54 protein-coding genes and 2 tRNA genes (1 of these 56 only partly in view) are annotated in these 55470 nt (G+C 63.5%); 27 read left to right on the forward strand and 29 right to left on the reverse strand.

What is annotated here, in order from left to right; translation table 11 throughout:
- Nucleotides 1-14 precede the first annotated feature (14 nt).
- A complete protein-coding gene (locus ACOJSJ_RS12395; RefSeq protein ID WP_037482006.1) occupies nucleotides 15-140 on the forward strand; it encodes a transposase in 126 nt (41 codons plus the stop codon).
- Nucleotides 141-379: 239 nt separating this feature from the next.
- Entirely contained in the window at nucleotides 380-1810 is a 1431-nt protein-coding gene (locus tag ACOJSJ_RS12400; protein WP_420145293.1) for a DUF6880 family protein, read from the forward strand.
- A gap of 254 nt (nucleotides 1811-2064) precedes the next feature.
- Here ACOJSJ_RS12400 and ACOJSJ_RS12405 read toward each other — a convergent pair whose 3' ends face one another.
- On the reverse strand, nucleotides 2065-2805 hold the full coding sequence (locus tag ACOJSJ_RS12405; protein ID WP_420145294.1) for an SDR family NAD(P)-dependent oxidoreductase: 741 nt from the start codon (nucleotides 2803-2805) through the stop codon (nucleotides 2065-2067).
- Between the two features lie 174 nt (nucleotides 2806-2979).
- On the opposite strand from ACOJSJ_RS12405, the gene ACOJSJ_RS12410 reads away from it, so the two are divergent.
- On the forward strand, nucleotides 2980-3558 hold the full coding sequence (locus ACOJSJ_RS12410; RefSeq protein ID WP_420145295.1) for a TetR/AcrR family transcriptional regulator: 579 nt from the start codon (nucleotides 2980-2982) through the stop codon (nucleotides 3556-3558).
- Between the two features lie 191 nt (nucleotides 3559-3749).
- Here ACOJSJ_RS12410 and ACOJSJ_RS12415 read toward each other — a convergent pair whose 3' ends face one another.
- Nucleotides 3750-4565, reverse strand: a complete 816-nt coding sequence (locus ACOJSJ_RS12415; protein ID WP_420145296.1) for an NIPSNAP family protein — start codon at nucleotides 4563-4565, stop codon at nucleotides 3750-3752.
- Nucleotides 4566-5138: 573 nt separating this feature from the next.
- Here ACOJSJ_RS12415 and ACOJSJ_RS12420 point away from each other — a divergent pair.
- A complete protein-coding gene (locus ACOJSJ_RS12420; protein WP_420145297.1) occupies nucleotides 5139-6254 on the forward strand; it encodes a Fic family protein in 1116 nt (371 codons plus the stop codon).
- A 218-nt stretch (nucleotides 6255-6472) separates the two neighbouring features.
- Nucleotides 6473-7078 (forward strand): tyrosine-type recombinase/integrase, encoded by a 606-nt coding sequence (locus tag ACOJSJ_RS12425; protein WP_420145298.1) that lies wholly within the window; start codon nucleotides 6473-6475, stop codon nucleotides 7076-7078.
- A 272-nt stretch (nucleotides 7079-7350) separates the two neighbouring features.
- Here ACOJSJ_RS12425 and ACOJSJ_RS12430 read toward each other — a convergent pair whose 3' ends face one another.
- The 5 genes from ACOJSJ_RS12430 to ACOJSJ_RS12450 all read right to left on the reverse strand — a co-directional run bounded on the left by ACOJSJ_RS12430 (nucleotide 7351) and on the right by ACOJSJ_RS12450 (nucleotide 12011).
- A complete protein-coding gene (locus ACOJSJ_RS12430; RefSeq protein ID WP_420145299.1) occupies nucleotides 7351-7644 on the reverse strand; it encodes a hypothetical protein in 294 nt (97 codons plus the stop codon).
- Between the two features lie 518 nt (nucleotides 7645-8162).
- Nucleotides 8163-8591: a TIGR01244 family sulfur transferase gene (locus ACOJSJ_RS12435; RefSeq protein WP_420145300.1), complete on the reverse strand. Its 429-nt coding sequence runs from the start codon at nucleotides 8589-8591 to the stop codon at nucleotides 8163-8165.
- A 200-nt stretch (nucleotides 8592-8791) separates the two neighbouring features.
- Entirely contained in the window at nucleotides 8792-10567 is a 1776-nt protein-coding gene (gene recQ / locus ACOJSJ_RS12440; protein WP_420145301.1) for a DNA helicase RecQ, read from the reverse strand.
- Nucleotides 10568-11157: 590 nt separating this feature from the next.
- Nucleotides 11158-11361: a hypothetical protein gene (locus ACOJSJ_RS12445; protein ID WP_083951369.1), complete on the reverse strand. Its 204-nt coding sequence runs from the start codon at nucleotides 11359-11361 to the stop codon at nucleotides 11158-11160.
- Between the two features lie 326 nt (nucleotides 11362-11687).
- Complete coding sequence (locus tag ACOJSJ_RS12450; protein ID WP_420145302.1) at nucleotides 11688-12011, reverse strand: hypothetical protein; 324 nt, start codon at nucleotides 12009-12011, stop codon at nucleotides 11688-11690.
- 36 nt (nucleotides 12012-12047) lie between these two features.
- Between ACOJSJ_RS12450 and ACOJSJ_RS12455 the strand changes: the two genes are divergently transcribed.
- The gene (locus ACOJSJ_RS12455) at nucleotides 12048-13175 is read left to right on the forward strand and encodes a serine hydrolase domain-containing protein (RefSeq protein ID WP_420145303.1); all 1128 of its coding nucleotides are present in this window, start codon (nucleotides 12048-12050) and stop codon (nucleotides 13173-13175) included.
- Nucleotides 13176-13180: 5 nt separating this feature from the next.
- Here the strand turns inward: ACOJSJ_RS12455 and ACOJSJ_RS12460 are convergent, their stop codons facing one another.
- From ACOJSJ_RS12460 to ACOJSJ_RS12485, 6 genes are all read right to left on the reverse strand, one after another.
- Nucleotides 13181-13969: a PhzF family phenazine biosynthesis protein gene (locus tag ACOJSJ_RS12460; RefSeq protein WP_420145304.1), complete on the reverse strand. Its 789-nt coding sequence runs from the start codon at nucleotides 13967-13969 to the stop codon at nucleotides 13181-13183.
- Nucleotides 13970-14049: 80 nt separating this feature from the next.
- The gene (locus tag ACOJSJ_RS12465) at nucleotides 14050-15831 is read right to left on the reverse strand and encodes an SLC13 family permease (protein ID WP_420145305.1); all 1782 of its coding nucleotides are present in this window, start codon (nucleotides 15829-15831) and stop codon (nucleotides 14050-14052) included.
- Nucleotides 15832-16128: 297 nt separating this feature from the next.
- A complete protein-coding gene (aroC, locus tag ACOJSJ_RS12470; protein WP_420145306.1) occupies nucleotides 16129-17223 on the reverse strand; it encodes a chorismate synthase in 1095 nt (364 codons plus the stop codon).
- A gap of 73 nt (nucleotides 17224-17296) precedes the next feature.
- A complete protein-coding gene (gene fabI, locus ACOJSJ_RS12475; protein WP_420145307.1) occupies nucleotides 17297-18103 on the reverse strand; it encodes an enoyl-ACP reductase FabI in 807 nt (268 codons plus the stop codon).
- The gene (locus ACOJSJ_RS12480) at nucleotides 18100-19053 is read right to left on the reverse strand and encodes a YihY/virulence factor BrkB family protein (RefSeq protein WP_420145308.1); all 954 of its coding nucleotides are present in this window, start codon (nucleotides 19051-19053) and stop codon (nucleotides 18100-18102) included. Before ACOJSJ_RS12480 ends, fabI begins: the two co-directional genes overlap by 4 nt.
- Nucleotides 19054-19069: 16 nt before the next feature.
- Entirely contained in the window at nucleotides 19070-19987 is a 918-nt protein-coding gene (locus ACOJSJ_RS12485; protein WP_420145354.1) for a DnaJ C-terminal domain-containing protein, read from the reverse strand.
- A gap of 179 nt (nucleotides 19988-20166) precedes the next feature.
- On the opposite strand from ACOJSJ_RS12485, the gene ACOJSJ_RS12490 reads away from it, so the two are divergent.
- The 3 genes from ACOJSJ_RS12490 to ACOJSJ_RS12500 all read left to right on the forward strand — a co-directional run bounded on the left by ACOJSJ_RS12490 (nucleotide 20167) and on the right by ACOJSJ_RS12500 (nucleotide 23825).
- Nucleotides 20167-21525, forward strand: a complete 1359-nt coding sequence (locus tag ACOJSJ_RS12490) for a hypothetical protein (protein WP_420145309.1) — start codon at nucleotides 20167-20169, stop codon at nucleotides 21523-21525.
- A gap of 214 nt (nucleotides 21526-21739) precedes the next feature.
- The gene (gene pdxH, locus ACOJSJ_RS12495) at nucleotides 21740-22315 is read left to right on the forward strand and encodes a pyridoxamine 5'-phosphate oxidase (RefSeq protein WP_420145310.1); all 576 of its coding nucleotides are present in this window, start codon (nucleotides 21740-21742) and stop codon (nucleotides 22313-22315) included.
- 178 nt (nucleotides 22316-22493) lie between these two features.
- A complete protein-coding gene (locus ACOJSJ_RS12500; protein WP_420145311.1) occupies nucleotides 22494-23825 on the forward strand; it encodes a dicarboxylate/amino acid:cation symporter in 1332 nt (443 codons plus the stop codon).
- A 58-nt stretch (nucleotides 23826-23883) separates the two neighbouring features.
- Here the strand turns inward: ACOJSJ_RS12500 and ACOJSJ_RS12505 are convergent, their stop codons facing one another.
- Entirely contained in the window at nucleotides 23884-24768 is an 885-nt protein-coding gene (locus ACOJSJ_RS12505; RefSeq protein WP_420145312.1) for a bestrophin family protein, read from the reverse strand.
- Nucleotides 24769-24907: 139 nt separating this feature from the next.
- On the opposite strand from ACOJSJ_RS12505, the gene ACOJSJ_RS12510 reads away from it, so the two are divergent.
- From ACOJSJ_RS12510 to ACOJSJ_RS12520, 3 genes are all read left to right on the forward strand, one after another.
- Complete coding sequence (locus tag ACOJSJ_RS12510) at nucleotides 24908-26233, forward strand: dicarboxylate/amino acid:cation symporter (RefSeq protein ID WP_420145313.1); 1326 nt, start codon at nucleotides 24908-24910, stop codon at nucleotides 26231-26233.
- A complete protein-coding gene (locus ACOJSJ_RS12515; protein WP_420145314.1) occupies nucleotides 26230-26817 on the forward strand; it encodes a Pr6Pr family membrane protein in 588 nt (195 codons plus the stop codon). Before ACOJSJ_RS12510 ends, ACOJSJ_RS12515 begins: the two co-directional genes overlap by 4 nt.
- 70 nt (nucleotides 26818-26887) lie before the next feature.
- Complete coding sequence (locus tag ACOJSJ_RS12520; protein WP_420145315.1) at nucleotides 26888-27847, forward strand: family 43 glycosylhydrolase; 960 nt, start codon at nucleotides 26888-26890, stop codon at nucleotides 27845-27847.
- 37 nt (nucleotides 27848-27884) lie between these two features.
- Here the strand turns inward: ACOJSJ_RS12520 and ACOJSJ_RS12525 are convergent, their stop codons facing one another.
- Together ACOJSJ_RS12525 and ACOJSJ_RS12530 are read right to left on the reverse strand one after the other, a co-directional pair.
- Nucleotides 27885-28067 (reverse strand): hypothetical protein, encoded by a 183-nt coding sequence (locus ACOJSJ_RS12525; protein WP_120251698.1) that lies wholly within the window; start codon nucleotides 28065-28067, stop codon nucleotides 27885-27887.
- A 132-nt stretch (nucleotides 28068-28199) separates the two neighbouring features.
- A complete protein-coding gene (locus ACOJSJ_RS12530; protein WP_420145316.1) occupies nucleotides 28200-29489 on the reverse strand; it encodes an adenylosuccinate synthase in 1290 nt (429 codons plus the stop codon).
- Nucleotides 29490-29720: 231 nt separating this feature from the next.
- On the opposite strand from ACOJSJ_RS12530, the gene ACOJSJ_RS12535 reads away from it, so the two are divergent.
- A complete protein-coding gene (locus ACOJSJ_RS12535) occupies nucleotides 29721-30629 on the forward strand; it encodes an alpha/beta fold hydrolase (RefSeq protein ID WP_420145355.1) in 909 nt (302 codons plus the stop codon).
- A gap of 97 nt (nucleotides 30630-30726) precedes the next feature.
- On the opposite strand, the gene ACOJSJ_RS12540 is transcribed toward ACOJSJ_RS12535, so the two are convergent.
- Both ACOJSJ_RS12540 and ACOJSJ_RS12545 read right to left on the reverse strand, forming a co-directional pair.
- On the reverse strand, nucleotides 30727-31023 hold the full coding sequence (locus ACOJSJ_RS12540) for a zf-TFIIB domain-containing protein (RefSeq protein WP_420145317.1): 297 nt from the start codon (nucleotides 31021-31023) through the stop codon (nucleotides 30727-30729).
- Nucleotides 31023-31733, reverse strand: a complete 711-nt coding sequence (locus ACOJSJ_RS12545) for a Bax inhibitor-1/YccA family protein (protein WP_420145318.1) — start codon at nucleotides 31731-31733, stop codon at nucleotides 31023-31025. The genes ACOJSJ_RS12540 and ACOJSJ_RS12545 overlap by 1 nt, the downstream gene beginning before the upstream one ends.
- A gap of 492 nt (nucleotides 31734-32225) precedes the next feature.
- On the opposite strand from ACOJSJ_RS12545, the gene cysS reads away from it, so the two are divergent.
- The 3 genes from cysS (at nucleotide 32226) to ACOJSJ_RS12560 (ending at nucleotide 37359) form a co-directional block, all read left to right on the forward strand.
- Nucleotides 32226-33740 (forward strand): cysteine--tRNA ligase, encoded by a 1515-nt coding sequence (cysS, locus tag ACOJSJ_RS12550; RefSeq protein ID WP_420145319.1) that lies wholly within the window; start codon nucleotides 32226-32228, stop codon nucleotides 33738-33740.
- 80 nt (nucleotides 33741-33820) lie between these two features.
- Complete coding sequence (locus ACOJSJ_RS12555; protein ID WP_420145320.1) at nucleotides 33821-36772, forward strand: CHAT domain-containing tetratricopeptide repeat protein; 2952 nt, start codon at nucleotides 33821-33823, stop codon at nucleotides 36770-36772.
- An 89-nt stretch (nucleotides 36773-36861) separates the two neighbouring features.
- A complete protein-coding gene (locus ACOJSJ_RS12560) occupies nucleotides 36862-37359 on the forward strand; it encodes a GNAT family N-acetyltransferase (RefSeq protein ID WP_420145321.1) in 498 nt (165 codons plus the stop codon).
- Between the two features lie 90 nt (nucleotides 37360-37449).
- On the opposite strand, the gene ACOJSJ_RS12565 is transcribed toward ACOJSJ_RS12560, so the two are convergent.
- From ACOJSJ_RS12565 to ACOJSJ_RS12585, 5 genes are all read right to left on the reverse strand, one after another.
- Nucleotides 37450-39318, reverse strand: a complete 1869-nt coding sequence (locus ACOJSJ_RS12565; RefSeq protein WP_420145322.1) for an ABC-F family ATP-binding cassette domain-containing protein — start codon at nucleotides 39316-39318, stop codon at nucleotides 37450-37452.
- A gap of 69 nt (nucleotides 39319-39387) precedes the next feature.
- Entirely contained in the window at nucleotides 39388-41667 is a 2280-nt protein-coding gene (bglX, locus tag ACOJSJ_RS12570; protein ID WP_420145323.1) for a beta-glucosidase BglX, read from the reverse strand.
- A gap of 124 nt (nucleotides 41668-41791) precedes the next feature.
- On the reverse strand, nucleotides 41792-42112 hold the full coding sequence (locus ACOJSJ_RS12575; protein ID WP_420145324.1) for a DMT family transporter: 321 nt from the start codon (nucleotides 42110-42112) through the stop codon (nucleotides 41792-41794).
- A gap of 86 nt (nucleotides 42113-42198) precedes the next feature.
- Nucleotides 42199-42274, reverse strand: a tRNA-Lys gene (locus ACOJSJ_RS12580).
- Nucleotides 42275-42326: 52 nt separating this feature from the next.
- Nucleotides 42327-42413 (reverse strand) — tRNA-Tyr (locus tag ACOJSJ_RS12585).
- A 106-nt stretch (nucleotides 42414-42519) separates the two neighbouring features.
- Between ACOJSJ_RS12585 and rlmB the strand changes: the two genes are divergently transcribed.
- Together rlmB and ACOJSJ_RS12595 are read left to right on the forward strand one after the other, a co-directional pair.
- Entirely contained in the window at nucleotides 42520-43263 is a 744-nt protein-coding gene (rlmB, locus tag ACOJSJ_RS12590; protein WP_420145325.1) for a 23S rRNA (guanosine(2251)-2'-O)-methyltransferase RlmB, read from the forward strand.
- A gap of 40 nt (nucleotides 43264-43303) precedes the next feature.
- Nucleotides 43304-44047, forward strand: a complete 744-nt coding sequence (locus ACOJSJ_RS12595) for a hypothetical protein (RefSeq protein WP_420145326.1) — start codon at nucleotides 43304-43306, stop codon at nucleotides 44045-44047.
- Nucleotides 44048-44161: 114 nt separating this feature from the next.
- Here the strand turns inward: ACOJSJ_RS12595 and ACOJSJ_RS12600 are convergent, their stop codons facing one another.
- Nucleotides 44162-44479, reverse strand: a complete 318-nt coding sequence (locus ACOJSJ_RS12600) for a ferredoxin (RefSeq protein ID WP_420145327.1) — start codon at nucleotides 44477-44479, stop codon at nucleotides 44162-44164.
- A gap of 76 nt (nucleotides 44480-44555) precedes the next feature.
- Between ACOJSJ_RS12600 and ACOJSJ_RS12605 the strand changes: the two genes are divergently transcribed.
- From ACOJSJ_RS12605 to ACOJSJ_RS12615, 3 genes are all read left to right on the forward strand, one after another.
- Nucleotides 44556-45173, forward strand: a complete 618-nt coding sequence (locus ACOJSJ_RS12605; protein WP_420145328.1) for a DNA-3-methyladenine glycosylase family protein — start codon at nucleotides 44556-44558, stop codon at nucleotides 45171-45173.
- Between the two features lie 3 nt (nucleotides 45174-45176).
- Nucleotides 45177-45395, forward strand: coding sequence for a DUF2188 domain-containing protein (locus tag ACOJSJ_RS12610; RefSeq protein WP_420145329.1), 219 nt, complete (start codon nucleotides 45177-45179; stop codon nucleotides 45393-45395).
- Between the two features lie 96 nt (nucleotides 45396-45491).
- Nucleotides 45492-45926, forward strand: a complete 435-nt coding sequence (locus ACOJSJ_RS12615) for a response regulator (RefSeq protein WP_420145330.1) — start codon at nucleotides 45492-45494, stop codon at nucleotides 45924-45926.
- On the opposite strand, the gene ACOJSJ_RS12620 is transcribed toward ACOJSJ_RS12615, so the two are convergent.
- The gene (locus ACOJSJ_RS12620) at nucleotides 45874-47415 is read right to left on the reverse strand and encodes a sensor histidine kinase (RefSeq protein ID WP_420145331.1); all 1542 of its coding nucleotides are present in this window, start codon (nucleotides 47413-47415) and stop codon (nucleotides 45874-45876) included. The two genes, ACOJSJ_RS12615 and ACOJSJ_RS12620, sit on opposite strands and share 53 nt — an antisense overlap.
- Entirely contained in the window at nucleotides 47408-48691 is a 1284-nt protein-coding gene (gene murA / locus ACOJSJ_RS12625; RefSeq protein WP_420145332.1) for a UDP-N-acetylglucosamine 1-carboxyvinyltransferase, read from the reverse strand. Before murA ends, ACOJSJ_RS12620 begins: the two co-directional genes overlap by 8 nt.
- 222 nt (nucleotides 48692-48913) lie before the next feature.
- On the opposite strand from murA, the gene ACOJSJ_RS12630 reads away from it, so the two are divergent.
- Nucleotides 48914-49648 carry a Crp/Fnr family transcriptional regulator gene (locus tag ACOJSJ_RS12630; protein WP_420145333.1) on the forward strand — a complete coding sequence of 245 codons (735 nt, stop codon included), beginning with the start codon at nucleotides 48914-48916 and terminating at the stop codon, nucleotides 49646-49648.
- A gap of 58 nt (nucleotides 49649-49706) precedes the next feature.
- Here the strand turns inward: ACOJSJ_RS12630 and ACOJSJ_RS12635 are convergent, their stop codons facing one another.
- Together ACOJSJ_RS12635 and ACOJSJ_RS12640 are read right to left on the reverse strand one after the other, a co-directional pair.
- Nucleotides 49707-49964, reverse strand: a complete 258-nt coding sequence (locus tag ACOJSJ_RS12635) for a hypothetical protein (protein WP_420145334.1) — start codon at nucleotides 49962-49964, stop codon at nucleotides 49707-49709.
- A complete protein-coding gene (locus ACOJSJ_RS12640; RefSeq protein WP_420145335.1) occupies nucleotides 49964-50530 on the reverse strand; it encodes an HNH endonuclease in 567 nt (188 codons plus the stop codon). The genes ACOJSJ_RS12635 and ACOJSJ_RS12640 overlap by 1 nt, the downstream gene beginning before the upstream one ends.
- Before the next feature lie 121 nt (nucleotides 50531-50651).
- On the opposite strand from ACOJSJ_RS12640, the gene gluQRS reads away from it, so the two are divergent.
- The 5 genes from gluQRS to egtD all read left to right on the forward strand — a co-directional run bounded on the left by gluQRS (nucleotide 50652) and on the right by egtD (nucleotide 55208).
- Entirely contained in the window at nucleotides 50652-51584 is a 933-nt protein-coding gene (gene gluQRS / locus ACOJSJ_RS12645; protein ID WP_420145336.1) for a tRNA glutamyl-Q(34) synthetase GluQRS, read from the forward strand.
- 10 nt (nucleotides 51585-51594) lie between these two features.
- A complete protein-coding gene (locus ACOJSJ_RS12650) occupies nucleotides 51595-51828 on the forward strand; it encodes a twin transmembrane helix small protein (protein WP_420145337.1) in 234 nt (77 codons plus the stop codon).
- Nucleotides 51829-52022: 194 nt separating this feature from the next.
- On the forward strand, nucleotides 52023-52877 hold the full coding sequence (locus tag ACOJSJ_RS12655) for a GGDEF domain-containing protein (protein WP_420145338.1): 855 nt from the start codon (nucleotides 52023-52025) through the stop codon (nucleotides 52875-52877).
- A gap of 97 nt (nucleotides 52878-52974) precedes the next feature.
- On the forward strand, nucleotides 52975-54243 hold the full coding sequence (gene egtB, locus ACOJSJ_RS12660) for an ergothioneine biosynthesis protein EgtB (protein WP_420145339.1): 1269 nt from the start codon (nucleotides 52975-52977) through the stop codon (nucleotides 54241-54243).
- 5 nt (nucleotides 54244-54248) lie between these two features.
- Complete coding sequence (egtD, locus tag ACOJSJ_RS12665) at nucleotides 54249-55208, forward strand: L-histidine N(alpha)-methyltransferase (RefSeq protein WP_420145340.1); 960 nt, start codon at nucleotides 54249-54251, stop codon at nucleotides 55206-55208.
- A gap of 248 nt (nucleotides 55209-55456) precedes the next feature.
- On the opposite strand, the gene ACOJSJ_RS12670 is transcribed toward egtD, so the two are convergent.
- A protein-coding gene (locus ACOJSJ_RS12670) for an HAD family hydrolase (protein WP_420145341.1) crosses the window boundary here: on the reverse strand, nucleotides 55457-55470 show its final stretch. The gene runs 694 nt beyond the window's last position; the window shows 14 of its 708 coding nt (coding positions 695-708); its start codon lies beyond the right edge, outside the window; the stop codon is at nucleotides 55457-55459.

The following is a 55470-nucleotide window of genomic DNA, read 5'->3' on the forward strand; positions in this document are numbered from 1 at the left end:
ACCGTATCGAGCGCATGTTCGGCCACCTTAAGATCAACCGCGCCATCGCTACCCGATACGATCAACTGGCCAATAGCTTCCTTGGAATGGTCCATCTCGCAACGGCCAGATACTGGCTTAAATTTGTCCACGCCGCCTAGCATCAATAATGTTGATGCGTCTGTCGGTGACGATCTGCGCGCTGCAGCGGCCATTGAATAGGTGACCGGTCGCTCCGGCGCCAAGCTGCAATGGCGTATGGCGGTCGCGAGCCGTCAGGATAGCGGACCGTCCACACTTGGAGATGATAAATCGGCCCCCGAAGGTCTTGAATGGGTCGACGGTCGCTAGGTAGCGCATCCCCCATTGACCGAACCGGGCACCTTCGCGAAGAAACGCCATGGCTTCTTCCAAGACCCTGAATGTGGAGAATCTTGCGGCATTGGGTGCCGCCAGGCTGGCTGAGTTGCTTATCGACTTGGCAGAGGGCGACGCGGCAATGAAGCGGCGCTTGCGGCTTGAACTCGCCAGCCAAGGCGGCGGTGCCGACGTCGCGGCGGAAATTCGCAAGCGTCTTATCTCGATCGCTAGATCGAGATCATTTTTGGATTGGCAGAAGGTTGAGCCGCTCGCTCGGGATTTGGATACGCAACGGTTGGCGATCATTGCCCATGTTGCGCCAACCCATCCGATGGAAGCCTTCGAACTGCTGTGGCGGCTGCTGGATATGGCGTCATCGATCTATGAGAGATGCGACGATAGCAACGGCACCATCGGTTGCGTCATGGGACAGGCTCTAGATGATGTGGGTACCGTGGCTAGCCAGACCGGGCATGATGCTGCTTGGCTAGCGGATCGTGTCTATGACGGCGTGCGTTCGAACGATTACGGCCAGTTTGATGGACTGATCCCTCTGGTCGCACCGGCGTTGGGCTCCGACGGGCTGGCGATTCTGAAGGCAAAGTTTGAAACGCTGGGTTCCGAGCCAACCACGCCAACCAAGGATGATCGCAAGATCATCGGCATCAGTTCACGCGGTCCCATCTTTGAGGATGATTATGCTTCGCGGCGCCACGCCCTACTGGTGCAAAGCGCGCTTGCCGAAATTGCCGACGCATTGGGTGATGTTGATGGCTATGCCTCGCTTCATTCTGAGGAGGAACGTGCCAATCCGGCAATCGCCGCAAGGATCGCCGAGCGCCTGTTAGCCGCCGGTCGTCCGGCAGAGACGTTGGCTGCACTGGAGCGAGCCAGCCCCCAAAATCACGGCGGTGGTCGCTGGCCCGATTGGCAAAGGGTCAGGATAGACGCTCTGGAGGCCTCAGCCATGCTCGAAGATGCTCAACGCGAACGATGGCAGATCTTTGAGCAGAGCCTGCATTCAGATTATCTCAAGGCCTTTATCAAGCGCTTGCCGGATTTTGACGATGTGGAGGCGGAACGCCGGGCGCTGGACTATGCTCGTCAGTTTCCCGATTTTCACCAGGCGCTGTCCTTTCTGATCGAATGGCCTGCCCTTGGCCAGGCGGCCGAATTGATCCTTACACGCCATCAAGAACTGGATGGGGACCTTTATTGGCTTCTCACGCCGGCGGCAGAGGCGTTGGAGCAACGTCATCCGTTGGCGGCAACGTTGCTCTTACGCGCAATGATCGGCTTCGCGCTCGACAAGGCCAGATATAAGCGATATCCCCACGCCGCACGGCATCTTCAGACATGCGAACACCTCGCCAGGAAGATTGATGTATTTGACGATCACAAGGATCATGAAGCCTATGTAGCATTGCTCAAGGCTCGACACGGGCGAAAAAGCGGCTTCTGGAATACGTGACCGGATTTGGGAAGATCGGCTTTGCCACGCGGTCGCGTTTCTGACTTGGATGACAGGTTCCCTGTTTTCGTGCTCATATTAACGGCCGCTTTGAAGAAAAACAAAATCGCATTTGAGTGGCTGGAATGGGTCGGCTCGGGAACTAACAATTTCGCATGCCTTTCAAATTAGCCATCCAGAAGCAGACGATACATAGGTGCGCAGCCTTTCTTATGCTGCGCACCTAACTAAGCACAGACAGCCTAGCCTCGGTATCAGGTCAGCGCGCCGCCATCGACGTTGAGAATTGTGCCGGTGATCTGCCGGGCAGAGGGCGTTGCAAGAAACGCTACCGCTGCTGCGACATCCTCTGGCTGTCCGTAGCGGCCGAGTGGGATGAGGTTGCGCTGGAAATCCGCAAATTCGCCTTCCTCCGGATTCATTTCCGTGTTTGTCGAGCCAGGCTGGACAAGGTTGACCGTGACATCGCGCGGCCCCAGTTCTTGCGCAAGGCCGCGGTTGAACGACTGAAGCGCGGACTTGGTCATGTAGTAGACGGTGCCTGGCGTGCCAACAATGCGGTCCGCACCAGCTGAACCGATGTTGATAATACGGCCGCCCGCCTTCAGATAAGGGATAGCCGCTTTCGCGGCCAGTATCGGCCCGCGCACGTTCACTGCCAGCAAGGCGTCAATGTCCTCTACCGTGAAAGTTGCAAGATCATTGTACCGCGCGATAGCAGCGTTGTTGACAAGAATGTCGAGACCACCGAGCGCGCGGGCCGCTTTATCGACCGAGCGTTGTATCGCGGCCGGGTCAGCGCTGTCTGCCTGGATCGCCACGGCTTTCCGCCCCTTTTGTTGTATCGTTTTCACCACCTGTTCGGCGCGTTCCGCCGACCGCTCATAGGTGATCGCGACGTCCGCGCCCTTATCCGCGAGCGCTATCGCGATAGCGGCGCCGATACCGCGGGATGCCCCGGTGACCAGAGCAAATTTACCCGTCAGTTCCTGCATTGTCGATTCCTTTCTGTGTCGATCGATACAGATTAGATGTGCACGTTGCAGTCGAGCGTCAACCTATTTATATATTGATCGATGCAGAATGATGCCCAAAGCGCCAGCGCCTGTGGAACAGGGCGTCGCGGCAGGCCAAGAGCCTTTGACCGAGAGGCAGCGCTTGCGGTAGCGATGCGCCTGTTCTGGCAGAAGGGATATTCCGCAACGTCAATTGGCGATCTTACATCAGCGATGGGGATAGGATCACCCAGCCTCTATGCAGCGTTTGGCTCGAAAGAGGCGCTTTATGCGGAAGCGCTCGAACATTACGCCCGTTCTAACGAAGCCATCGCCTGGAGCGGCTTTTTTTCCGCTGATACGGCTCGGGGCGCAGTGGCGGCATTCCTTCATGATTCCGCTGTGGGGCTTAGTCAGGCCGCCAATGGATGTATGGTGACTATGTCTGCTGTCGGAGCGGAGGGCCACGCGGATCTGGGCGCGCTGGTGGCGTCAGCACGCCAGACGACACTGACGCGGCTCAAGGACCGGCTCTTACAGGGGCAGGGACATGGTGAGTTCAGCCGACCGGTGGATGTTCATGCTCTCGCGCGCTTCGTTCAGGCTGTACAGAATGGCATGTCAGTGTTGGCCCGCGATGGAGCGAGCCTTGAAGACCTGAAGGCCGTCGCGGAAACAGCAATGCTGGGCTGGGATGCGCGCATCCAACCTGGCCCTGACGATCGCCAATCAAGAACAGGTCCTGCTTCCTGAAAGCTTCGGCGGGTTACTGATCGACACAGCCCTGCGTCAGCGACATTTACAGAGCCTTACGGGATGACTGTCGGTGGCAGAAATCTGGTCAACCCGCTGAAAGCAGAATGGCCCGAGGATCTGGCAGGAATGACTCCTTCGGCTGGCGGCTAAACTTTCGGTGCAGGCCGGATTAAGCAGCCGGCCAGCCGTCAAATCTGTGAGTAGGGCACGGGGGTCAGGATCTGGTTATCGATGCCGGTAGTGATTTCGGGATCGGTCAATCCCGGGGTCGTGATCAGCTGGTGCCAGTCCGGATCTGCGATGAAGCTCTTCCAGTTTTTCTCGCGCGTCGCGAGATCTGGAAAGGTCAGCATATAGGTCAGGCTCGGCAAGCGCTGCCCCGTCAGATCCTGCGCAAAAAAGACCGGGTTCAATCCGTTGCGACGGAAAATCTCGATCTCGCCGCCAGTGTCGAACATCTCTATCTTGGTTGCTCCCGCCCTGTCGCTATGGCTGAAATACGTCCGAAGTTCAAAGATGCGAGCCTGATTGGTACGAGTTGCACCTGGAATCTCGACACGCGGAAAGTGAGGGAAAGCGCGCATCAGCTTCACGTCGAGTGATGCATATGCCGGCGCGTCGGGCGCGACGTTCAGGAATGGATCTGCCGTCTTTTTATAGACCGGATCGTCCGACAGCTTGCCAGGCAAAGCCGCGAAATCCGTTATCGACGGATGGGGTATCAGGACGTGCACGCTCGGGCTGCCGGGGCCGATGGCCGCGATAAACACTCCGATCGGTCCACAACCGGCGCGACGTGCGGCCGGAATGAAGGCTTCGCGAAGATATGAGTCGAGACGAGTTCGCATTGGGCCGTGGACCAGGCGATAGGTCCGAAGCTCGTAAATCTGCCCTGGATCCGCCGTGGCGCGGCGCTGGGCCTGGGCACCGCCGCTGGCGAGCGCCGCGCCGCCAACAGCCGTTCCTGCGAGTACTGAACGTCGATCAATCGGATTCGCCATCATTTCCTCTCAAAGCGGTTCGTGTAGGCAGAAAGCCCAAGCGGCGAGCGCCGTCAATCAGGGTCGGTCGTCGCATGCTGTCAATGCTCGCCAAGCATATGAGATCGGGGAAATCGAGACCAAGTTCTTCACCTCCTGCCGATCGCGTTCTGCCGATCGCGTTATCCCATGCCGCGCAATAATCGCCGGACGATCAGCTCGGGCTTGGTCTCGCGGTCACGCACTCGCTCCGCGCGCTTCGCCGAAGGGTTCGCAGCACGCTTACAAACCTTAATCGAGGACCAACATTGCGAGCCGCCCTTCGGCTCGCGGCCATGTCTTAGGCATCCATTGGAAAGCCGCCGGTCTACACTTGGGAACGGGAAAATCGACATGAATGGCTGGAAAGGGTCGACCGCAAAAGCGATGGCGGCGCACCGCTGCTCGGATGGCTTCGGGTTTGATGATCGATTTTCGTCGTCAAGGTAATTTGATGTAAGCGAATTGCCTTTTTGCGATCATCAAATGTGCTAGAGAGAGGCAGACGATCATCAAGAATGAGGCTGCCCCGGCTTCATACGATCGGGAGAGCTATACGTGCCCGTCCTGTACCATGAAGGCCGCTTCCCTCCTCCGGCCCTTGATCTGGCCATATTGTTCCCGCTGGTGGGACCTGCCAATGCGGCAGTTGCTCGCTACGAAGGCGTCCTTGCTGGCATTCCCAACCCGGATATCCTGTTGTCGCCACTCACTTCGCGCGAAGCTGTCCTTTCCAGCAAGATCGAAGGCACCCAAGTCACCCTTGGCGAAGTCCTCGAATTTGAAGCGCAAGGCCAACTCTTCGACGAAAGCAGCCCCAAGAAGGCCGACGCCCGCGAAGTACTCAATTATCGGGCCGCGCTTCATGAGGCCACGCGGCTCATGGAAAATCTGCCGCTGTCGCAACGTCTCATCAAGGCCACGCACGAGGTGCTGATGGACGGCGTTCGAGGTCGCAACAAGGATCCCGGGCATTATCGGGGCATTCCCAACTGGATCGGTGCGGACGGATGCTCCATCGAGCAGGCGCGGTTCGTTCCTCCCGGCGCGGACCGTATCGATGCGGTCATGGCCGGATGGGAAGAGTATATTCACGCCGAAGCGCCTGACCGTCTGGTCCAATTGGCTATTGTCCATGCCGAGTTCGAAGCGATCCACCCTTTTCTCGACGGCAACGGGCGTATCGGCCGCCTCATCATTCCCCTGTTCCTCTACAATCACGGGCTGCTTTCGCGACCAAATTTCTACCTCTCGGAATATCTGGAAGCGAACCGCAGCGAGTACTATGACCGAATGCTCGCGGTTTCCCGGGACGATGACTGGAGCGGATGGGTCGCCTTCTTCTTGCGCGGTATCATCGCCCAAGCGGATGCCAATACGAAAAAGGCACAGGCCATTCTGGCCCTCCACCAAGAAAAGCGCGATGCCGTCGTCGAGATCACGCATTCGCAATACGCCGTGCGCGCACTCGACTGGATCTTCCAGCGACCACTGTTCAAGACCCCGGACTTCATCGAGTCAGCGCAAATTCCCGCTGCTACCGCGAGAAAGCTCGTTCGGGACTTTCGCGATCACGGAATCCTGCGTGAACTCGTGCCAGCCTCCGGGCGTGCTCCCGCGACGCTGGTGTTCTCCGAGCTTCTAAACATAGCCGAGGGGCGGAACGCCTTTTGAGCGCGCTGATCACGAATATGAATTTTCGCTGGAACGATCTACCGTTCCTTGCGCGAATGCGCACATGGAGGGCGAGCGTCGGAAAGGCCGATTGCCCCCCGCTGGAAGAACGGACCGACCGGACCTTGGAGCCAAAAATCGGCGGTTGAACGGCTGATTTGGATCGACCTCTCCTGAAGCGTTCTCGCTATGGCCATTACGGCCACAGGAGATGTGTCATGGGATTATCGGAGTTTGATCCCGCCGCTCGCGAGCGGGTATCTTGGAACGCCGGGCGTAAGGTTGGAGCAAAACGAGCGCTCAAGCCCCGTCAGATATGGGCGATCCGCTTCGACCGGGCTCTCTTTGACCTGGCCATCGATAGCAAGCTTCGCGGATGCGATCTGGTGAAGATCAGGATCAGCGATATCGTGTGTGATCGGAAAATTCGAACACGGGCCACGGTCGTACAGCAAAAGACTGGCAGACCGGTCCAGTTCGAACTGATGACTGATACCCGCGCCAGCCTGCTCAAATGGCTGGAACTGAGAGGTGGATCCTTGGAGGATTTCGCATTTCCTAGCCGTACCGATCACGCAGCCCACATAAGCACCAGGCAATACGCTCGCCTTGTTGATGAATGGGTCACGGGGATCGGACTTCCCGGCGAAGATTATGGCACCCACTCTTTGCGCCGAACCAAGGCGTCGATCATCTACAAGGCGACTGGAAATCTCCGCGCCGTCCAGATTTTGCTTGGGCACACGAAGATCGAAAGCACGGTCAGATACCTCGGCGTGGACGTGGAGGACGCTTTGACCCTCGCAGAGGGCACTGAAATCTGAAACTGCCTTGGATCCTTGCCGTTGCAAGGACTCAAGGGTTACAGCGTGGCGGCTACGCGCCCTTTGTCGTCACTCAGCGGCCCATACTTATCTCTCAGAAGCGGCCATTCGTTCAGGTTCGACCGGCTTAATTGGCGAGGGAAAAGCTGCCGGTCAGCCATCGACCATTCTATGTCATTCCGTCAGGCCATGCGGATCGCTGAAACCGCCATTCATGCCGATGACAAGGCGAAGACTGACTGACCAAATCTTGGTGGTAAGCGGACTTAGCCTCAGTCTTGATCCAAAAATGCTCTCACCTCATGGAAAGCGCTAGGCACATCCTCCCAAAAGCCTGAAGGCTTGCTCGGAAACCGCTCCCGTATTTCAGCCAGAAGTGGTGCCGCGTCTGGTTCTGCCAATCGCAGAAGCCAGCGGTCCAGCAACAATCCGGCTCGCCCTCCGCCGCAAAGCACACTTTCGGCTTCCCAACCGATCCAACCATCATCTGCGTCTGCTAAGTCGCTCGCGACCGCCTGTTCAAACCATGCTTCGATGAATTCTTCTATCGCATGCTGTTCGTTCACCGGCCACGAGCGCCATCCCGCGAGCCGGAGCTTACCCAGCACAATCTCAGGGTCATTGGCGTTCGCCGGGTCGGACGCTGACACATCTAGGATACGCGGCAGGAGATACCGGAAGTCCCGCTCGTCTCCAACCGTCAGGAATGCTCCTGAAACATAGCGCCAGAGATCCTGTCCGCTGATTTCCCGCAGATGGGTAGTGAGCAGAACATCGGTGCGGCGGGTGTCAATGCAGCAGGGGCAGCCTTCGATGGCCGAAGGGGGCTCATCTCGAACGTGCGATAAACTGCTTGCAGCGCCTTAACAACGCGTGTCGTTGGCTGACCTGAAAACCTGTTACTCATAAGGCCAGACTGACTAGCAAACCAATCTTATGCAATGCCGCTCTTGAATCGAACGTCTGCAAGAGAGCGATTGTTGCCGAACGATTTTATCTGCACGTCTTCCGCTATCGTCAATCATCTCTCCAAAACCAGACGGTCTGGAAACCACCCAAAGCCGCCATCCCGTCGCCAGCCGTGTTACCGGCCGGCCAGCGCATCCATGAGCTGGCGCACCGGTGCGATGTCGTACCCGGCTTGTGCGGCCTGCGCGGCCAGTGCGTCGCCATCGTCGCCCGCACGCGCGCGGGTCAGCGCCCATAACAGCGTGCTGCGCGTGCCGGACCGGCAATAAGCGAGCATCTTGCCCCCTTCCACCTGTTCCAGCGCCTGCGCCATGCCGTCCAGCTGCCACGGGGAGAAGCCGCCATGGGCGACCGGCACCGCGACATAGGCGATGCCTGCTTCCTTTGCCGCGGCCTCGATCTCCGCGCCGTTGACCTGCCCCGGTTCTTCGTCATCGGGGCGGTTGTTGACAATGATGGTGACGCCCTGCGCCTTGGCCTCTGCCACCGACGCGACGCTGATCTGCGGGGAAACGAGGATGCGGTCGGTCAGTTTGCGGAACATGGGGCTTCTCCTTTTGCCGGAGCCATGCGCCGTGGCGACGATGGTTGCAAGGGGAAGCGGCGCGGTCGGGTGGACGATCGGCGCTTGACTTCGCACATTTCCCGCTAAATTGGACATATAATGTCCCGCGCCCGACATATCGTAATAATGACAGCCTCGCCTCCCTTATGCCAGCCCAGCACCGGGTAGGACAGCGACGATCAGAGAAACGGACGGATCGCGGCCAGGAAGGCGTCGCCCCATGCATCCAGCTTCTTTTGCCCGATGCCGCTGATATGGCTCATCTCGCGGATCGATGACGGGCGCTGCTCGGCCATTTCGCGCAAAGTCGAATCGTGGAAGATGACATAGGGCGGCACGCCCGCATCCTGCGCCAGTTCGCGGCGGCAGGCGCGCAATGCGTCAAACAACAGATCGCCGACCGGATTGGCATCCGCGCCATTGCGGGCGCTGCGCTTGCCGCGCTTCTCGCGCCGGGGCGGCACCAAAATGCGCACTTCTTCTTCCCCACGCAGGATGGGACGCGCATTGGGACCAAGCATCAGCCCGCCATGCTCCGTCGTTTCCAGCGCATCGCGCACCAGCAGCGCGCGTGACACCGGGCGCAACAGCGCGACCTCATCACCATCCACGATGCCATGGACGGAGATTCTGTCATGGCCGCGTTCGCGCACCTTGTCATTGGGCGCGCCGGTCAGCACCGCTTCGATATGGCCCGCGCCGAAACTCTGCCCGGTGCGATAGACGGCGGACAGGTATTTGCGGGCGGTCTGCGTCGCGTCGACGCTGGCGGGCGGGGTCAGGCAATTGTCGCAATTGCCGCATGTGGCGGGCGGATCTTCGCCGAAATGGCGCAACAATATGGCGCGGCGACAGGTGGCGGTTTCGACGAGCGCGCCCAGCGCCGCGATGCGCGCACGCTCGCCCTGCTGGCGGCTCTGTTCCAGTTCGGCGATGCGCATCCGGGCGCGGGCGAAATCTTCCGCGCCCCAGAACAGATGCGCCACCGCCGGTTCGCCGTCGCGCCCCGCACGGCCCGATTCCTGATAATAGCCCTCGATCGATTTGGGCAGGCCCGCATGGGCGACGAAACGCACGTCGGGCTTGTCGATGCCCATGCCGAACGCGACGGTGGCGACCATCACCATATCTTCGCTGGCGATGAAGGCGGCCTGATTGGCGGCGCGCACCGCCGGGTCCATCCCCGCATGATAGGCGCGCACGGCCCGCCCGCCCCGCCCCAGCGTTTCGGCCAGCTTTTCCGTCGCGGCGCGGGTCTGGGCATAGACGACGCCGGGGCCGGGATTGGCGGCCAGCAGGTCGGCCAGCTGCCGCGTCAGGCCATCGCGCGGATACACGGCATAGCGGATATTGGGCCGGTCGAAGCCGGAGATGATGAGGCCGTCGTCGGGTATGCCCAGCTGGACCAATATGTCGCGGCGCGTATGCGCGTCCGCCGTAGCGGTCAGCGCCAGACGCGGGACATCGGGAAATTCGTCCAGCAACGGGCGCAGCAGGCGATAGTCGGGGCGGAAATCATGCCCCCATTCGGACACGCAATGCGCTTCGTCGATCGCGAACAGGGCGACCCTGGCCGATCGGAGCAGATTGCGGAACGGTTCCTGACTGGCCCGTTCGGGCGCGACATAGAGCAGGTCCAGATCGCCATTGCGCAGCCTGTCCTGCGTTTCGCGCCAGTCCGTATCGACGCTGGTCAGGCTGGCGGCGCGCAGGCCCACCGCATTGGCGGCCCGCAACTGATCATGCATCAGGGCGATCAGCGGCGACACGACGATGCAGCAGCCGTCGAGCGCCGCGGAGGGCAGCTGGTAACAGAGCGACTTGCCAGCGCCCGTGGGCATGATCGCCAGCGTCGGCAGGCCCGCCATGACGCGGCCGACCACCTGTTCCTGCACCCCGCGAAAGGCCGTGAAACCGAATATGTCGTGGAGAAGCGTGGGGATGTCGCGCGCCATCGGACGGCCTTAGCGGGTGCAGCGCGGCGGGGCTAGTGCCTTGGATGGGTGGGAAGCGGAAAGGCGGGTTTAAGCGGGAATTGCGGTAAAGCTGACACGCTTGAAGCGCCCATTCATTTGCACCGTATGTCAGGCCCTTTAGGCACCTTATTGCTAAACGCTACGCTCCACCCATCTACGGTTGAGGGAGTTCGTCTGAACCGCGCGTCGCATACGTGACCCTGTGCCTCGAACCTGCATTGAGCAGCCTCGCCCGACCGATGACGGCAAACTAGCTTCTGCACATTCGGCGGAGAGCCGTTCCCAACGCCTTCACAAACATCTATTTGCGCGCGGCAGACATTTGCCTCGTACGCGACATAGGCTTCCGCAGCAGCGATCGGTGTTGGCGCCGACGCTCGGGGCTGGGCGAGCGTGGCAGACGATAATGCAACAAGGCCAAATGCGACTAAATGCTTCATCAGCCCTCCCGAAATCTCGCGGAATGCTATCGGCTCAACGGGAGCTAGGCAATGTCAGCATTGCGATAGGTTCAGGATGTCAGCGAGCGTTCATGTGTGGGTCGGCTGCTGCCTATCCTTGGTTATGACCTAGTCGTTGATTTCGACACGAATGCACGCTCGAAAGATGCCAGTTTCGCCCTCTTCGCGGTGCCAGACCTCAACCACATTGTAGTAGTTGAAATACCCTCCTGCATCCTTGGAAATGTATTCTCCTATCCGAGGCAAAAAGGAAAAATCGCCTTGAAAGAGGGGCGTCATCTCATCTTTTTCAAACACTTCGACGGTCGGCATGGTGGTCTCCTTCCGCCGTTTTAGCCTTATCGCTTAATGTCCGCTATCCGGAAGCAGTTAAAGCCTATCGACGGGCAAGAACTGGTCGTCAGTTACCGAGGCCAACAATCGAAGCAATAACGATGAATGCAATGAAGGGGAGAGAACGAGCCAGCCTTCCCATGTCGCAGGCATGTAAGCCTTTCCGGTCCCCTTCACGAATCATTTCCCGGCGGGGTTTCTAGCGAAGCGCTTCCTTTTCATGATGTCACCATATTGCCCATTCGCCCGTCTGCCATAGGCAATCGCCGACAGCTGTCGAATGACCGACTACGGTCGCAATCAACCTATTCCACCGGGTCGAGCAGGCAGCCCCAGCCCGGTTTGAACCGTGCGGTGCGGCTGGCGAGCAGGGGGACGCTTGCCTGTACGGCGCGTTCTTCGGGCAGGTCGGTCAGGCGCACCATCGCCATGCCCGGTTCCTTGTCGTCGTTGCAGCTGCCCATGGCACGCCCTTCGACATAGCGGCATGAACAGCCCAGCCGCGCGCCATAGGCGCTGCCCAGCCGCGCACGGGCGCTGATCGTGGTCCATTGCCATGCCAGCAGGCCCAGCAACACCAGAAGCAGCAACGCGCCGCCCCCCATCCACCATTTGCGTCGAACCGGCATGGCCCTTTTCCCATCGCTTCTGTAAGGGCGCGGCTTATGCAGATCGACAGCCGAATCGTAAAGCGCCTTGGACTGGCAACGGGCGCGCTGGGCGCGATGGCCATCGCCGGTGCGCTGGTCGTGCGCGCGGCGCCGGCCGCCGATCCCGTCTATCGCGTGGCGAGCGACGCGGTGGTCGGGGAAAGCGCGCTGCGCGGTGCGATCGCCCCGCTGTTCGACGATGGCGCCATGGGGCAGACCCGCGCCCTGCTGGTGATGCGCGATGGTCAGGTGATCGCGGAACGCTATGCGCCGGGATATGGGCCGGACACGAAATTGCTGTCCTGGTCGATCGCCAAGAGCGTGACCGCGGTGCTGGTGGGGCTGATGGTGTCGGACGGGCGACTGGCGCTCGATTCGCCGGTGCCGGTCGCGGCATGGAGCCAGCCGGGCGATCCGCGCGGGCGCATCACGCTGCGCCAGCTGCTCCAGATGCGGTCCGGCCTGGACCATGTGGAGGATGGCGACCCGGTGACCGATGGCGACACGGTGCGGATGCTGTTCATGGACGGCGCGCCGGACATGCGCGCCTATGCGGAATCCAAGCCGCAGGCGCAGGCGCCGGGCGAAGTCTTTTCCTATTCCACCGGCAGTTCCATCATCCTGTCCGACCTGATGACGCGGATGCTGACCAACAGCCCCGATCCGGACGTGCGGCGGCGCGCGATGCAGAGCTTCATCGACGGGCGGCTCAAGGCGCCGGGCAAGCTATCCAGCCTGACGCCCGAATATGATGCGGCGGGCACCATGATCGGCGGCAGCATCCTGCACATGACGGCGCGCGATTACGGGCGGTTCGGCGAATTGCTGCGCAACCATGGCCGGTCGCCCAACGGGCATCAGATCGTGCCGGAAAAATGGGTGGATTTCATGCGCACCCCGTCCCCCCGCAACGCCGCCTATGGCGCGCACCTGTGGCTGAACCGCGACAGCAGCGAAAGCGCGCTGATGCCCGGCCTCGCGCCGCAGAGCCTGTTCGGATGCGTCGGGCATAACGGCCAATATATCCTGATTTCCCCGTCGCAGCGGCTGACGGTGGTGCGGATCGGCATGTCGCCCGAAAAGGAACAGCGCGCCGCCGTCCGGGGGGCGCTGGCAAAGTTGATCGGGATATTTCCGGGCTGACGCCTTCAGAGCAGGAAGCGTCCTTCGATCATCGTGCGGCATGTCCCGGTCAGGATCACGCGGTCGCCATCCAGCGTGCAGCGCAGGCGGCCGCCACGGGCCGACGCCTGATAGGCAGTCAGCGCGCGCTTGCCGGTCCGCGCCGCCCAATAGGGGGTCAGCAGGCCATGGGCCGAACCGGTGACCGGATCTTCGTCCACGCCGCCGCCGGGCACGAAAACGCGGCTGATCATGTCGCTGTCCTCCCCCGGCGCGGTCGCCATCAGCAACAGGTCGCCCGCTTTTTTCAGCGTCGCATAATCGGGCGTCAGCGCATGGATGGCGGCTGCGTCGGGATAGACGAAGATGGCATAGCCGCCGTCGCGCCAGTGCGTTTCCAGCACATCCCCGCCCATCGCCACTGCCAGATCGGGCATCGCCTTTGGCTGCGTGGTCCATGCGGGCAGCGACAGGGTATAGCCATCGCCATCGCGCGCGACGGTCAATATGCCCGCATGGCGGGTGCGGAACCGCACGGCCTGCCGGTTGCCCATCAGCACATGGCCGCTGGCCAGCGTCGCATGGCCGCACAGCTTCACCTCGACAGTGGGCGTGAACCAGCGCAGTTCGTAATCCGCCTCCGCATCATCCGGCGTGGGGATCGTGAAGGCGGTTTCGGACAGATTGTTTTCCTGTGCTATCGCCTGAAGCATGGCATCGTCGAGCCAGCCGTCCAGCGGCATGACGGCGGCAGGATTGCCGGTGAAGGGCGCGTCGGCAAAGGCGTCGACCTGCGTGAAAGGGAGGCTGGGCATGGCGGGTTCCTTTTATGACTGCGCCGGTGATGGCGCGGGCGCGCGGGACCGAACAGGTCCAGATGCGCGCCAATGGACACTCAGCCCAGTACGACCAGTGCAGCGCACACCGCCGCCCCCACGATGATGTTGATCGGCACGCCGATCCGCACGAAATCGGCGAAGCGATAATCCCCCGCCGCATAGACCAGCGCGTTGGTCTGGTAACCGATGGGTGTCGCGAAACAGGCCGACGCACCGATCATCAGCGCGATGACCAGCGGGCGCGGATCGGTGCCCAACTGGTGCGCCAGCGCGATGGTGATCGGCGTCATCAGCGCCGCGACCGCATTGTTGCTGAGCAGTTCGGACAGAAGCAGCGATGCGAAATAGACGATGAAGACGAGGCTCCATGCCGGGGCGATCTGCATCAGCGGCGTGATCCACCCGACCATCAGCGCGACGCTGCCCGCCTGTTCCAGCGCCAGCCCGACCGCCAGCATGGCAAAGATCAGGATCAGCGTGTCGCCATCTATCGCCCCCCATGCCTCCTCCGGGTCGATGCAGCGGGTGACGAGGATCAGGCCGACGGCAATCACGGCGGCGAGGCCAATGCCCACCACGTCGAATGCGGACAGCCCCACCGCCCCCGCCATGGCGGCGATCGCAATCCATGCCTTGCGCGGGCGAAAGGCGCGGGTGCGGCTGACGTCCACGCCGATCAGGTGGGGATTGTCCTTCAGCGCGCGCATCGCATCGTCCCCGCCCGCGACCAGCAGCCGGTCGGCGCCGCGAATGCGCGTGTCGCCAAGGTCGGGTCCGGGCAGATGGCGGGCGCGATGGATGCCGATGATGCGCACGCGCAGCGCATGCAGGAACGGAATGTCGAGCAGCCGTTCGCCGATGGAGGGGTGGCTGGGCGCGATCATCGCCTCGACCACCGTGCCTTCGCCTGCGCTGGTCCGCGAATCGGCGGCGACGCCCAGTTCAAAACGCCCCGATTCGCGCAGCGTCATGATGGTCGTGCCATCGGCGCGCACGATCAGGTGGTCGCCCGAATGCAGTTCTTCCTGCTCCAGATCCTGCCGCTTTATCTCACCCGCGCGCCTGAGGCCCAGCAACCGGACCGACCGGCCAAAAATGCCAAGCGTCCCGATTTCCGCGCCGATGTCGTCGCTGTCCTGCGGCACCACCAGTTCGGTCAGATAATCCTGCACCGCGCCGCCATCCTCCCCCGCGATCGACGGCGGATCGCTGGGCAGCAGGAAGGACAGCGACAGCAGCGCGACGATGCCCGCCGCCGCGCCGACCGCGCCATAGGGGGTGATGTCGAATATGCCGAAACGGTCCATCCCCTGTTCCGCCGCGATTCCCGCGACGACCAGATTGGTGGACGTGCCCACCAGCGTCAGGCATCCGCCCAGCACCGCGACGGTGTTCATCGGGATCAGCAGTTTCTTGACCGGATAACCGGTCGCCTGCGCCAGTTTGAACATGATCGGGATCATCAGCACCACGACCGGCGTGTTGTTGAGGAAAGCCGACAGCAACATGGTGCCCAGCGTCACTTCGGCAAGGGCGATACGCGGATGCCGCTGCGCACGGGTCATGATGAGGTCCGCGACGCGGCTGATGACGCCGGTCCGAATCAGCGCGCCCGACAGGACAAACATGGCGCCGACCGTCAAAGGCGCGCTGTTGGAAAAGACGGAGAACATCGCCTTTTCGTTCAGCATGCCCAGCACGCCATAGACGCACGCCCCGACCACCGCGACCACGGTGGGGGAATAACGTTCGCGCACGAAGGCGACGAACATGCAGGCCAGCACGATCAGGCCGATTTCCGCGCGATAGATGCCGAGCAGCGCGGTGATGAAATGCATGCATGTCCCCCTGCGGATCGCGTGGTCGCGTGTCCTTTCCGGGGTGAAACGAAATGGGCCAGCCATGGTTGCATGGCTGGCCCGTGTCGCGGCTTTGAGGGGACGTTTTGACCGTCAGACCGCGCTTTTTAATCGCCGCGCTTTTCAGGAAAAACGTGGCGCCGCGTGGTGACGCTCCCCAGGCTTACGCTCTGCCGCTCGCCCTCCCGCGGGCGATGACCGTCATCATAGCGTAATAAAACTGAGTCGTCTCGCGCTTAATCTGGATTGGGCGCGCGATCGGATCGGTTCGGCGCGTCAGCGCTCCGCCCGGTCGCCACATTGTGCGCGGTGAAGCAGTTTCTGATCCGCCAGCACCAGCGCCATCATCGCTTCGACCACGGGTACGCCGCGAATGCCGACGCAGGGATCATGCCGCCCCTTCGTGATGATCTGCGACGCTTCGCCTTCGCGCGTGACGGTGTCGACCGGGATCAGGATGGAGCTGGTCGGCTTGAACGCGACGCGCAACTTGACCGGCTGTCCGGTGGAAATGCCCCCGGCGATCCCGCCCGCATGATTGGCAAGGAAGACCGGACCGTCATTGCCCCCATCCATGGCAGGCCGCATCGGATCTGCATTCTCTTCGCCGCGCAGGCGGGCGGCGGCGAAACCATCGCCAATCTCCACGCCCTTGACCGCGTTGATGCTCATCATCGCGGCGGCCAGTTCGCTGTCGAGCTTCGCATAAAGCGGCGCGCCCCAGCCCGCCGGTACGCCCGACGCGACGCATTCCACCACCGCACCGATGGACGACCCATCCAGCCGCGCGCCATCGACCAGTTTTTCCCACCGTTCCACGGCCACGGGGTCGGGGCAGAAGAAGGGATTCTGGCCGATCTGCTCTGCATCGAAATTGGCATAGTCGATTGCGTCACCACCGATTTCGCTGACATAGGCAAAGATGTCGACTTCGGAAATGACCGCGCGCGCGACCGCGCCCGCCGCCACGCGGCTGGCGGTTTCGCGGGCGGACGATCGCCCGCCGCCGCGATAGTCGCGAAAGCCATATTTGGCGTCATAGGCATAATCGGCATGACCGGGGCGATACGCCTTGGCCACATCCGAATAATCCTTCGAACGTTGGTCGGTATTTTCGATCATCAGGCTGATCGGCGTGCCGGTCGTCCGCCCTTCGAACACGCCCGACAGGATGCGCACCTCATCGGGTTCGCGGCGCTGGGTCGTGAATTTGGACGTGCCCGGCTTGCGCAGGTCCAGCCATGGCTGAATGTCCGCTTCGCTCAGTTCCAGCCCCGGAGGACAGCCATCCACCACCGCGCCGATGGCAGGACCATGGCTTTCGCCCCAGGTGGTGAAGCGAAAAACGCGACCGAAACTGTTGAAACTCATATTCCCTCACCCTCCCATCGCTACGCGGCGGGCCCCTCCCTCTCCCCCAATGGGGCGAGGGCTTGATGGCGCCTCACTTGTCCAGCGCGATGTCCGGTGCGTCTTCGGCCTTCATGCCGATGACGTTGTAACCTGCGTCGACATGGTGGATTTCGCCGGTCACGCCCGCCGCCAGATCGGACAGCAGGTACAGGCCGGCGCCGCCCACATCGTCGATGGTCACATTGCGGCGCAGTGGCGAATTCAGCTCGTTCCACTTGAGGATATAGCGGAAATCGCCGATACCGCTGGCGGCCAGCGTCTTGATGGGACCAGCCGAGATCGCGTTGACGCGGATATTTTCCGGGCCAAGGTCCATCGCCAGATATTTGACGCTGGTTTCCAGCGCCGCCTTCGCCACGCCCATGACGTTGTAATGCGGGATCACCTTTTCCGCGCCATAATAGCTCAGCGTCAGGATGCTGCCGCCATTGGGCATCAGCGCGCGGGCGCGCTTGGTCACCGCCACGAAACTGTAAGCGGACACGTTCATGGTCAGCAGGAAATTGTCGAGGCTGGTGTCGACATACAGGCCGCGCAACTCATTCTTGTCGGAAAAGCCGATGGCGTGGACCACGAAGTCGATCGTGCCCCAGCGCGCCTCGATTTCCGCGAAGGCCGCGTCCAGCTTGTCCATGTCGGTGACATCGCAGTCGATCAGGAAATCGGAACCCAGCTGTTCCGCCAGCGGCTTCACCCGCTTGGCCAGCGCATCGCCCTGATAGGAAAAAGCCAGTTCCGCGCCCTGTGCGTGCAACTGCTTGGCAATGCCCCAGGCCAGCGACTTGTCGTTCGCCAGCCCCATGATGAGCCCGCGCTTTCCTGCCATCAAGCCGTTCATATCGTCGTTCCGTTCCCTTTGTCCTGCGCGGGCGGAGGCGCTTCCTCGTCCGGGAATTCCGCCAGCGCCGCGTTCAATTCGGCGCCAATTACCACGCCAAGCCCCACGAGAAAGAAAAAAATGAGGGTGATCATGACACCGGCCAGGCTGCCATAGGTCCGGCCATAGCCACCCAGCAGCGACAAAGTGGGCGGCAACAACATGGTCGTGGCATACCACCATAAGGATGTCGCGACCGCGCCGGGCCATTTGGGAAAGCGGCGCGATTTATAGGCGGTGGGCGTCAGCGCCACGAACAACGACCAGAGCGCGACGCATAAAATGCCCATCGGCACCAGCTTTGCCGACGCGACCAGCGATATGGCATCGTCGGCAAAGGGCAGGATCTGGTGCAGAAACTGATCGACGCCGGTGATCGCGACCTGCAGCGAAAAGGCGAACATCACGGCGAACACGCTGACCAGCGTGATGCCGATCGCGCCCAGCCGGTATCGCCAGAATGGTTTGGTGCTTTTGGTGCCATAGGCGCGGCGCAATATGTCGCGGATGGTTTCGATGAGGCTGCCCACGGTCCACAGGCCCACCAGCCCGCCCAGCCAGAGCAGCGGGCCGCTGCGCGCGGTCAGCACATCGTTGATCGGCTGGCGCACCACATCGGCCACGCCGCGCGGGACGGTGTAGAGAAACGCGTTCACCGCCTGCACCCCGTCCTGCGTCCGGCCGAATATGCTGGCCACCGCCGCCGCGACGATGAAAAAGGGGAACAGCGTCATCAGCGACAGATAGGCCAGGTTCCCGGCATGGATGAACCCGTCGCTATAGGTGCCCACGACCACGCGCTTCATCACTTCGAACGGCTGGGTGCCGGGGCGCACGCGGTCGATCTGGCGATGGAAGCGCTGTTCCATCTGACGACGGGATTCGGGCGACAGGGGCGAAGGCATCGGCATCGCCCGGCCTAACGCCTCAGACGCCCAGATGGGCGCGAACGGCCCGCTGGTCCTGCCAGCCTTCGACCAGCGCCCGGATGGCCGGATCGTCGGCCGGGACGTCGATCTGAAGCGTGACGAGCTGATCGCCGCGCTGCCCGTCCTTGCCGGTAAAGCCACGGCCGCGCAGGCGCAGCGTCCGGCCCGACGTCGCGCCCGGCGTCACGCCCAGCATCACCGGACCCTCGACGGTCGGCACCTTCACCTTGCCGCCATTCACCGCTTCATCGATGGTGATGGGCAGGTCCAGCAGCACATTGTCGCCATCGCGGCGGAAAAAGGGATGCGGCTTCACATCGATGGTGACGATCGCGTCGCCCGCGCCGCCCGGCCCCGCCTGCCCCTTGCCCGACAGCCGCATCTGCGTGCCGCTTTCGACCCCGGCGGGCAGTTTCAGGTCGATGGTCTTTCCGTCCTGAAGGGTGATCCGCTGGGGCGCGAGCGTGGCCGCGTCCACAAATTGCACCGCCAGACGATAGGTGACGTTGCCGCCCTTTGGCGGGGGGGCCTGACGCCCGAACCCGCCAAAGCCGCCGCCACCGCCCGCACGGCGCCCTGCGCCGCCGAACAGCCCTTCGAAAATATCGCCGAAATCCGCGCCGCCGGTGTCGAACCCGCCGCCCGCATGGCCGCGCCCGCCGCCGCCCCCGCCAAAGCCGAAGGGCGCGGTGGGATTGCCATCGCCGTCGATTTCGCCCCGGTCGAACCGGGCGCGCTTGTCCTTGTCCGACAACAGGTCATAGGCGTTGGTCACGGCGGAAAATTTGTCCGCCGCCTTGGGATTATCCTTGTTCTTGTCCGGGTGGAGTTCCTTGGCCAGCTTGCGATAGGCGGACTTGATTTCCGCCTCCGTCGCGCTGCGGGTCACGCCCAGAAGGGAATAGGGATCGGCCATCATTCTACCTGTTGCACAAAAGCATCACTCTGCGACTATGTGGACGATGCGGCGCCGACATTCAAGACAGGGATCGTCCTGACGGACGCATACCCCGTTCAGGGTATGCGCCGATTCTCCCTTTTTCCTAGAGCGCCCGCGGGGTCGATCTTTTGGGAATCATGGGGGAATTTATCGCAATGCATTTCAACAGGGGCGTTATTCTGGCCGCGGCGGCGACCGTGGCATTGGCATGGTCAGGCTCTGCGGGGGCGCAGACATCGACGACACCACCGACCAGCGCGGAAATCGCACAGCTGGAAAGCCTGTTCCGCATCAGCGTTCAGCTGACCACGGCAGGCGGCGTGCCGCTGTACGACACCTATGGGCTGAACATCGCGTCGCGCAGCTATGAATTCATGGACCCGGCGCGCCTGCGCGAACGCTATACCCGCAATGGCGTGTCGCTTTACAACGACCGCGCCGCCGTGGCGGGCGTCATGGATTTTCGCGGCCTGCTGATCCAGGGTTCCTATGCCGCGAACAGCACGACCTTCACCATCCGCGTGCCCGCGCTGGACGAGGTGGGCGAACGCTATACCAGCGTCTTCACCGGCCGGACCCGTGACGAAGCCTATGCACAGTTCGACAGCTATCTGGACGACATCGATGGTCCCGAAGCCGAACGGCTGGTCCGCGCCCTGCTGCGCGCGCTGGCCCGCACATCGCCCATCGATCCGCTGGCGGGCAACCCCGGTTCGGTTCAGGGTTCGCTGGTTCGTGCCAGTCTGGACCTGTCGTCGGGCGATTCGGCGATCGAACAGGATGCGGCCAGCGGCGGCAGCAACACGGCGGGCGATCCATGGATCGTGGGCGCCAATTACAACTGGGGTTCGTCCAGTGGCGGCCGCTATGATTTCAAGCGGATCGACGCGCGCGTCGCCCGCAGCTTCCGCCTTGGCGAAGGCGGCCGCGCGCTGCTGAAGATCGATTCGCCGGTCAGCTATTCCGAAGTGAACGGCGCGCGCGCCGTCACCGCACAGTTCGGCGTCGGCGTCGAAGTGCCGGTGCTGGCGCGCCGCTGGTCGCTGGAACCGCGCGTCGGCTATGGCATCACCGCGTCGGACCAGATCGGATCGCTCGGCCATATGCTGTCGACCACCGTCGCCAGCCGTTTCGTGCTGGGCAATGTCGGGCGCGGCCGCATCGTCATCGGCAACATGGCGGGCTATACCCAGACGCTCAGCACCGGCTTTACCGGCTACAACGTCAATCCGGGCCTGAAGAACTGGGTATTCCGCAACGGCCTTGCCTACGATCTGCCGCTCAAGTTCCGGGGTCTGGGCCGCAACACGTCGGTCCGCGCCAGCTACACCTTCACCAACTATGCGGGCGACGAACTCTATTTCGACAAGTTCCACGAATTTGGTCTGTCGTTCGGCCTGCGTGGGCGTGAGGAATCGGCGCGCAATGCCCGCGACCTCATCCGCGTCAACCTCGGCCTGACGAAGGCGACCGATTATACCAGCTGGTCGGCGGGCCTGGGATTCCGCTTCTGACCTGATGGGGGAGGAGCCGTCCGGGGCGGGTGCAGCCGCCCCGGACGCGCGACTGCCCCTTGTCCATGTGCCCCTATCGACAGGGCGCCGTCTGCGCGACAAAGCATGACCCGATCGGCCTTGATCGGATCATGTCTCAAATGCCCTTTGTTTACCGCATTTTGCGATCCGTCATCTGTTCCAGATGACGCCTAAATGCTCTAAAGGGCCAGGCATGACCGATCCCTTCGCCCTGTTCGACACATGGTATGCGCATGCGCGCGACACCGAAATCAACGACAGCAACGCCATGGCGCTGGCCACCGCCGATGCGCGCGGGCGGCCGTCCGTCCGGATGGTGCTGCTGAAAGGGCATGGGCCGGACGGTTTCGTCTTCTACACCAATTTCGAAGGGCGAAAGGCAGGCGACCTGATCGCCAATCCCCACGCCGCCCTGCTGTTCCACTGGAAATCGCTGCGCCGCCAGATCCGGATCGAAGGGGCCGTCGCCCCGGTGGACGATGCCACGGCCGACGCCTATTTCGCGACGCGCAGCCGCGACAGCCAGCTGGGCGCATGGGCATCCGACCAGTCCCGTCCCCTGCCCGACCGTCAGACCTTCATGGATCGGTTCGACGATGTCAGCGCCCGTTTCGACGGCGGCCCCGTATCCCGCCCGCCGCACTGGTCGGGATTCCGCCTGACACCCGAACGCATCGAATTCTGGCAGGATCGCGAACATCGACTGCACGAACGCCAGCTGTTCGAACGCGATGGCGACGGATGGCGCACCGGGCTGCTCTATCCCTGACATTTCCCGTTAACGGCGGACCGGCGAAAAAAGCGGGGGCGGAAAGCCGCGCCTGCTTCGTCTTCCCGGACATGACCGGCCCTACGCCGATTGCGGGCGGCCCGGTCGCCTGTTAGGTGTCGGCCCTATCAACAAAATACAGGCGGGGCGAGCATGTGCGTGGCCCATGAGGAATTTGATGCGAAACAGACTGACGGCCTTCATCCTCATCGGCATGGTTTTGGGGGTGTTGACGGGCTTCGTGGCCAATATCTGGGTCGCCGGTGACGAAACGCTGGCGAAGGATGTGGCCGGTTATTTCCACCTGCTGGCCGACATATTCCTGCATCTGATCAAGATGATCATCGCGCCGCTGGTCTTTTCCACGCTGGTCGCGGGCATCGCCCACATGGGCGACAGCGCGGCGCTGGGCCGCATCGGCGGCCGTGCGCTCGCCTGGTTCATCATCGCCAGCCTGATTTCGCTGACGCTGGGCCTGATCTTCGTCAATTTCTTCGAACCCGGCGCGGGTCTCAACCTCGTGCGTTCCGGCGCGGATTCGGGCGTGAATACCGAAGCGCTCAATTTCCGCGACTTCATCCTGCACGTCTTCCCGACGTCGATGATCGGCGCGATGGCCGACAACCAGATCCTTCAGATCGTCGTCTTCTCGCTGTTCGTGGGCGTGGCGCTCACCGCCATCGGTGAAAAGGGCAAGCCCATCGTCACCGTGATCGAAGCGATGGTCGAACTGATGTTGCAGGTGACCGGCTATGTCATGCGCGTCGCGCCCTTCGCGGTGTTCGGCGCGCTGGCCTCTTCGGTAACGGTGCAGGGGCTTGGCGTGCTCAAAACCTATGGGCAGCTGGTCGGCGAATTCTACGTCGCCCTCTTCTGCCTGTGGCTGCTGCTGTTCGCGGCCGGTTCGGTCTTCCTTGGCAAGCGCATGGTGAAGCTGATCCGTTATGTCCGCGAACCTTTGCTGATCGCTTTCTCCACCGCATCGTCCGAAGCCGCCTATCCCAAGATGCTGGAACAGCTGGACCGTTTCGGCATCCCGCGCCGCATCTACAGCTTCGTGCTGCCGCTGGGCTACAGCTTCAACCTCGACGGGTCGATGATGTATGCGACCTTCGCCACCATCTTCATCGCGCAGGCCTATGGCATCGACCTGCCCATCGCGACGCAGATCACCATCCTGCTCGTCCTGATGGTCACCAGCAAGGGCATCGCCGCGGTGCCGCGCGCGTCGCTGGTCGTCGTGGCCGCCACGCTGGCGCAGTTCGACCTGCCGGTCGAAGGCGTCGCCTTCGTCCTGGCGGTCGATCACTTCATGGACATGGGCCGCACCGCCACCAACGTGCTGGGCAACGCCATCGCGACGTCGGTCATCACCAAATGGGAAGGTATGCTGGAGGTCGAGGAACCGGTCGACATCGCCCATCCCAAGGCGCCCGCCCATACGCCTTCGCATGGCCGGGCCGGGCTGGAACTGGCGTCCGACATGGTGGACGACGAACGCAAGGGCTGACGCAGCCCCCACCGACAGGAAAAAGGCCCCGGTCGCTGATGACCTGGGGCCTTTTCTTTTACCACAGGATGCCGCGCACCGGCTGGACCGGCGGGGGCGCTTCATCACCGATCGATTGCAGCAGGTCGATCTCGATCGTTCGGCACATGGCGGTCAGCGGCACGTCATGCACGCTGTCGGCAAAGGGATCGGTCAGATCGTCGCCGATGCGCAGCACCGCCATGAACATCAGGCCCGCGACCGTGGACCCCAGCGGCGTCGCAAAACCCAGCGATTCGACCAGACCAATGGGCAGCAGCACGCAGAACAGATGGGTGAACACCGTCGGCAGGAAACGATATTGATAAGGCAGCGGCGTATTCTTGATCCGCTCCATGCCCCCCTGCGCATTGGCGATGTCCACCAATACCCGTTCCATCTGCGCCTGCTGGATGGTGTCGATCCATCCTTCCTGCCGGGCGATGTCGATGCGGCGGCCGGTGCTGTCCAACAGGCCGTTGGCCGGATTGGTGCGGGCCAGCGCATGCTGCTTGTCCCGCTCCATCAGAAATTTCGTCACTTCCTCGCCAATCGGCTGGCGGCGCAGCTGGAACCGCAGCGCATTCACATAGGCGATCTGGCGCTTGACGATTTCGCGCTTCATTTCCTTGGCCTGCGGATCGGGCAGGAAATTGCGCGCCGCGCGCGACAGGCTGCGCGACGCGTTGATCATCGCGCCCCACAAGGTGCGCGCTTCCCACCAGCGCTGATAGGCGCTGTTGGACCGGAAGCCCAGAAACAGCGCCAGCGCCGAACCGAATATGGTCAGCGGCAGCGACGGCGCCTTGAAGGGCAACACATAATAGGTAATCGTGACGGCACAGTCCCAGACGAACAGCACCGTCAGCGGCTTCCACACTTCGGAAGCGATGCGGCGCATGCTGGGAACGGGATCGACGATCATGAAAGTCTCCTGATGGTGAACCGCGCCAACGCCTAATGGCGCGGCTATGCTCCCTTGATGCCATAGCGAAACGAAATATTGCTACGACTGCAACCTGCGCATCCATGGCTCGTTGGACAACAATCGAGCAGGAGGAAGCATGACCGACGCGCCTGGTGACGCCAAACCGGACGGGGGCGATAAACAGGCCGCATTCTCGCTGCAATGGCAGATGCTGGCAGGGTTCGTCGCGGGGCTGGTGCTGGGCCTTGTCGTATATATGACCGCGCCCGATGCACGATGGGTCGATGCCGTCACCACCTATGTCACCGGGCCGATCGGGCAGATATTCCTGCGCCTGCTGTTCATGCTGGTGATACCGCTGCTAGTGTCCGCGCTGATCGTGGGCATCGCGGAAATGGGCGAATTGCGATCATTGCGGCGGGTGGGGCTGCGCACGCTCATCTACACCATCTTCGTGTCCGGCATCGCCGTGCTGATCAGCCTGTTGCTGGTCGACCTGCTGCGCCCCGGCGCCGGGGTCGATCCCGCGCAGGCGCAGGCGCTGCTGGCCGACGCCGGGCAAGGCGCGAAGGCGATCCTCAGCCGGGGCGGCGACGCGCCCACCGGGGTAGAGGCGGTATTGGCGATCATCCCCGACAACATCATCGCCGCCATGGCCGGGAACGACATATTGGCGGTAATGGTGTTCGCCCTCTTCTTCGGCATCGGACTGGTGCTGGTGCAGACGGAGCAATCGAAACTGCTGCTCAGCGCCATGGAGGGCCTGTTCGACGTCACGATGCGGCTGATGGGCATCGTCATTCGACTCGCCCCCTTCGCCATCGCCTGCTTCATGTTCAACCTCGCCGCGCAGTTCGGATGGGATCTGCTCGTCCGCCTGTCCGCCTATGTCGGCGTGGTACTGCTGGCGCTGGCGATCCAGATGTTCGGCGTCTATTCGCTGCTGATCGCCTTTCTGGCGAAGCGGTCCCCGCTGCGTTTCTTCGCCGCCGTACAGGAAGCCAGCGTGATGGCCTTCGCCACCGCATCGTCCAACGCCACCCTGCCCACCGCCATCCGCGTGGCGGAGGATAATCTGCGCCTGCCCCGCCGCATATCGCGCTTCGTCCTGACCATCGGCGCGACCGCGAACCAGAATGGCACGGCGATGTTCGAAGGGATCACCGTCATCTTCCTCGCCCAGTTCTTCGGCGTGGAACTGACCATCGCGCAGCAGCTGATGGTCATGGCCGTATGCATATTGGGCGGCGTCGGCACGGCGGGCGTGCCAGCCGGGTCGCTGCCGGTGGTGGCGATGATATTGGGCATGGTCGGCGTGCCGCCCGAAGGGATCGGGCTGGTGCTGGGGGTCGATCGCTTCCTCGACATGTGCCGCACCGCGCTCAACGTCACCGGCGATCTGGTGGCGGCCACCGTCATATCGGCGGGGGAGAAGGATGAGCGGAAGGCCCTATCGTCATGATCGCGCGGATCGCGGCCGCCATCGTCGCGCTGGCCGCCATGGCGGGCCTGTCGGTGCAATATGCCGCGACGCTGGAGCAGACCGGATCGGCGGGCGCGACGCTGTGGATATTGCTGCGTTACTTCACCATCTGGACCAATATCGCGGTCGCGCTGACCTTTGCCGCCATCGCCGCCGGGCGCCATGTGACGCCGCGCCGGATCGGCGGCGTGCTCCTGTCCATCATGCTGGTCGGGATCATCTATGGCCTGTTGCTGCGCGGCATGCTGGCCCTGAGCGGCGGCGCGCTGCTGGCCGATGCGCTGCTGCACAAGGTCACGCCGTTGCTGGTGCCGCTATGGTGGATCGCCTTCGCGCGCAAGGGACGGCTTGCTCCCCGCGATCCGTGGCGATGGGCGCTGTTTCCGGCCATATATCTGCCCTATGCCCTGCTGCGCGGCGCGGTGGAGGGACGCTATGCCTATCCGTTCATCAACGTCGCCAATCTTGGCATCGGGCAAGTGCTGGTCAACGCGCTGATGATCGCCGTCGGGTTCGTCATGGCCGGATATGCTTTGATATGGATCGACCAGCGCTGGCGTTAATCCATATCATGGGATTGCATTTCACATCATGGCAATCCATCACCTCTCCAGAAGCAAGAGGATGCGTGTCATGAAAACGGGATGGATGGCGCTGCTGGCGGCGGCGGGGCTGATGATGGCCAGCATGGGCCATGCGGGCAAGGACGCGAATGGGCTGCAACCGGGCAAACCGATCAGCCAGCGCTTCAACGGCGACCCCTCGCCCCATTATTTCAACGGCCGCTGGTATCTCTACGCCACGGACGACGGGTCCAACAGCGGGACATATTGGGACAGCACAAGCTGGCGGCTCTACACCTCCACCAATCTGGTGGACTGGCGCGACGATGGCGCGTTTCTGGACGTGAAGACCTTCAAATGGGCGCGCGCCGATGCAAAGGCATGGGCGCCCGAAGCGATAGAGCGGGACGGCAGATATTATTTCTACGCCCCCATCGGCGGCGACAAGATCGGCGTCGCGGTGGCCGACCATCCGCAGGGACCGTTCAGGGACGCGCGCACCGACGCGCTGGTGGACAAGGCGCGCGACGCCAATGCAGGCGCAGAACCGATCGATCCTGCCATATTCGTGGACGGCGACGGTCAGGCCTATCTCTATTTCGGCACCCGCGTGCCAAAGGTCGTGCGCCTGAAAAAGGATATGATCCACACCGACGGCCCGATCATGGATGTCGCCATCACCGGCTTTCCGTCCGGGGACGCGAAAAAGAAATATGGCGAAGCGCCCTTCCTCCACGCGCATGAGGGGCTGTATTATTTCAGCTTTTCGACCGGGTGGCCGGGACAGATCGTCTATGGCACGGCTAAATTGCCCATGGGACCGTTCGCCTATCGCGGCGTGATCCTCGACTATCTGCCGATTTCCACCAATCATCAGGCGATCGTGGAGCAGGGCGGCAGAAGCTGGCTCTTCTACCATGACAATCTGCTGCCCGGCGGCGGCGATCATCGCCGCTCCATCACCATTGCGCCTTTATCCTATGCGAAGGATGGCACCATCCTGCCGGTGAAACGGGTCGCACCGGAATGATGAAAGGCCGGATGTTTCCGCCCGGCTTTTCAATTCTTTAACGCAGTTTCGCGATGTTCAGCCCGTCTTCCTTGGCGCGCGCCTTGGTCGATTCCTCGCTGCGGGTCAGCGCCTTGGCGATGGCCTTCAATGCCATCCCCTTCTTCGCCAGCGTATGCAGCTTCTGGATCTCATCCTGGGTCCAGGGCTGCTTGTGGCGCTCGAAACGATCTCCGGCCATCGCATTTCCTTTGTGAAAGAACCGCACCGGCCCGCTCCCCCACCCGGCCACCCAACGGCAGTATCTTCGGGGTGGCCGGGTGGGGAGCGGGCCGGTTCCGATCGGCTTCAGCTAAGCTGAAGCTCCAAAAATTCAATCCGCGAAGGGATCGCGGACGAGGATGGTGTCGTCGCGTTCGGGCGACGTCGACACCAGCGTGACCGGGCAGCCGATCAGTTCCTCGATCCGGCGGATATATTTGATCGCCTGCGCGGGCAGTTCGGCCCAGCTGCGCGCGCCCGCCGTCGTGTCCTGCCAGCCTTCGATATCCTCGTAGATCGGCTCCGCCTTCGCCTGATCCTGCGCATGGGCGGGCAGATAGTCGAACGTCTGGTCGCCGATCCGATAACCGACGCAGATTTTCAGCGTGTCGAACCCGTCCAGCACGTCCAGCTTGGTCAGCGCAATGCCGGTCACGCCCGACACGGCGACCGACTGACGCACCAGCACCGCGTCGAACCAGCCGCAACGGCGCTTGCGCCCGGTGACGGTGCCGAATTCATGCCCCCGCTCGCCCAGACGCTGGCCGATGTCATTGTCCTGCTCGCTGGGGAACGGGCCGGAACCTACGCGCGTGGTATAGGCCTTGACGATGCCCAGCACGAACCCGGCGGCATTGGGGCCAAGCCCCGTGCCGCTCGCCGCCGTACCCGCCACCGTGTTGGAGGAGGTGACGAAGGGATAGGTGCCATGATCGATGTCGAGCAACGTGCCCTGCGCGCCTTCGAACAGAATGCGCTGACCCGCCGCCTTCGCCTTGTTGAGGGTCAGCCAGACCGGCTTGACGAAGGGCAGGATGAACGCGGCAATCTCGGTCAGGTCCGCCATCAGCTGCGCCCGGTCGATCGGCGCTTCGCCAAACCCGGCGCGCAGCGCGTCGTGATGGGCGGTCAGGCGATCGATCTGCAGGTCGAGATCGTCCAGATGGGCAAGGTCGCACACGCGGATGGCGCGGCGGCCGACCTTGTCCTCATAGGCCGGGCCGATGCCGCGGCGGGTGGTGCCGATCTTGCCCGCGCCGCTCGCATCTTCGCGCAGGCCGTCAAGGTCGCGGTGGAAGGGCAGAATCAACGGACAGGTTTCGGCGATCTGAAGGTTTTCCGGCGTGATTTCAACACCCTGCCCCTTGAGCTTGGCGACTTCGTCGCGGAAATGCCACGGGTCCAGCACCACGCCATTGCCGATCACCGACAATGTGCCGCGCACGATGCCCGACGGCAGCAGCGACAGCTTATAGACCTTCTCACCCACCACCAGCGTGTGGCCGGCATTGTGCCCGCCCTGAAAGCGCGCGACGACATCGGCGCGTTCCGACAGCCAGTCGACGATCTTGCCCTTGCCTTCGTCACCCCACTGGGCGCCGATCACGGTTACATTTGCCATGGATACACTCCTCCGCCCGCCGCGCGGACCGGCCATGCCCTTCGACGGGACTCGACATGCCGGTGGGATAGGACGGGCGCGCCGATTCCGACGGGGCACCCTATGCGGGGCGCGCGTTACCCTCCTGCGCGCGGCGCGTCAAGGCGGGAGCGCCCTTACACTTTGATACAGCTGCGTGGCTTTACGGCGGCCTGCGGCGGGACGATCATGGACATGAAGAGGATTTGCATGATGCGCCCACGATTGTCCCTGCTGTTGATCCCCGCCCTGCTGGTCGCCGGGATCGCCGACGCGCAGACTTGGCGCGAACGCTGGCGCGCGCGCATGGCAGATGGACAGCAGCGCGCGCCGGGCGGACAGGCTCCAAATGGTCAGGCTATCGCCTATGGCAAGGATCCGTTGCAGGCGCTGGACTATTGGCCGGGCAAGGGCGCGAAGCCGCCGCTCATCATCTTCGTCCATGGCGGCGGATGGAAACGCGGCAGCAAGGACAATGCGACCGGCGCGGCAAAGGTCGATCACTTCACCCGCCTTGGCTATGCCTTCGCGTCGATCGATTACCGGCTGGTGCCCGACGCCACGGTCGAACAACAGGCGCAGGATGTGGCCGACGCGATCGCCCATCTGCGCGGCAGGGCGGGAACGCTCGGCTTCGATCCCGACCGCATCATACTGATGGGCCACAGCGCGGGCGCCCATCTGGTGGCGCTGGTCGGCACCGACATGCGCTATTTCGAAAAAGCGGGACTGCGCCCCGACGCGGTGAAGGGCGTCATCCCGCTGGACGGCGCGGCCTATGACGTCGCGCGGCAGATGCAGGACAGCGGGCGCGTCATGGCGGGCACTTATGAGCAGGCGTTCGGCACCGATCCCGCGCGGCAGACAGCCCTGTCGCCGACCATGCAGGCGGCAAAGCCCAATGCCCCGTCCTTCCTGATCCTGCATGTCGACCGGGCCGATGGCACGGCGCAATCCCACGCGCTGGCCGCCGCACTGAACGCGGCTGGCACCCCTGCCGAAGTCCACGCACTGGAAGGACGCGGCCTGCGCGGGCATATGCAGATCAACCGGTCGATGGGCGACCCCGGTTATCCCGGCACGGCGATCGTCGATACATGGCTGAAACGGCTATTGGGTTAGGGCATCGTCAAGTCATCTGCCCCGGATGACGGCTGGCAAGATCCTGCCATAGCACCGACCGAAAAAGGCCGGTCCCTCCACGGAACCGGCCTTTCTCTCAATCGAACAGCTCTTCCAGAAAGCTCTTCTTGCGTTTCTTGTGGGGATAGCCTCGCCCGTCATCGCGATACTCGCGGTCCGGGCGGTAGCTTTGCTGGGCGAAGGGGGCGGGCTGTGGAGCAGACGCGCTGGCCTGTCCCGACCGTTCGATGATCTTGTCCAGTTCACCCCGGTCCAGCCACACGCCCCGGCATTGCGGGCAATAATCTATTTCGACCCCCTGCCGGTCCGTCATCGCCAATCCGACATGACAGACCGGACAGAGCATCGCCGACACCTGTGCCGGATCGCGCATTATTCGCGTTCGCCCGTCAGGCTGAGCAGCGCCTGGAACAGGTTGACGAAGTTGAGGTACAGCGACAGCGCGCCCATCACCTGCATCTTTTCGGCGACCTGCGTCCCCGCATAATAGAAATATTCCGACTTGATGCGCTGCACGTCCCAGGCGGTGAGGCCCGTGAAGATCACCACGGCCAGGATCGAAACGACCATCGCCATCATCGACGAACCGATGAAGATGTTGATCAGGCTGGCGACCAATATGCCGATCAGGCCCATGATCAGGAAGCTGCCCATCTTCGTCAGGTCGCGCTGGGTGGTATAGCCCCACAGCGCCATGGCGAGGAACATGACGGCGGCCGAGAAAAAGGCCTGCGCGATGCTGCCGCCGGTGAAGACCAGAAAGAGGCTGGCCATCGACACGCCCATGACCGCGGAAAAGGCCCAGAAGGCCATGCGCGCGCCAGCCGTGGTCATCTTGTCGATGCGGAAGCTGAAGAAAAAGACGAAGGCCAACGGCGCGAAGATCGCCACCCATTTGAGCGGCGTGCCGAAAATCGCGGCGGCCAGCGGCGGGGTGCTGGCGATCGCAAAGGCGACGATGCCGGTGATGACCAGCCCGATACCCATATTGCGGAAAACGCCCAGCATATGCGCGCGCAGACCGGCATCGGTATCGACCGACCGGCTGGCGCCATAGCCCGGCATGCGAACGGGATTATTCATGGGTTTCACTCACTCCATCAAAAGTTGGTTCGAGTGGCCCGGTGCGGTCTCCTGCGGCAACGAGAGGGGGCAAATCACCGCAAAACCAGCACCGGGCGCACCCGATGCGGTCCGACATCGCGACAGGATCAAAGGGGGGATGATCCGTGTCGCCAGAGGGGCCCGGCCCGCATCAGCAATATCGGTGGGGTAACGCCTACCTGCAAGGGATCGGCCCGCCTGCAACAAATTATTACAATTGTCGCCGGTTCCGCCGCGCGCCGCCGCCCGGTTGTCCCGTTGCCCGATCGCCCTGTCCTACAGCCGCCGCCGCGCATAGGATGCCGCCTGCTCCTTCCCATCGTCGGTTCCGCATACCCATGATCCAACGGTCCGGGGCCGAAACTTTCGGCGCAAACTCGCCATGCGCAACATGCGCGAATTTAGAGAAGTTTGCCGCTGCCCGTCACGCCCGGTTGACCCCCGCCCCGCTTCACGACATGGCTGGCCACCATGTCCGACGATCAGCATATCCCCGCGCCGCTGCGCCTGTTCAACAGCCTGACCCGCACGGTCGACGCTTTCGCGCCGGTCGATGGCCATCATGCACGGGTCTATAGCTGCGGCCCGACCGTCTATAATTATGCCCATATCGGCAATCTGCGCGCCTATGTCTTTACCGACACGCTGCGCCGGACCCTGTTGTGGAAGGGGCTGGCCGTCACCCACATCATCAACATCACCGATGTCGGCCACCTGACCAGCGACGCGGACGCCGGTGATGACAAGATGGAGGCCGCCGCCCGCGCCAGCGCGAAAAGCATCTGGGACATCGCGGCCCATTATACCGACGCATTCAAATCGAACATCGCCGATCTCAACATCATCGCGCCCAGCGAATGGACGGTTGCCACCGATTATGTGCCGCAGATGATCGCCTTTGCGGAAAAGATCGCGCCCGACCATTGCTATGAACTGGACAGCGGCCTGTATTTCGACAGCAGCAGCGTACCCGATTATGGCGCTCTGGCCGGTGGGCGCGACGACGCGGCCCACGCCCGGATCGATCCGGTCGCTGGCAAGCGCAACCCGTCCGACTTCGCCATCTGGCGCAAGTCGCCGCCGGGCGAACAGCGGCAGATGGAATGGGACAGCCCATGGGGCAAGGGCGCACCGGGCTGGCATCTGGAATGTTCGGTCATGTCACAGGCCCGCCTTGGCCAGCCGTTCGACATCCACACCGGCGGCATCGACCATCGCGAAATCCATCACCCCAATGAAATCGCCCAGAATCAGGCCTTCCATGCCTGCTGCGGCGATCCAGGCGCAGCGGCGGCGGGTTTCACCGGCGCACGCTGGTGGATGCACAATAATTTCCTCGTGGACCGTCAGGGGAAGATGTCGAAGTCGAAGGGCGGCTTCACCACGCTGTTCAGCCTGATCGACGCGGGGGTCCATCCCATCGCCTATCGCCTGCTGTGCCTTGGCGCGCATTACCGGTCGGAACTGGAATTCAGCGCCGACAATCTGGCCGCCGCCCTCACCCGGCTGAAACGGCTGGTCATGGGTGTCGAGGGGCTGAAGGCCCGCGCCGAAGGCGTGACGTGGCAATCGCCGCGCCTCGACTATCTGCGCGCCAATCTGCACCCCAGGCTGACGCCGCTGCTGGAACAGTTCGACGCCGCCATCGCCGATGATCTGATGACGCCGCGCGCCCTGCCGCTGCTGGAAGAAGTCATCGCGATGAAGAAGGTGCCGGTGGACGAAAAGCTCTGCCTGATCGCCGCCTTCGATGCTGCGCTGGGCCTCAACCTGCTGACGTTGACCCGCGCCGACCTGCGTATCCAGCCCAAGGATGCGCAGATCACGCCGGAAGAGATCGAGGCTGACCTCGAACGCCGCACCGTCGCCCGCGCGGAAAAGGATTTCGCCCTGTCGGACGAGATTCGCGACGCGCTCATCGCGCGCGGCGTGGAGGTGATGGACGGCGATCCGCTGCGCTGGGACTGGCGTTTGCCATTATCCTGATGGGTATGGACGCGCAGCAGCCTTGACGCGTAAACCCGGACCCAGAACTGGCGTCAGGGCGATCAACCGGGGGAACGACATTGCGACTGTCTGCATATCTGCCGACCGTCCTGTTCCTGTTCGCCGCCCCGGCAAACGTCGTCCTGGCCGCGCCGCCGCCCGGTTTTTCGGTGACCGACCCGGCCTATGGGCGGCTTTATGCGCTGGAAACGCGGGCGTCCGACCTGTTCAACAGCGACGATTATGCCCTGTCCATGTCGCAAAAAACGCGCGACGCCTGGCAACGCCTGCACGCCGCCGCGATGAAGGTGACGGTGGGTGGCAGGCCCCATCCGCTGGCTGGCGTGGCGCTCATCAACCTGTCTTCGATGGATCAGATCGACGGCAGGAATACCGATGCCCTCGCCCGGTCGCGCGACGGGCTGGCGCTGCTGGCGCCCTTTCCCGATGCCTATCCGGTGGCATGGATGCAGGGCCTGTCGATCAAGGGGTTCATTCAGGCGGCGTTAGGCGACGTCACCGGCGCGGCCGACACGCTGGCGCAGGCCAGCAGTTACATGGACGATTATATCGCCCGCACCCCGCCCGACCAGCAGGATGGATCGACGCAGATGCTGCGATCCAACATCGCCTTTTCCCATGCGCAGGCGCTGACCCGCCTTGGCCGCAACGATGAAGCGGTGGATGCGCAGAAGGCCAGCATGGAAGCGCGGATCATCGCTGCCGGGCCCAACAGCCCGGACACGATCGGTTCCTATTACAGCTATGCCCAGATGCTCGCCCGCGCCGATCGCGATGCGGAGGCGGAAAAATATGCGCGGCTGGCCGTGGAAATCGCCACCGACCATGTCGACCGCAAACATCCCAGCTATGCCCGCGCGCTCGAAGCGCTGGGCCTGCTCCTGTCGCGCACCGGCCGCCGTAACGAAGGGCTGGATTATCTGAAACGCGCCATCGCCATCAAGCGGGAGACGGTGGGCACCGACAGCCTCTATTTCCATTTCGCCCTGCAAAATATGGGCACGGTGCTGCTGCCGCTGGAACGTTATGCCGACGCCGAACCGCTGTTCATGGAGGCGGAGCGCGGTTTCCGCGCGCTGGAGGGCGAAAATAGCCCGCAGTCGGCGCGCGCGCTCGCTTTCGCCGCCTCCGCCGCGCTGGCGGAAGGACGGCGCAGCGACGCCATCGACCGGTTGCAGACGGCACTGGCGCGCGTGCATGCCGGGTCGGACAAGGACCGGGACATCGGCCAGCGCGTCTATCCCTTCCTGATCCCCGCGCTGATCGCCAGCAACCGCGATGATGAAGCCCGGACCGCCGCCGAAACCTTCGTCGCGGAAACCCGCCAGCTCGACAATGCGCCTGCCGTCCCGCTGGCGCAGGCCGCGATGCTGAATGCATGGAGCCATGGGGATGACATGGCGCTGTCGGGCACCGCGCATCAGCTGGTCGAACTGCTGCGCAACGGGGCGGACATCCATGCGGACGGCGAACTGAACGAGGACCAGCGGGTGTCGCTCGACATGATACTCGCCACCGCCGCGCAATTGCGCGATGCGCCGCTGGCGCTGGACGCCATGGCCATATTGGCCGGGTCGCGCATCGCGCAGGCAAACCGGCTGGTGGCGCAGCGGATGGTCGCCGATCCCGTGCTGGCGGCGCGGGTGCGCGGGCTTCAGGACCGGACGAAGGCGCTACAGGCCGCCGACAGCCGCCTGCTCAGGGCGCTGGCAACCGACGACGGCGTTGCTCCGGCGCGGGCCGAACGATCGCGCGTCGCCGCATCGGTCGAAGCCGAACGCGATGCGATTGCGCGCGACTATCCCCGATGGGTCGAAACCCATGGCGGCGAACGGCCGGACCTTGACGCGCTGCGCGCGGGCCTTGCCCACGGCGAAGCCCTGCTGGCGGTCATGCCCGCCTTTGACGGCGTCTATCTGCTCGCGATCGGAAAGGACGCCACCCATATCGAACGCGCGGCCATGGACCGGACGGCGATGGTGGCGATGGTCGCGCAACTGCGCGCATCGATGACGCCGATGGGTTTCGATCAGGCCAGCGCGCATAGCCTCTATGGCCAGATTTTCACGCCCGCCATCCTGTCCGCACTGGGGAATGCGCGCAGCCTGCGCATCGTGCCCACCGGCGCTTTTGCCTCCCTGCCCTTCTCCATGCTGCTGGAACGACCGGCAATCACCCCGTCGCGGGACACGGCCTGGCTGATCCGCCGTTTCGCCATAGAGGTGCAGCCCGGCTTTGCCACCGTCACCGCCCGCAAGCCGATGATCGCATCGGGCAGTCCGCTTTTCCTGGGCATCGGCGCGCCGCAGGGCTTCGCCGCGATCCAGCCTGCAACGGTGCAGCGCGGCGGCGATGGGACCGCCGCCAGTCCCCATAGCCGCAATGGCGGCATCGACGTGCAGGCCCTGTCCCAGCTGCCGCCCCTGCCGGGTTCGAAGGCGGAACTTCAGGCGGTGGCCCGCCGTTTCGGCCCGGCACGCTCCACCCTGCTGATCGGCGCCGACGCCAGCGAACGCGCGGTCCGCCAGCAGGATCTGTCCCGCTATGGCGTCATCCTGTTCGCGACCCATGGCCTTGTCAGCGGGGAAATGGAGGGCGTGACCGAACCCGCGCTGCTGCTGTCGCCGCCCGATGCCGCGACGGCGGATGACGATGGCCTGCTGACCGCATCGGAAGTGGCGACGATGCGGATCGGTGCGGACTGGGTGATCCTGTCCGCCTGCAACACCGCCGCAGGCGACGCGTCATCGGGCAGCGCGATGGAGGCCCCGGCCTATTCCGGTCTGGCGCAGGCCTTCCGCTATGCCGGGGCGGGATCGCTGCTGGTGTCGCACTGGCCGGTGCGCGACGATGCCAGCGCCTTCGTCACGCTGGAAACGGTCAAGGGCGCCAAGCGCGGCCTGCCCCGCGCCGTCGCCCTGCAACGGGCGATGCTGAAACTGATGGCGTCGGGGCGCCCGGACGCTGGCCAGCCCTATATCTGGGCGCCCTTCATTCTGATGGGCCGTTGAAGAACGTCCCTTATCAGGGAAAGTCCTTATAGGCTTGCCGGCCGCACGATCCGATAGAGGCGTCACCCCCCGACGCAAAGGATCTTCCGATGATCGCGCTTGAAACCCGCTATGGATTCCGCATCGACATCCGCACCGCGACCCATGACGATGAACCGGCGCTGGCCGATTTCTTCGCCGCCGTCACCGATGAAGACCGGCGCTTCCGTTTCCTGTCCGCCGTTCATCAGCTGAGCGCGGGGCAGCTGCACGACATCACCGCCTTTGACGATCACCGGCATGAAAGCGTCGTCGCCTTCGCACCGGGCGGGGATAAGGTGATCGCCGTCGCCACGCTGGCCGCCGACGTGCAAGGCGGCACCGGCGAAGTCGCCATATCCATCCTGCCCGATCATAAGGGCAAGGGGATCGGCTGGACCCTGCTCGACCATATGGCGCAGGCGGCCAAAAGCTGGGGCATCGCCCGGCTCCAGTCCATCGAAAGCCGCGACAATCGCGCGGCCATCGCACTGGAACGCGAAATGGGGTTCAGCGCCCGCGCGGTCGAGGGCGATCCGACGCTGGTCCTGTTGGAACGTGTATTTTAACCAGAGAGCGTTGGTTCCGAGCATGCCGGGAAGCGTCCGGAACTGCGCTTCCCTTTTCTAGACTTCGCTCGAAACGAACGAAATCAAGACCTAACCCGCTTCCAGCGCCGCCGTCGCTTCCATCCACACTTCTTCGGCGGCTTCCAGCTTCTTTTCCACCTCGGCGCGCTTCACCATCAGTTGCGACGTCGTCAGCTTCGCTTCCGCTCCGGTCGCGGCCTTGGGATCGAACAACAGCGCGTCGATCCGGCTGCGTTCGCTGGACAGCGCGGTCATTTCCCGTTCCGCCTTGTTGACGGCATTTTTCAGCACCTTCTGCTTTTCGCGCCATTCGGCGGCGGCTTTCTTGTCCGCCTTGCGATCCACCTTGGGCGCGTCGCCACCCGACGGATTGCCGTCCGCCTTGCGCAGGATGATGTCGGTATAATCGTCCAGAGACCCGTCGAACGGCTGGGCGGTGCCATTATCGACCAGCACCAGACGATCGGCGACCAGTTCGATCATGTGCCGGTCGTGCGACACGATCACCACCGCGCCCGAATATTCGTTCAGCGCCTGAACCAGCGCCTCGCGGCTGTCGACGTCGAGGTGGTTGGTCGGTTCGTCGAGGATCAGCAGATGCGGCGCGTCGCGGGTGATGAGCGCCAGCGCCAGCCGCGCGCGCTCGCCGCCCGACATGCTGCCGACCTTCTGCGTCGCCCGCTCGCCCGAAAAGCCGAAGCGCCCCAGCTGCCCCCGCACCGCGCCGGGGGTCGCCCCCTTCATCACGCGGGTCATATGTTCCAGCGGCGTGTCGGTGACGTCCAGTTCCTCCACCTGATATTGGGTGAAATAGCCGACATTCATCTTGGGGCTGGAGGCCATGTCGCCTTCCATCGGTTTCAGCTGCGCGGCGATCAGGCGGGCCAGCGTCGTCTTGCCGTTGCCGTTGCGGCCCAGCAGCGCCAACCGGTCGTCCGGGTCGATGCGCAGGTTGATGCGGCGCAGGATCGGCGTTTCGGTATAGCCCACCGACGCCATGTCCATGGTGATCAGCGGCGGGCGCAGTTCGGCAGGACTTGGGAAACCGAAATGCAGCGTCGGGTCTTCGATCGCGGCGGCGATGGGCTGCATCTTGGCCAGCGCCTTGGCACGGGACTGGGCCTGTTTCGCGGTCGAGGCGCGGGCCGAGTTGCGAGCGACATAGTCCTGCAACTTCTCCCGTTCCGCCGCCTGCTTGGCGCGGGCCGCTTCCTGCTGGGCAAGCCGTTCGGCGCGCTGCCGTTCGAACGCGTCGTAACCGCCCGGATAAAGGGTGACCTTCCCCCCTTCCAGATGGAGGATATAGTCGACCACATTGTTGAGCAGATCGCGTTCGTGGCTGATGACGACCACCGTGCCGCGATAGGCCTTCAGGAAATTTTCCAGCCAGAGCGTCGCTTCGAGGTCGAGGTGGTTCGACGGTTCGTCGAGCAGCAGCAGGTCAGGTTCGGAAAAGAGCAAAGCGGCAAGCGCCACGCGCATCTTCCAGCCGCCCGAATAGCTGTCGAGCGGACGCCCCTGCATCTCTTCGTCAAAGCCGAGGCCGACGAGGATGCGGGCGGCGCGGGCAGGCGCAGTATAGGCGTCGATCGTCGTCAGCCGCTCATAGATATGGCCCAGGCGATCGGGGTCTTCGGTATGCTCCGCCTCCGCCATCAGGGCGGCGCGCTCCTTGTCAGCGGCCAACACGGTGTCGAACGGGGTGGCGGTGCCCGACGGCGCTTCCTGCGCGATATAGCCAAGGCGCGTGTCGCGCGGCATGTCGCAGCTGCCCTCATCGGGGTCGAGCTGCCCGATCATCACCTTCATCAATGTGGATTTGCCCGCGCCGTTGCGGCCGATCAGGCCCACGCGGCTGCGCGGCGGCAGCGCGGCGCTGGCGCGGTCGAGGATGGTGCGGCCGCCCAGGCGCACGGTGATACCGTTCAGATTAAGCATGGGGGCGGCCTGTAGCAGAGGTGCGGCGGGTGGTGAAGCGCCTTGGCAGCCTTCATGCCCATCGCCGGTTCAGCCCTTCGCCGGGGTTTCCGCCGCCGCATAAAGCGTGAACTGCCCATGCAGTCCGCCCACGCTCGATTGCCCGACCCACAGATCGAAAACGCCCGGCTCCGCGATCCGCTGGTTCCGCGCGCCGACGAACTCCAGATCGGTGCGGGACAGGGAAAAACGCACGGTCCGGCTTTCCCCCGGCGAAAGGGTGACCCGTTCCATGCGCTTCAGCTCGCGGATCGGGCGGGTGCGGCTGGCGACCCGGTCACGGGTGTAGAGCTGCACGACTTCGCTACCCATGCGCTTGCCCCTGTTGGTGACGCGGGCCGTCACCTCTATCGCCGCGTCCCATCGCAGCGCCGTGTCGGACAGTTTCAGCTGGTCGATCGTAAAATCGGTGTAGCTGAGGCCATGACCGAACGGGAAACGGGCGCTGTTGTCGGTGGTGGCATAGCGGGCTTTATATTCGGTGCTGCCATTGTCGACGACGGGACGGCCGGTCGATTTGCGGTCGTAATAGAAAGGCTCCTGCCCGCTTTCCCATGGGAAGCTGACGGGCAGCTTGGCCGATGGATCGACTTTGCCCAGCAGTATGTCGGCGATGGCATGCCCCGCTTCGCTGCCCAGAAACCAGGTGGCAAGGATCGCGCCCGCATTGGCGACGCCGTCATGCAGCGCCAGTGCGCGACCGTGGCGAAGCAGGATAACGACGGGCTTGCCGGTCGCCACCACGGCGTCGGCCAGCGCCTGTTGCGCCTGCGGGATTTCGATGACGGTGCGGGACTGGGCCTCCCCGGACATCGCCTGCGATTCGCCGATGGCGAGCAGGGTGATGTCGGCGGCCTTCGCGGCCTCCACCGCTGCGGCAATGCCGCCGTCGATCGGGCCGCTGATGTCGCTGCCGCGCACGATCGTGAGGTTCGACGCGTCGGGCAGCGCCGCGCGCAATCCGGTGGCGATGTCCACACCTTTGTCCGGATCGCCATAAAAGGCCCATGGGCCATAGATATTCGCGCGATCCTCTGCAAAGGGACCGATCAGGGCGATCTTCTGCCCTTTCGCCGGATCGATCGGCAACAGGCCGTCGTTCCGCAGCAGCACCACCGATTTGGCGGCGGCTTCACGCGCAAGGGCGCGATGCGCGGGCGTGAAGATGCGGGTCTTTTCCGCCTCTTCGCTCAGCGATCGATAAGGATTGTCGAACAGGCCGATGGCCGCCTTCACATACAGGATGCGGCGGACGGCCACGTCGATCGTGCCCATGGGCACCGCGCCGCTCTTCACCAGTTCGGGCAGATAGCGGATATAGAGGCCGCTCTGCATCGACATGTCCACCCCGGCCAGCACGGCAAGCCGGGCGGCGTCGCGCGCATCCTCGGCAAAGCCATGGGCGACCAGTTCCTCGTCCGCCGTATAATCGGAAAAGACGAAGCCGCGAAATTTCATCTCCCCGCGCAGGATGTCGGTCAGCAGTTCGCTGTCGGCGGTCGCGGGCACACCGTTGATTTCGTTGAACGCCGCCATGGTGGTCAGGGCGCCTGCCGCGAACGCCTTGCCAAAAGGGGGCAGATGGGTTTCGCGCAGCGTTTCCTCACTGATGTCGACATTGCCATATTCCAGGCCAGCGGCGACCGCACCATAAGCGGCGAAATGTTTGGGGCAGGCGAGCAGGCTGTCGTCGCGGCGCAGGTCGCGCCCCTGAAAGCCGCGAATGCGCGCGGCAGACAGCAGGCCGGTCAGCGTCACGTCCTCCCCCGCACCTTCCACCACCCGGCCCCATCGCTGATCGCGGGCAACGTCCACCATCGGCGCGAAGGTCAGGTGCAGCCCGGCGGCGGTCGCCTCCACCGCCATCGCGCGGGCCGTACGTTCACACAGCGAAGGGTCGAAACTGGACGCTTCGCCCAGCGGAACGGGGAATATCGTCTTGAGGCCATGGATGACATCGCCCGCGAACAACAGCGGTATGCCAAGGCGGCTGTCCTTTACCGCCATCTCCTGCGCGCGGCGGGCGCCCGCGACGCCGATGCCATTGAACAGGCAACCGACCCGGCCCCGGCGCACTTCGTCCGACAGGCGCTTTTCATCCTGAATGCCGACCTGCGGATTGGGCGGGTTGAACGGGCGGAAACTGTCGGCAAGGCAGGTCATCTGACCGGCCTTTTCCTCCACCGTCATCTTCGCAATCAGGGCATCGACGCGCTCCACATCGGTCTGCGCCAGCGCGCGGCGAGGAACGCCAAGCGCAAGAGCGCCGCCCAGCGTGCGGATCATCAGGTCACGACGGTCGATTATCATGCTAGGAAGGAATGGCCTGCGAAGAATGAAAGGAACTTGTCCGGTCAAACGTGAAGGTCCGCATTTCGTTGCGATGCAGCAAGGATGCTGCGGCATGCTGCCCCATGCCGGGGATCGGGCGTTGTCAGGCCTGCGCGAAGAATTTCGTGCCCATGACGCCGATCACGATCATCGCCATGAAAGCTGCCTGCACCGGATTCACCCGATCGCCGAACAGGAATATCCCGGCGATGATGACGCCGACCGCGCCCAGCCCGGTCCAGATCGCATAGGCGGTGCCAGCGGGAAGATCGCGCATCGCAAATGCGAGCAGACCCATGTTGAGGAAACTCAGCGCAACCGGCACGGCCGATGCCTGCCAGGAACCGAGCGTCGCCGCCCATTTGAGGCTGAGCGCCCAACAGATTTCGGTAAATACGGCAATGCCCAGGACAACCCACGCCATGCGCACTCCCCCCCTTCTCTTTCACGGGCTCGGAAGAGGAGACAGGCCAGCCGGAAACCCGAAAGAGGCGGCATGTTGGAAAGAAATGGTGGACGCACTAGGGCTCGAACCTAGGACCCGCTGATTAAGAGTCAGCTGCTCTACCAACTGAGCTATGCGTCCACTCCGGCCTGTTTCCGGTCCGAGTAGGACCGACTGCATCGGCCCGATGCAGTGGTGGACAGGGCTGGATTCGAACCAGCGTACGGGAAACCCGGGCAGATTTACAGTCTGCTGCCTTTAACCACTCGGCCACCTGTCCAGTGCCCTACACAGCGGAGAAATTTGCGTTTCCCGCCGCGCTGGAGGCGGCCTAATGGCGAAAGGAGACTTGCCTGTCAATGGCCTGATGTGAAAAGAGCGAAATCATGAAAAAAGGTCATCGTTCCGCCAAGCCCAAGGGCGCCTTCCCCCGCTTCTACGGTCGTCATGCCGTGACGGCCGCGCTCGCCAATCCCAACCGCACCGTGCGCAAGATATGGGGCACGCGCGAAGCGCTGGCCCATCTGGATCTGCCGCCGATACTGCCGATCGTCTATTCCGACGTCGCCGACATGGGCCGCATGGTCCCGTCCGACGCGCCGCATCAGGGCATCGTCGCCGAAGTCGAGCCGCTGGACGACGTATGGCTGGGCGAAGCGCTGGAGGAAGGGCAGGATGACAAGCGCCCCATCCTGGTGCTGGATCAGGTGACGGACCCGCATAATGTGGGCGCGATCCTGCGGTCCGCCGCTGCGTTCGACGCGCTGTGCATCGTCACGCAGGACCGGCATGCCCCGCCCGAATCGGGAGTACTGGCGCGCGCGGCATCGGGCGCGCTGGAAATCGTGCCATGGGTGCGCGTCGTGAACCTTGCCCGCGCGCTGGATGAAATCGCAGAGGCTGGCTACTGGCGAATCGGGCTGGACGGCGACGCCGACAGCCATCTGGGCGACGCCATCGGCGAATCGCGCGTCGCGCTGGTGCTGGGGGCCGAAGGCGAAGGGCTGCGCCACAACACCATCGCCCATTGCGACATCATCGCCAAATTGCCGATCAGCCCGCGCATGGAAAGCCTGAACGTGTCCAACGCGGCCGCCATCGCGCTCTACGCGGCGACGACGAAGGGCTGAAGCCACAATTTCGGGGGTTAGAATATTGAGGGAAAGCGCCATGAACCGCCTGTATCGCAGCATCGGTGCGCTGGCGGGTCTGCTGGCGCTTTCCGCCTGTCTGGTGACGCCCGGCAAGTTCGAATCGAGCCTCGACATCCGTGCCGACCGCAGTTTCAGCTTTGCCTATAAGGGCGAAGTTCTGGCGTCGGACATGGGCAAGGACGGGCTGACGGGCGGCGCATCGTCGCCGCCCGGCGACGATGGGCAGGCCGAAGGGGAAACGGACAGCACCCCCACGCTGATGCAGATCGCGGCAAAGGAGGAGGATTTCAGCGATCCGTCGAGCGCCAATGACGAAGCCCAGATGCAGGCCATCGCCACGGCGCTGGCCAAGGAAAAGGGATTTCGGGCGGCCCGCTACATGGGCAATCACAAGTTCGAGATCGACTATGCGATCAGCGGCAGGCTGACCCACGCCTTCCTGTTCCCGTTCAACATCGATGCCCAGATCGTGCTGCCCTTCGTCGCGGTGGAATTGCGCAGCGACGACCGCGTGCGGGTAAAGGCGCCGGGCTTTTCCAACGGGTTCGACAAAAGCCAGGGACCGACCGGGATAAGTGGGGGCAGCGACAATGCGGCCATGGCGCTGGACGGCCGCTTCACGCTGACCACCGACGCGGAAATCGTCAGCCAGAATCAGGAAGACGGCGCGGAAAGTACGCCGCAGGGCAAGCGGATCGTCTGGACGATCAACCCGCTGACCGGCGAAGCGCCCGCCGCAACATTGCGCGTCGCGAAATAAGGTTCACGGCAAAATCACGTCCGGCGGGAACAGCCGACGGCTCGCATCATGCGGACAGCCAAAGGCCGTCGGAGCATCTGCCGCTTCAGGCCAGCCGGATGATGCTCCGGATGCTTAGTCTTCCGGCGCGATGGTGACGCGCAGGCCGTCCATCGCATCGCTCAGCACCAGCTGACAGGACAGGCGGCTGGCTTCGCTGCGATGATCGCTGCTGTCGAGCAGGTCGTTTTCGTCCGCGCTGATCGCGGGCAGCACGTCGGCAAAAGCCGGATCGACATAGATGTGACAGGTCGCGCAGGAACAGCAGCCGCCGCACAGCGCCAGCAATTCGTCAAAGCCATGGTCGCGCATGACTTCCATCACCGACAGGCCCGTGTCGCCATCGACAGCCTGTTCTTCACCCGCACGGTTGACCACGATCAGTTTCGGCATCTACCCTGTTCCCTTGGAATTTTCTCCGCTCTTACGGACGGGGGGCGGGAAATCAAGGGGGACGAAGGGCAGCGCCATGGTCAACAGCGTCGATGAACTGCGCATCAGCCTGGACGCGATCGCCGCGCTGGAACCCGGCTTTGCCGCCGCCATCGGCCGGGTCGGATACCCGCAGCCGCGGGTGCGCGAACCGGGATATGAAACATTGCTGCGCACCATCGTGGGGCAACAGGTCAGCGTCGCGGCCGCCGCAGCGGTCTGGCGCAAGCTGGAGGCGGAACTGGGCATGGGCTGCGCGCCGGACGCATTGCTGGCCCGCGATTTCGACACGCTGCGCGCATGTGGCCTGTCCCGCCAGAAACAGGGTTATGCCCGCAGCCTGGCCGAACTGGTGCTATCCGGGGTACTGGACCTCCACGCCCTGCCGCCGGACGATGAAGACGCCATCGCGCAACTGGTGCAGATCAAGGGCATCGGCCGCTGGTCGGCGGAAATCTATCTGTTGTTCGCCGAAGGACGGCCTGACATATGGCCCGCAGGCGATCTGGCCGTTCAGATAGAGGTTGGCCGCATATTGGGCCTGCCCGAACGGCCGAGCGAGAAACTGACCCGGCAACTGGCCGAAGCATGGCGTCCGCATCGCGGCGCCGCGGCGATCATGGCCTGGCACCATTATAACACCGAGGTATTGTAATCCATGTCCCTGCCCCACGCCCGCTACATCGTTCTGGAACATGAAGGCGTCTGGAAGATCAATCTGGACAATAAATATTACGGCCCCTTCCCGACGCAGGCCGCCGCCATCGAAAGCGCGACCGGCACGGCGCGCAAGGCGAGCGAGGCGGGCTATCCCGCATCCGTCCTGTTGATGAAAGGGACGCAGTTCGACACTGTGTGGACCAGCCTGACCGAATGATGCGCCGCCATCCCACCGAGTAATAAAAAATGTCGATCGGCGGGAACCGAAAGGCGAAAGAGGCTTTTTTCGATACCAGCGTTTGCAGGTCAGAGAATGAGCAAGAAAATTCTAATCGTCGAGGACGAGATTTTCGTCGCGCTGGAAATCGAACAGATCGTCGAGGACGCGGGATTCACGGTGAGCGCGATTGCCGCCGATCGTGAAGCCGCGCTGGCCGGGGCCGTCGATTGCGACATCGCCCTTGTCGACCTTAATCTGCGCGATGGGCCGACCGGTCCCCAGATCGGCGTGGAACTGGCCACGCGCCATGGCATCCGCGTCATCTATGTCACCGCCAATCCCGCGCAGATCGGCGAGGCATCGGTCGCAGCGTTGGGCGTGATCACGAAACCGTTCCGCGCGCAGAGCATATCGGCCGCGCTGTGCCTTGCCGCCAATGATCAGCCCGACATCGCCAGTGCCGACATTGCGGGCTTTACGCCGTTCCTGCCGCGCGGCTCATCGAACGCAATGGAATCCAGAGGCTGAGGCGCAGGCCGTCCACCTGCCATTCCCGCTTGATCCGCCCGCCCAGCTGCCGCTCGACGCTCAACGTCATCAGCCGGCTGCCGAACCCGTCCGAACCGCCCGGCACGACCGCCGGTCCGCCTTCCTCGCGCCAGTCAATGCGGACGTCATCCTGCTCCACCGACACATGCAGGTGCACCCGGCCGTCGCAGGTCGACAGCGCGCCATATTTGGCCGCATTGGTCGCCAGTTCGTGAAAAAGCAGCGCCAACGGCGTGGCGGACCGGTCGTCGATGCGCGGGTCGTCCCCCGACAACAGGATGCGTGACTGGCCATCGGCGCGATAGGGCGCGAAAATTTGATCCAATACGCCCCTTAGCCGCCCTTCGTCATAGGCGATCTGCGACGCGGATTCGACGCTGTGCGGGCGGACGAAATCATGGGCACGGCCCAGCGCCAATATGCGGTCGCGCAGATCGTCGGCAATATCGCCGATCTGCGGATGCTGTCGCGCGGACAGGCCGATCAGCCCCGCAATCACCGAAAAGATATTCTTGATGCGATGGGACAGTTCATGCGCGATCATCTCGCGCTCGTCGATCATCAGCTTCTGTTCGTGAATATCGGTGCAGGTGCCGATCCACCGCACGATCGCACCCGCGCTGTCCCTGATCGGCAAGGCCCGCCCCAACGTCCAGCGATAATCGCCGCTGGCATGGCGCAGCCGATATTCGATTTCATAAGGATCGCCGGTCGCAAGGCTGCGGCGCCAGCGCGCCCATGCCCGGTCCTGATCGTCGGGATGGAACATGCCGTTCCACCCTTCGCCATCGGTCGAACCGGCGGGCACGCCGGTATATTCATACCAGCGGGCGTTATAATAATCATGATAGCCATCGGGCAGGGTTGACCAGACCATCTGCGGCATGGTGTCGGCCAGCGATCGGAACATGCGGTCGCTGTCGGCGACGGCGGCGGCATCCATCCGCTGGCGGATGATGGTGTCCCGGTCCCGGCGGCGCCCCTCCAGCTCCATCATCACCTGCCGCGCGAGCAGGGACAGGCCCTGCCGCTGCACCGGCGTCAGGTCTTCGCGCGGCACCGTGTCGATGACGCAGAGCGCGCCCAGCGGATCGCCATCCGCACCGACCAGCGGCGCACCGGCATAAAAGCGGATATGCGGTGCGCCGGTGACGAGGCCATTGTCGACGAAGCGCGGATCACGCGTTGCATCGGGCACCAGAAAAATATCCTCGCCCAGCATCGCATGCGCGCAAAAAGACACGTCGCGGGGCGTTTCGCTGGCGTCGACACCGGTGCGGGCCAGAAAGCGCTGGCGCACATCCTCCACGATGCTGAGGAGCGCGATCGGCGCGCCGCACAGCTGCGCGGCAAAGGCCGTAATGTCATCCAGACTGCGGAAGCCGCCGGCATCGAGATCGTACAGCGCCAGCAGCGCCGCGCGATCCGTGGCCAGACCGCCCGTCGCCCGCCCGGTCGCGTCAGCCATCGCTGACCCGTTCGATGTCCGCGCCCACGGCGGACAGCTTTTCTTCCAGCCGCTCATAACCCCGGTCGAGGTGATAGACACGCTGCACCTGCGTTTCGCCTTCGGCCGCCAGACCGGCCAGGATCAGGCTCATGGACGCGCGCAGGTCCGTCGCCATCACCGGCGCGCCGACCAGCCGGTCCACGCCCCGCACTACGGCGGTGCGGCCGTTGACCGCAATGTCCGCGCCCATGCGCGCCAGTTCGGGCACATGCATGTAACGGTTTTCGAAAATGGTTTCGGTCAGCACCGACGCGCCATCCGCCTTCGTCAGCATCGCCATGAACTGCGCTTGCATGTCCGTGGGGAATGCCGGGAATGGCGCGGTGGACAGGGTCAGCGGCTTCAGCTTCCCATCCGATTCGATGCGAATGCCGTCCTTGCGCGCATCCACATGCACGCCCGCGTCGCGCAGAGCCGCCAGAATGGCGTGCATGTCGTCGGCGTTGGCGCCGATCAGGTCGACCGACCCGCCCGTGATGGCGGCGGCGCAGGCATAGCTACCCGCCTCGATCCGGTCGGGCATCACGCTGTAGGTCGCGCCATGCAGCCGTTCGCGGCCGTGGATCACCAGCTTGTCGGTGCCGATGCCTTCAATATCCGCGCCCATCGCGACCAGCAGTTTGCACAGGTCCACGATTTCCGGTTCGCGTGCCGCATTTTCCAGGATGCAGGTGCCCTTGGCCAGCGACGCGGCCATCACCGCATTTTCGGTGGCGCCGACCGATACGACCGGGAATGTGTAGATGCCGCCGGGCAGACCCCCGTCCGGCACGCTGGCGCGGACATAGCCCGCCGTCGTTTCCAGCGTCGCGCCGAACGCTTCCAGCGCTTTGAGATGCAGGTCGATCGGGCGATTGCCGATGGCACAGCCACCGGGCAGCGACACGCGCGCTTCGCCCACGCGGGCGAGCAGCGGACCCAGCACCAGGATCGACGCGCGCATTTTCCGTACGATGTCATAGGGCGCCTCGGTCGATGTGATGCGGCCCGCGCGCATGGTCAGGACGCGACCGAAATCTTCCGGCCGTGCGCCCTCGATCATGGTCGATACGCCCAGCTGGTTCAATAGATGGCCGAAACTGTCGACGTCGGCGAGGCGGGGCAGATTGCGCAGCGTCACCGGCTCGTCAGTCAGCAACGCGCAGGGCAGCAGCGTCAAAGCGGCGTTCTTCGCGCCGGAGATGGGAAGGCGGCCGTTGAGCGCGTTGCCGCCGCGAATGTGAATGCGGTCCATTGGGCAGGGTTAATAACGTCTATTGCGTCCCGCGCAAGGCGGCTGCGCGTTCATTTGCGGCGCGGGCATAACACGACGCCAGGCATGCGAACGGACCGCCAACTGCAACATTATTGCAAAGCGGGCGGCAACCTTGATCGAGTTTAGTGCACGTCCTGAAAATGCAGCCAAAAGGCACTTAGGGCGTTTTGCCATCGTAACGACAATAGGAAAAAGGTGTTCTTGGTGGCAACGAGTTGTTTCGCGGAAAGACTGGCAAAACAGGTGCCGCTGTCCGATGCGGAAAAAAAGGCATTGGCCCGGCTCGAAGAAAATCCGCGCAAGGTAAAGCGCGGCGTAATGATCCAGCGGGTCAACGAAACCGTGACCGAGCTGTTCGTGCTGCGCGAAGGGCGGGTGATGAGCTTCGTCATCCTGCCCGACGGCAGTCGCCAGATTCTGCGCGTCTATTTTCCCGGCGATTTCATCGGATCGGCCAGCACCATCTACAGCAAGGCGCCCGAATCGCTGGTCGCGCTGTCGGATGCGATCGTGTGCCCGTTCGACAAACATGCGCTGCGCCGCCTGCTGGACGAATATCCACGTGTTGCCGCCCTGCTGTTCCTGTTGTCCAATGCGGAACGGGTGGCGATGACGGATCGTCTGGCGGCGCTGGGCCGCACGTCGGCAAAGGCGCGGGTTGCCTCCTTCCTGCTCGACATGTTCGACCGGCTGCGCGTCACGGACGACAGCATCATCGACAGTTTCGACCTGAAGCTGACGCAGGAGGAAATCGGCGATTCGATCGGGCTGACATCGGTGCATGTGAACCGCATGATCCGCCAGATGGAACAGGAAGGGCTGATCAGCCGCTCCAACGGACGCATCACCCTGACCGACATGGCCCGGCTGGAGGAGATCGGCCATTATACCAACCGGCACAAGGACATGGATCTGGACTGGTTGCCCGTCGGCTGAATAACCCCGGCCGACCCTTCAGCCGTTCGCGCCCTGGGAAATATCCCATGACCGCAGACTATCTGCGTTTGGGTTCCGGCGGGAAGCAAGTCGTGCAGCGTCGCCAGCAGGTGACGCCCGGCATGGCCACCGCCGGGGTCAGGCCGCGTTCGGGATAAAGGCCGGTCAGGATCGCGGGCGATACGCCTTCGGGCGCGGCGCGATTGTGACACATCAGGCAGTTGCGGACGTAACGCGCGCGGGTAAGGCCGCTATGATCCTCCTGCCCATGCGCCAGCCCCGGCAACAGGGCCAGCACCGCGAACAGCGCCCGCATCACGCCATCAGCTCGACATCCCAGTAAAGCCAGTCATGCCAGCTTTCATGCAGATAGCCGGGCGGGAAAGCGCGACCATGTTCCTGCAATTGCCAGCTGGTCGGGCGGATCGGCTGGACATACAGGCTCATGCCCGCTTCCTTGGGCGTACGCCCGCCTTTTTTCAGGTTGCAGGGCGAACAGGCCGTCGCGACATTTTCCCATGTCGTGCGCCCGCCCGCGCGGCGCGGCACCACATGGTCAAATGTCAGGTCGGTCATGCAGCCGCAATATTGGCAGGCGAACCGGTCGCGCAGGAACAGGTTGAACCGGGTGAAGGCGGGATGTTCCGACGGCCGCACATATTGCTTCAGCGCGATGACCGACGGAATCTTGATTTCCACGCTGGGGCTGTGAACCTGTCGTTCATAGCTGGCGATGATGTCGACCCGATCGAGGAACACCGCCTTAATCGCGGTCTGCCACGGCCACAGGCTGAGCGGATAATAGCTGAGCGGCGTGTAGTCCGCATTGAGAACGAGCGCCGGGCAGTTTTCCGGGTGCCGTATGAGGTCGGGATGGTACATAAAAACCTTCTTCCCCCTTGTCGCGGTTGCTGATCGTCCAGCAACGTGACAAGCGCATGACAGCATTAACGAATATCTCCCGTCAAGAGCCTGTATGAGTCATTCAGCCATACCACAGCATATGGTGACCCGCTTCGCCCCCAGCCCGACCGGGCCATTGCATGTCGGCCACGCCTGGTCCGCGCTGATGGCGATGGACATGGCGCGCGCGGCCGGTGGCGCCTTTCGCCTGCGGATCGAGGATATAGACGGCACGCGCAGCCGCCCGGAACATGTCGCCGGAATCATGGCGGACTTGCGCTGGCTGGGCATCGCGTGGGATGGCGACGTCATTTTCCAGTCGCAACGCCTTCACCACTATGACGCGGCGCTGGACCGGTTGCGGGCGATGGACCTGCTCTATCCCTGTTTCTGTACCCGCGCCGACATTCAGGCCAGCCTGACCGCGCCGCACGGACCGGAAGGAACAGTCTATCCGGGCACCTGCCGGGGGTTGAGCCTGGACGATCGGGCGCGCCGGATCGCGGCGGGCGATGCCCATGCCTGGCGCATCGACATGGCGCGGGCCGTGGATCGGGCGGGTCCGCTCAACTGGACGAGCCTGCCCTTTCCCGTTGGGGCTGGGCCTGTCGAAGCCCCTTCTTTGCCTTCAGACAGAAACGGCCCTTCGATAAGTTCGGGGCGAACGGAACAAATGGTTGCCGCCCCCCTCTCCCATGGCGATGTCGTCCTGGCGCGCAAGGACGCGCCCGCCAGCTATCATCTGTCCTGCACGCTCGACGATGCGGCGATGGGGGTGACCCATGTGCTGCGCGGCGACGATCTGCGCGGGGCGACCGACGTCCACCGGCTGATACAGGCGCTGCTCGGCCTGCCCAGCCCGGCCTACGTTCACCATCCCCTGCTGCTGGGGGCGGACGGACGGCGGCTGGCCAAGCGCGACGGGTCGATCGCGCTGGCCGATCTGCGCGGCGCCGGCATGGACCCGGCGGCGCTGGCGTCGAACCTGCGCGCCGGACGCTTTCCCATTGGCATTATGATCGCAAGCGCCTAGCATAGCGTCCATGAACACCATCCTCGTCATCGCCCTGATCCTGGCCATGGCCGCGACGCTGTTCGCGCTGATCAGGGGCATCGTCGCCTTCCTTCAGACCACGAAGGAAGATCTGAACGCACCCGAAGGCAGCGGCCCCAGCCCAGCGCGACTGAAACAGAACAAGATGATGATGAACCGCATCCTGTTTCAGGCCGCCGCGATCATCATCGTCGCGATCCTGCTGATGTCAAAGGGGCACTGAGCCTTCGCAAAGATCCGCCATATGGCGCCAGATCGATCGATTGGCGATGCCGCATCGCAGCAATCAGTCGGAAACACGGTCCGAATCCCCCAGGCCACGCTTTATCCGGCAACACAGGATTAACCCTGTTTCTTCACACCGCGTTTAGAGCCACGGGCAGAAGTGATTTCCGGTCGCAATAGCCGGGTCTCGCCATGCAATTCTATCTCGCAACCTCCTTCATTTTTCCCCGTTCACTGCGGCTGCGCCTGTTCGCGCTCTGCTTCGTCGCCACGCATCTGCCGCTGATCGGCTATCTGACATGGGGCTTTGCCAGCGGTCGCATCCAGTGGACCGAATTCCTGCTGCTGACCGCCGCGACCGTGGTCGGCACGGGCATCGCCCTGCTCGGCATAGGCGCGCTGCTCAGCCCCATCCAGACGCTCGCCGAAACGCTGCACCGCAATGAAGGACAGGCGTCCGCGCTGCCGGACGTCGGGGATGTCATCCATACGCTCTATGTCGGGGTTCAGCGCGCCGCCCACGCCACGCGCGAACGGCTGGACGACCTGCATCAGGCCGCGCATGAAGATCCGCTGACCGGCATCGCCAACCGGCGCGGTTTCCTGAAACATATGGAATCGCTGCCTGTCGACCGGCGCAAGGGTTGCGTCGCCATCATCGACATCGACTATTTCAAACGGGTCAACGACCTGAAAGGCCATGAGGAAGGCGACCGGGTGCTGGCCGCATTCGCCACTCGCCTGTCCGCGCTGGTGCGCCGGGTCGATATGGTCGCCCGCTGGGGTGGGGAAGAATTTGCGATCTTCTTTCAGGATTGTATCGAGGATGAAGCCAGCTGGTCGCTGGCCCGCATCGCCAGCCGTATGCGCAGCGACCCGATCGGCGAAGTGAACGACCGCCCAATCAGCTTTTCGGCGGGCGTGTGCCGGTGGACGGGCGTCGATCTGGAAGACACGTTGCGCCGCGCCGACGACGCCCTTTATGACGCGAAGCAGTCCGGCCGCGACCGGGTCTGCCGCGCCGCCCCGATCCTTCAGGAAGTATAATCGCGCAACACATTGTGAAACAGGCCGGAACCTGCGGTCGGGTTCATGCGCTTGATCCTTTCAAGAGAACGGCACAACCGTATCGGAAAGGACAGGCGTGGCCAAAAGCTGGACGGATGCCCGTCAGGATGACCTGGAACAACGCTATCGCACCGTCCGCGCATTGACGCTGGCACTGGCTGCGCCGCTGTCCGACGCGGACGCCACGGTTCAGTCGATGCCGGACGCGTCGCCCGCAAAATGGCATCTGGCCCATGTCACATGGTTTTTCGAAACCTTCGTCCTGCGCGACCATGTGCCCCATTACCGGCCGTTCGACCCGCATTACGCCTATCTGTTCAACAGCTATTATGAGGCGGAGGGCGCACGCCATGCCCGGCCGCAACGTGGCATGCTCACCCGCCCGTCGCTGGACGACGTCCGCGCCTATCGCGCCCATGTCGATGCCGCGCTGATCGACGCGCTGGGCATGTTGCCGCAAGCGGCGCGGGCGCTGGTGACGCTGGGCCTGCACCATGAACAGCAACATCAGGAATTGCTGCTGACCGATCTGCTCCATCTGTTCTCGCTCAACCCGCTGGAGCCTGCCCTGTTCGACGCCCCCAACGCCACGCCGGTCGACCTGCCCGGCCCGCTCCACTGGATTGAGGGGCGACGCGGGCTGGTGGAAATTGGCGACGAAGGACGCAGCGGCTTCGCCTTCGATTGCGAAGGCCCGCGCCATAAAACCTACTTGAACCCCCATGCGCTGGCCCACAGACCCATCACCAATGGCGAATGGATCGCCTTTATCGAGGATGGCGGCTATCGCACCGCCGCGCACTGGCTGTCGGATGGCTGGGCATGGGTACAGGCGGAAGGGATCGACGCGCCGCTCTACTGGAAACAGGGCGATCAGGGCTGGACCCGTTTCGGGCTGGACGGGCGGCAACCGGTCAATCCCGCCGCGCCCGTCACCCATGTCAGCCTGTATGAAGCCGACGCCTATGCCAGCTGGGCGGGCGCAAGGCTGCCGACCGAAGCGGAATGGGAAAGCGCGGCGCAGAATGTCGCCAGCATCAGCGGCAATCAGCTGGACGACGCCACCTGTCCCCGCCCCCGCCCTGCCGAAGATGGCACCGGCCTTACCCAGATGTTCGGCGATGTGTGGGAATGGACGGGCAGCGCCTATCGCCCGCATCCCGGCTTTCGCACCGCGCATGGCGCGGTGGGTGAATATAATGGCAAGTTCATGTCCGGCCAGTTCGTGTTGAAGGGCGCCAGTTGCGCCACCCCGCGCGGCCATGGCCGGGCCAGCTACCGCAATTTCTTCTACCCCCATCAACGCTGGCAGTTCACCGGGCTGCGGCTGGCAAAGGATCTCTAATCCCCATGTTGCTGACCGATAATGCCCCGGCCCATGGCCATCATGCCGATCCCGCCTTTCTTAACGACATCATCGACGGCCTGTCGCGCAGCCCAAAGGCCACGCCGCCCGTCTGGTTCTATGATCGGCGCGGGTCGGAACTGTTCGAAGCGATCACCGACCTGCCCGAATATTATCCCACGCGTACGGAAACCGCGCTGCTCGCCGCCCATGGTGCGGATTTCGCCGCCGCCATCGGAACCGGCCGCGCCGTTGTGGAATTTGGCGCGGGCAGCGCGCGCAAGACGCCCCATCTGCTGCGCGCCATAGCCCCTGCCGCCTATGTCCCTATCGACATCAGCGGCGATTTTCTGCACGCCAGCAGCGCGGAACTGGCCACCGCCTTTCCCGATCTTCCCGTGCTTCCGGTCGTGGGCGATTTCAACCAGCCCATGACCCTGCCCGCCGCGATCGACGACCTGCCCCGTCTCGGCTTCTTTCCCGGTTCGACCATCGGCAACATGGAACCGGACGCAGCGGTCGACCTGCTGCGCGCCATGCGCCGCCTACTGGGCGATGAGGCGAAGCTGCTGATCGGCATGGACCGGATCAAGGATCGCGACCGGCTGATCGCCGCCTATGACGATGCGCAGGGCGTGAAGGCGGCGTTCAACATGAACCTGATCACGCGGATCAATCGCGAACTGGACGGCGACCTGCCCATCGACGGCTTTGCCCACCGCGCATTGTGGAACGATGCCAAGGCGCGGATCGAAATGCATCTGGAGGCGCAGGCCCCACTTCATTTTCATGTCGCGGGCCAATGTTTCCGCATGGAAAGGGGTGAAACCATCCATACCGAAAGCAGCCATAAATATGGCGCGCGCGACGAACGGCTGCTGCTGCGCGCGGGTGGATGGGAACCCGCGATGGAATGGCTGGACGCCGAAGGATTGTTCGCGCTGGTGCTGGCGGAGGCGGCGTAGACAGCGAAACGTGGCAGTATGCCGCCATGGCATGCCTCCGCGCGCATAATCCAGTTAGACCTTATCCCGCCCCAGCGCAGGCTGGGCTTTCAGGATATGGCGCGGCATGGCCTGAACCGGGCACCCCTGCACCCCCGCCTGAAATGCCGCTGGGCGTCACATCCCTGCCAGCGACCGCTGCATGACGAACATCATGGCGCCGACCTTTTCTGATTGAAGGTCGAAAGCCGCTTGTCCGCCTTCCGCCCTTATCCCGTCGCCA

Source organism: Sphingobium sp., from assembly GCF_048594625.1.
In the GTDB taxonomy this organism is placed as follows: domain Bacteria; phylum Pseudomonadota; class Alphaproteobacteria; order Sphingomonadales; family Sphingomonadaceae; genus Sphingobium.

Excerpts from the sequence above, each read along its gene's own strand:
- ACOJSJ_RS12460 (WP_420145304.1), bottom strand. The coding sequence starts at position 13,969 with ATGCCCAGCCTCCCTTTCACGCAGGTCGACGCCTTTGCCGACGCGCCC.
- ACOJSJ_RS12510 (WP_420145313.1), top strand. The coding sequence starts at position 24,908 with ATGACCGACGCGCCTGGTGACGCCAAACCGGACGGGGGCGATAAACAG.
- ACOJSJ_RS12605 (WP_420145328.1), top strand. The coding sequence starts at position 44,556 with ATGGTCAACAGCGTCGATGAACTGCGCATCAGCCTGGACGCGATCGCC.
- ACOJSJ_RS12640 (WP_420145335.1), bottom strand. The coding sequence starts at position 50,530 with ATGTACCATCCCGACCTCATACGGCACCCGGAAAACTGCCCGGCGCTC.
- ACOJSJ_RS12485 (WP_420145354.1), bottom strand. The coding sequence starts at position 19,987 with ATGGCCGATCCCTATTCCCTTCTGGGCGTGACCCGCAGCGCGACGGAG.
- ACOJSJ_RS12415 (WP_420145296.1), bottom strand. The coding sequence starts at position 4,565 with ATGATGGCGAATCCGATTGATCGACGTTCAGTACTCGCAGGAACGGCT.
- ACOJSJ_RS12530 (WP_420145316.1), bottom strand. The coding sequence starts at position 29,489 with ATGGCAAATGTAACCGTGATCGGCGCCCAGTGGGGTGACGAAGGCAAG.
- ACOJSJ_RS12600 (WP_420145327.1), bottom strand. The coding sequence starts at position 44,479 with ATGCCGAAACTGATCGTGGTCAACCGTGCGGGTGAAGAACAGGCTGTC.
- ACOJSJ_RS12465 (WP_420145305.1), bottom strand. The coding sequence starts at position 15,831 with ATGCATTTCATCACCGCGCTGCTCGGCATCTATCGCGCGGAAATCGGC.
- pdxH (WP_420145310.1), top strand. The coding sequence starts at position 21,740 with ATGACCGATCCCTTCGCCCTGTTCGACACATGGTATGCGCATGCGCGC.
- ACOJSJ_RS12560 (WP_420145321.1), top strand. The coding sequence starts at position 36,862 with ATGATCGCGCTTGAAACCCGCTATGGATTCCGCATCGACATCCGCACC.
- ACOJSJ_RS12565 (WP_420145322.1), bottom strand. The coding sequence starts at position 39,318 with ATGCTTAATCTGAACGGTATCACCGTGCGCCTGGGCGGCCGCACCATC.
- ACOJSJ_RS12395 (WP_037482006.1), top strand. The coding sequence starts at position 15 with ATGTTCGGCCACCTTAAGATCAACCGCGCCATCGCTACCCGATACGAT.
- rlmB (WP_420145325.1), top strand. The coding sequence starts at position 42,520 with ATGAAAAAAGGTCATCGTTCCGCCAAGCCCAAGGGCGCCTTCCCCCGC.
- ACOJSJ_RS12405 (WP_420145294.1), bottom strand. The coding sequence starts at position 2,805 with ATGCAGGAACTGACGGGTAAATTTGCTCTGGTCACCGGGGCATCCCGC.
- bglX (WP_420145323.1), bottom strand. The coding sequence starts at position 41,667 with ATGATAATCGACCGTCGTGACCTGATGATCCGCACGCTGGGCGGCGCT.
- ACOJSJ_RS12575 (WP_420145324.1), bottom strand. The coding sequence starts at position 42,112 with ATGGCGTGGGTTGTCCTGGGCATTGCCGTATTTACCGAAATCTGTTGG.
- cysS (WP_420145319.1), top strand. The coding sequence starts at position 32,226 with ATGTCCGACGATCAGCATATCCCCGCGCCGCTGCGCCTGTTCAACAGC.
- ACOJSJ_RS12435 (WP_420145300.1), bottom strand. The coding sequence starts at position 8,591 with ATGTTCCGCAAACTGACCGACCGCATCCTCGTTTCCCCGCAGATCAGC.
- ACOJSJ_RS12455 (WP_420145303.1), top strand. The coding sequence starts at position 12,048 with ATGCAGATCGACAGCCGAATCGTAAAGCGCCTTGGACTGGCAACGGGC.
- ACOJSJ_RS12635 (WP_420145334.1), bottom strand. The coding sequence starts at position 49,964 with ATGCGGGCGCTGTTCGCGGTGCTGGCCCTGTTGCCGGGGCTGGCGCAT.
- aroC (WP_420145306.1), bottom strand. The coding sequence starts at position 17,223 with ATGAGTTTCAACAGTTTCGGTCGCGTTTTTCGCTTCACCACCTGGGGC.
- ACOJSJ_RS12490 (WP_420145309.1), top strand. The coding sequence starts at position 20,167 with ATGCATTTCAACAGGGGCGTTATTCTGGCCGCGGCGGCGACCGTGGCA.
- ACOJSJ_RS12520 (WP_420145315.1), top strand. The coding sequence starts at position 26,888 with ATGAAAACGGGATGGATGGCGCTGCTGGCGGCGGCGGGGCTGATGATG.
- ACOJSJ_RS12650 (WP_420145337.1), top strand. The coding sequence starts at position 51,595 with ATGAACACCATCCTCGTCATCGCCCTGATCCTGGCCATGGCCGCGACG.
- ACOJSJ_RS12500 (WP_420145311.1), top strand. The coding sequence starts at position 22,494 with ATGCGAAACAGACTGACGGCCTTCATCCTCATCGGCATGGTTTTGGGG.
- ACOJSJ_RS12480 (WP_420145308.1), bottom strand. The coding sequence starts at position 19,053 with ATGCCGATGCCTTCGCCCCTGTCGCCCGAATCCCGTCGTCAGATGGAA.
- murA (WP_420145332.1), bottom strand. The coding sequence starts at position 48,691 with ATGGACCGCATTCACATTCGCGGCGGCAACGCGCTCAACGGCCGCCTT.
- fabI (WP_420145307.1), bottom strand. The coding sequence starts at position 18,103 with ATGAACGGCTTGATGGCAGGAAAGCGCGGGCTCATCATGGGGCTGGCG.
- gluQRS (WP_420145336.1), top strand. The coding sequence starts at position 50,652 with ATGGTGACCCGCTTCGCCCCCAGCCCGACCGGGCCATTGCATGTCGGC.
- ACOJSJ_RS12545 (WP_420145318.1), bottom strand. The coding sequence starts at position 31,733 with ATGAATAATCCCGTTCGCATGCCGGGCTATGGCGCCAGCCGGTCGGTC.
- ACOJSJ_RS12615 (WP_420145330.1), top strand. The coding sequence starts at position 45,492 with ATGAGCAAGAAAATTCTAATCGTCGAGGACGAGATTTTCGTCGCGCTG.
- egtD (WP_420145340.1), top strand. The coding sequence starts at position 54,249 with ATGTTGCTGACCGATAATGCCCCGGCCCATGGCCATCATGCCGATCCC.
- ACOJSJ_RS12535 (WP_420145355.1), top strand. The coding sequence starts at position 29,721 with ATGCGCCCACGATTGTCCCTGCTGTTGATCCCCGCCCTGCTGGTCGCC.
- ACOJSJ_RS12540 (WP_420145317.1), bottom strand. The coding sequence starts at position 31,023 with ATGCGCGATCCGGCACAGGTGTCGGCGATGCTCTGTCCGGTCTGTCAT.
- ACOJSJ_RS12425 (WP_420145298.1), top strand. The coding sequence starts at position 6,473 with ATGGGATTATCGGAGTTTGATCCCGCCGCTCGCGAGCGGGTATCTTGG.
- ACOJSJ_RS12400 (WP_420145293.1), top strand. The coding sequence starts at position 380 with ATGGCTTCTTCCAAGACCCTGAATGTGGAGAATCTTGCGGCATTGGGT.
- ACOJSJ_RS12620 (WP_420145331.1), bottom strand. The coding sequence starts at position 47,415 with ATGGCTGACGCGACCGGGCGGGCGACGGGCGGTCTGGCCACGGATCGC.
- ACOJSJ_RS12525 (WP_120251698.1), bottom strand. The coding sequence starts at position 28,067 with ATGGCCGGAGATCGTTTCGAGCGCCACAAGCAGCCCTGGACCCAGGAT.
- recQ (WP_420145301.1), bottom strand. The coding sequence starts at position 10,567 with ATGGCGCGCGACATCCCCACGCTTCTCCACGACATATTCGGTTTCACG.
- ACOJSJ_RS12450 (WP_420145302.1), bottom strand. The coding sequence starts at position 12,011 with ATGCCGGTTCGACGCAAATGGTGGATGGGGGGCGGCGCGTTGCTGCTT.
- ACOJSJ_RS12445 (WP_083951369.1), bottom strand. The coding sequence starts at position 11,361 with ATGCCGACCGTCGAAGTGTTTGAAAAAGATGAGATGACGCCCCTCTTT.
- ACOJSJ_RS12595 (WP_420145326.1), top strand. The coding sequence starts at position 43,304 with ATGAACCGCCTGTATCGCAGCATCGGTGCGCTGGCGGGTCTGCTGGCG.
- ACOJSJ_RS12410 (WP_420145295.1), top strand. The coding sequence starts at position 2,980 with ATGCGCCTGTTCTGGCAGAAGGGATATTCCGCAACGTCAATTGGCGAT.
- ACOJSJ_RS12655 (WP_420145338.1), top strand. The coding sequence starts at position 52,023 with ATGCAATTCTATCTCGCAACCTCCTTCATTTTTCCCCGTTCACTGCGG.
- ACOJSJ_RS12610 (WP_420145329.1), top strand. The coding sequence starts at position 45,177 with ATGTCCCTGCCCCACGCCCGCTACATCGTTCTGGAACATGAAGGCGTC.
- ACOJSJ_RS12515 (WP_420145314.1), top strand. The coding sequence starts at position 26,230 with ATGATCGCGCGGATCGCGGCCGCCATCGTCGCGCTGGCCGCCATGGCG.
- ACOJSJ_RS12505 (WP_420145312.1), bottom strand. The coding sequence starts at position 24,768 with ATGATCGTCGATCCCGTTCCCAGCATGCGCCGCATCGCTTCCGAAGTG.